The sequence below is a fragment of the Roseibium sp. JB4-4 genome (assembly GCF_055693425.1).
Map to the genome: position 1 here is coordinate 5,115,617 of NZ_CM146333.1, position 56,291 is coordinate 5,171,907.

The window sequence follows — 56,291 nt, forward strand, 5'->3', positions numbered from 1 at the left end:
TGTTTGCGGCTATCCTTTCCGGATTTGGGCTGCTGGCGATTTGCGCGGCTGTCTGGCTGCTCTTTGATGAAAATGTCGCCAAGCCGATTGAGCATATGGCCTCTGCGATGCGAACGCGCATTCATGCGGACACAAACGCTCCCTTCGATCTGGATCAGGCGCGCTACCTTGGTGACCTTGCTCCGGCCCTTCGTGCCGTTTCGGGCAGGCTGTCTGAAGTATCAGAAGACGCGGACGAGTTGATTGCCGAGGAAACGAGCCGACTGACAGCCGAAAGAGCCCATCTGGCGTTGCTGCTGACCGAAATACCGGTGGCAATCGTTCTCGTCAGCCCAGCCAACCGCATCATGCTCTATGACGGCCAGGCGGCGGACGTGCTTGGGCAGGTTCAAGTGCCGCGCTTAAGCGCTTCTATCTTCGACTACTTTGAAAAAGGCGATTTGGAATCGGAACTTGAAAAACTCGATGGAGCCCGGCGAGAGATTGAGGCGAGTGTGCGCGGAACCCGCGGCAACTTGAATTTCAGGTTGCGCCTGAAAAAGCTGAGCGCAGCAACCGGATACATGATCCTGATCGACGGTACCGACGCATCCATGGCGCCGGAGGCTGCACGCCCCCTGATTTATGATTTTGATTTGTCGGCACGCGATACGGAGCGAGAGATTGAGAACATTTTTCTCAAGGATCTCAGCTTCGTGGTGTTTGACACCGAGACGACGGGATTGATGCCCAACAAGGACGAGATCGTGCAGATAGGCGCGGTCAGGGTCGTGAATGGGCGTATTGTGGCAGGTGAAACGCTTGATCAGCTTGTCAATCCTGGACGTCCGATACCACCGGCCTCAACCAAGGTTCACGGGGTCAATGACGATATGGTCTCGAAAGCACCGGGCGCAGAACAGGCTGTTTCGCTCTTTCACGATTTTGCCAGGGATGCGGTGATTGTCGCGCATAATGCGCCATTTGATATGGCATTTCTCCGGCGACATGGCAGGCTCTCGGGGCTTGCCTGGGAACACCCGATCCTGGACACAGTGCTGCTTTCAGCTGTTGTATTCGGGACAGCAGAAGATCACTCACTTGACGGTTTGTGCGACAGGCTTGGTGTTGAAATTCCTCAAGAGCTTCGCCACACCGCGCTGGGCGATGCGCGGGCAACCGCCGAGGCATTGTGTAAATTGCTACCAGTTCTGACCTCACTCGGATTTGAAACATTCGGGCAAGTTGTTCGGCAAACCAGGCGGCATGGCAGGCTTCTGAAGGATCTGAATTGAAAGTTGCCTCTGCCTGTTGCCACGCCTTGTTTTAGGCGGCCGCAAGGAGCGGAACGCCTGCGCGTTTTCCATCGATCATTTCGCCGCCATAGTCGGACCAAGCAGCACCTTGTCCGATATCTTGTTCGGGCTCCGGGAAGACACTTTCCAGAACAGTGTCCGTGATGTTGTTGCACCAACCCTCTTCCGGATTGAATTCGAAGACTGCCATGATGTTTTCCAGCTGACCGCTCCGAATGTCTTCCATGAGCTTCTTCAGGTCCATTTCCTCCAGCTCTCGTTCGGGCGTATAAAGACAATTGCCGAGATCACAGACAACGGAAAAGTAAGATCGGTCCAAGTTCAACGCCATTCACAAACCTCCAATACGTTCATACGCAATCAACATATACGCAAAATGCGTACAAATCAAGTCGAGTGAGCCAAGGCGTATGCTCGATACGTAAAAGGTTGCGGAGGTTCGTTCAGCATCAACTCTGAAGAGGCCGCTCGAAATCCAAGCGCGCAATTCAGCTGGATTTCACGCGCTGGTGCACCGATGGCGTTTAAAGCTATCAGACGATTTGACGGATAACACTCAGGATCTTCGCAATGATGCGGACTTCCGTGGCTTCCTCATCATGCTCGTTAAAAACAACCGGTTCCTGAAACCGAGGGTCATCCGATTCAGGGAGAAGCTCAATCTGACCGTTGTGGCGCAAGATACGTTTCGCAGTGCGTTCGATCGTGTGTCCGCCGTCGCGAGAGCGTTCCACCACAACAAGGTCACCGGATTTGATTTCGATGCCGGTTTCCATGAAGTCCAGACACAGAATGAAATCGCCGTTCCGTGCAATTCGATTAAGACTTTCGCCGTTGATTTGCAAAAGATATTGGCTTTCTGAAGGAAACCTCAGATCACCTGAAAGTGTCGCCCTTTTTGTTGCGTCAGTTTCGAAAAGGCCGGCCTCCATCCAAAGACCGGCGGCAACCTGCCCCTTGATTTCCAGTGCCTGTGCTGCTCTTGAAGGCGTGCTTGCAGCCTCCAGATCCGTGATGGAGTCCGGGGCAAGCGCCAGGATGTCCTCGCGCGTGATCGGGTGTTCGCCCTTTCCAATAAGAACGGGCAGCAGTTTGGCGACAAAGTCCGACGGCAGAGCAGGTTTTGAATAGTCCTGACTGAAATACCGCTGAATGGACGACGCGTTCTGATAGCCCATTTCGCGCGCGATGGCGCGAATGGACAAGCCGCTTCTATCCTTCAGGTCGACAAGCTGTCTTGAGACAGCGGATTGCTCGATTTCACTCATGCTTGCTGATGCCGGTTATTATCGGTGGTGTACGCAATAACATACAATTTTATAGAAATCCACCTTGACGTATGTACGCACAAAGCGTACGAATTACTCGTGTAAAGCGTATGTTCAGGGAAACACAATGAGAACTGCAATGAAATCGACCCGGCTTTCGGCCGATCCAGAGGCGCGGGCGGCGGATGCGTTAGGTGCAGGTGCGGTTGGGAGGCCCGGCGATGAGCGAGCTTAGGGATCAAATCGATGCGGCGCGTGCGAAGGTTGCGCATTTGAGGATCAGGGCGGAAAGGCCGGATGCAAGGCTCGAGGATGAATTTGCACTTGAAAAGGCGCGAACAAGGTTGCTGACGCTCGAGTTGAGACATCTGAAGCAACGCAGCACCAGTGTTTCATCAGTGGCGCGTGGCGAAGGCCATCGGCAAAGCGAAAGGCGAAACAAACCAATAGGAACAAATAGAGAGCGAAATGGAGGTCGTCCGTCTTCAGCGCGCGAGCGGGCAGAAGCTGAATTCAGCGCGTTGGGGCAAAAGAACGGACCAAAGAAGGAAACCACTTGATGGCATCAGGCGGATTAGTGGACAGGATCGCGGGTGAATACGGAGTTCATTTTGTTACGCATACGAAGCGGATCTCTGGACGGCATCAATCCAAGGCCCGACGAACCTGTCAGACGCTGCTGAAGAAGCACGGCGCAGAGCATTTGAGGCTCGTGTTCGGACTGATCAACACGTCGGAAAACCGGGGCAACTGGTCTGCCCCTTGCGTGACGGCTGTCTCGTGGTTGGTGTTGAACAAACCGCAATGGGTCGAAAGGCGGAATTTTCTGACGTGTTTCGATCAGCTCGATCTTGAGGATCTGATGACAAAGGCCAAGGAGATCAATCCGGCAGCGCCGACAATCACGCTGGCTGTGCTCCTTTCTTACGAACTGGAGAAATCAATGACCTTATCCGGCGGCGCGTTGAAAGCCGCGGCATAGATTTCCTGGCCAACACAGATTTGCTTCGGCGCGTCCTGACTTTTCAGCCGCGCCATTGCGCGCCCATCCGGGCGCGCTGAACGTCAACAATATCTATGGAGATCAACTCAGATGCTGCCGAACACGCCGGAGGAGATTCTCGATCGTTTGATCGAGGCGACCGAAATTATCGCCGTGACCGGCAAAGGCGACGGCCCACGGAAGCTGTTCAGCGCCTGGCCGGACTATCGAGGAAAGATCGCAAAGCGGCGCAAGGTCTATCCGCCATCGGCGATCAGCCGCGCTGAGGAAGCGATTACCTGGTTCTCGCTTGTGGAAGACCCTGACAGCCGCCGCGCGCTGCAATTTGAAGTCATGTGCAAGGCGGGCGGCGGTAAGTTCAGTCAGATTTGCGAAAAATACGGCTGGAAAAGAACGACCGTGACGAGCCGGAACAGGGCGATCTTGAAGAAGCTGGCAGAGCGCAGAGCCGTATGGCCATGCGCTGAAACCTCACTTGAAAAGAACGTAGCAGCATAGTCAGAAATTTGGTGTGACGGCGCTCAATGCCGGATCGGCAACAGTACCTTGTGGAACAAGCTGAAATTGAAAACATGCGTCTAAACAAGGAGTTCAAGACAGACTGACAATTGGACAGTGTCGTCAAAAGCGCGCTATTTTTTCAATCAACGTTTTAAGAGGGGCAGTTGCGACTGCCCCACTCATCAAATTGAGACCCAGTGCTCACAACATTTACCGGTGCTGGAACGTATGCCAGGCGATGGCGTTTGCGCTCGCCTTCGCGATCCGGACCAAACAATCAATCCAATCAAATAGAGAGCAGGCATGTCTGACATGACTGATGAAGAGCGTGTCTTGAAATGGCCGACGGCGGAGATGCGGCGGCGGGTTTGCGAGGCGTTTTGCGGGCATTTGGCGGCGGGGTTTTCGATCGAGAGTTTTCCGGACGCCGACCGCAAGACCATTCGCTATTACGCGGAGCTGTTTCCGGAGGACTTTCCGCCGGAAAAACTGGATGAGGCGGCACGGCGCGGGCTGCTGGAATGGGAAAAGATCGGCAAGGAGGGCACACGCGGCGATCTGGCCAAATTCAATGCCAGCGCCTGGAGCTTCAACATGAAGAACCGGGCCGGTTGGCGGGATCGATCCGAGGTGGAGGCCTGGGGAATTTGGGGCGGGCCGGACGAGGCCGGGCAAATCGACAAGTTCAAGCCGCGCAGCTCAGAGGAAATTGCCCTGGGTGTAATGGCGCTTCTAACCGAAAAGGACAGCAGGCGGGATGACAACGGCGCTTGATACGCTGATTGACCACATTGACCAGATGGCAGCGAACGACCGCGTTGCCTTGCAAAAGCAACTGGATGAGGCAGGCGTCCTGGACCAGTTCAAGGTTTGGCGGCCTCAGGCAGGACCGCAGACGGAGGGCTATTTTTCCGAAGCTGACCTGACGCTCTATGGCGGTGCGGCCGGGGGTGGGAAGACGGATCTGATTGCCGGGCTTGCCCTTTTTGTACATCACAAGGCGGCCGTTTTCCGTCAATCGCTGAAGTCGCTCAAAGGGTTGATCGAGCGCATGAACGCGCTGATGCGGGCGTCCGGCATGGGCAAGATATCGGGCAATCCACCGCGCTGGGTCGGGCCGGAGGAACGGATGATTGAATTCGGGCATCTGGGTCTGCCGGGTTCTGAGGAGGATTGGCAGGGGCGGGACCATGATCTGAAAGCCTTTGATGAAGGTGCACAGATGGATCCACGCAAGATCATCTTCGTTCTTGGGTGGCTTCGGTCGACACGGCCGGGGCAACGCTGCCGGGGGTTGATCGCCACCAACCCGCCTTTGGGTGGGCAAGGCGACTACCTGATGGAGTGGTTTGCGCCCTGGCTTGATCCGCTGCATCCGCTTTATGGAACGGTGCAGCCGGGCGCTCTGCTATGGGCGGTCTTTATCGACGATGGCGACGCTGTGCGCACCGTCTGGGTGGATGGACCGGAGCCGGTCGAGATCGAGGGCGAGGTCCGCACGCCGAAGAGCCGGACGTTCATTCCGGCAAAACGGCAGGACAACCAGTATCTGGGTGAGAGTTACGATGCACAGCTTGACCAGATGCCCGAGCCGATGCGCACCGCGCTGAAGACCGGTGACTTTCAGGCAGCGCGCCAGGACCATGACTGGCAGGTGATCCCATCTGACTGGGTGGATCTGGCGTTCCAGCGCTACGAAGAGGGTGTGGACGTAGACAAGCCGATGGATGTGCTGGCCGTCGACGTGGCGCAGGGCGGCAAGGACAAGACCGTGCTGCAGCCGCTCCATGGCAGACGGTTTGGCGAAAGCATCGTGCGCAAAGGCGCCGACACCAAGGACGGATCGGATGTTGGCGCATTGATCATCAAGGAACGGCGCGACAATGCGCTGATTGTTGTCGATTGCACCGGCGGCTGGGGCGGGGACACGGTCGGGTTTCTCAGCCGTGAAAACAATATCCCGGTCGAAAAATGCGTCTTTTCGGCCCAGTCGGGGGAAACGGCCAGGGACAGCCGCATGCCGTTTTACAATTTGCGTGCCCAGCTCTACTGGCGGCTGCGGGAGGCCCTGCATCCAAAGAGCGGATCGGGGCTGGCAATCAAGCGTTCAGCGACCATCAAGGCGCAGCTGACGGCACATCGCTGGAAAATCAGAAACGGCAAGATCCTGATTGAAAGCAAGGAAGACATCAAAGATCGGCTCGGAGCGTCCCCGGACGAGGCCGATGCAATCGTCGAGGCACTTGGATGGAAAGACAAAGCGGACGTGAAGAAAATCTTACGGCAGCAGAACACCGTCCGCGCCCGCCCGCTGGACGACCCTCTGGACGGCTTCTGATCAAGGATCTCTGCGTGCGCGACGCGAGTTTCATCGCGGCCAACATGCGCCCGGAAGACTATCGTGAAATTGCCTGTCTCTGGCAAAACTGGGACACGCGCGCGCTCGGGATATGCGCGATGGAAACCGCGGTGCCCGGTTGGGTCTGGTCCGTGTGGTACCAAGGGCAGCCCGCGGCGGCGTTCGGTTTCAGCCGGGCGTCTGCTTTCGACCCGGATTTCTGGCAGGCCTGGGCATTCGGCACCGACAGGTTCCGGCGCTGTGTGCCCCTCATGACACGCCATATCCTGAATTTGCGGCCAGAGATCGAAAAGCACTGCCGGCGGTTACAGGTGATCAGCTATAAGAACCACGATCTCGCGCATGGCTGGATCGAAGCGCTTGGCGCGGAGCGGGAAGGACTGCTTAAAAGCTATGGGCGGGGCGGCGAAGACTTTTACATGTACGCCTGGACGAGACGCGGGAAGGACCTTCATGCCGGACCAGCAGGATGAGTTGCCGTCCGATGACGGGCTCTTGAGACAGCTCCTCGATGAGCATGCCCCGCAGTGGAACGGTCTGAAAGTCCGGCCCGTGGCATCAGGCGGCACGGACAATGCGCTCTACCGGATCGGTGAGGAGCTGGTGGCGCGGTTGCCGAAGCGCGCGTCTGCCGTTGGTCTTCTGCAAAAGGAAGCCGATTGGCTGCCCCGTTTGTCCGGCCTTGCGCTGAACGTGCCTGTTGTGCGCTTTCGCAAACGCCCGGGCGCGGGCTGCGAACATGGATTTGCAATCTATGACTGGATCGAAGGAGTGCAGGCAACACCTGATGCTCTTGTGGATCAGGAGCAGGCGGCACGGGATCTGGCGATGTTCCTGAAGGGCCTGCAGGGTGTGCTGACTGACGGCGCGCCGCGCGCCGGGGAGAGCAATCACAAACGGGGCGTCGCCCTGGAAGAGCTGACCGATTTCGTGCTGTCTTGTATCGATATCTTGGCCGACGAGATCGATGCCGGCAAGGCAAGGAGCTTTTGGCAAATGGCTCTGCAAACCCCGTTTGAGGGACCGGCCAAATGGCTGCACGGTGACCTGAAGGCCGACAACCTGATTGCAAGTGAGGGCAGACTGACGGCTGCGATCGACTGGGGGCTGACCGCCGTCGGCGATCCGGCTGCCGATTTTGCCGCAGCTTGGTCGTGGGTGCATCCCGCATCACGCGAAGCCTTTCGGGAAACAGCGGGTGTTTCGGACCCCGACTGGTGCCGCGCGCGTGCCTGGGCTCTGCATAACGCGGTGATCGCATTGAGCTACTATCGTGGCAGGAGCCATGAAGGCCTCTGCCGCCAGTCGCGTCAGACGCTCAGCCGGTTGGGGTTGCTACGTGTCCCATAGATGCAAGGTTGCATTTTTTCTTGCGCACCCCTGAGGTTGCTTTAGAACATTGCAGGAACAAAAATGGGTGCCGCAGATACCGTCTGACCCGGTTTTCGGCCCAGCTAGGGTCAAGCATCCACTTTCGAGCCGCAGAGATAAGCAATGGCAGATTTCGACGATATTTCCGGCTGGCGGGAAGAGCTGGAAGCGTTTGAGAAGACGGAAGAGGGGCAGGCCTTCTTCGCTTGGAACAAGCGCTATGACGGCCGCAAGATGCCTTATGAGAATGTGGTGCAGATGGTCGACATGATCCGCACCAACGAAGAGCTGCATGAGGCTTTGAAGAAAAAAATCCGGTTTGTGGCTTACATAGAAGAGCATGATCTGGAGCCTCAGCAGGACGAGTTCTGGGAGCTGAACCCTGTTGAGGCCCACGACACACTTATAGCGCTTGAACGCTGGTATCTGATGAAAGCCAACGTTCCTTTTGACGCAGATAAGATAATCGTTGCCACATGGCTGGCGATCCGTTTGGAGGAAGGCAAGCTGACAACTCTCAGAACGGCGGAAGCCAGGGACTTCATCAAGGAACACTACGTGCAGTTCGTCGCCCTTCCCGGGGAGGAGGTGTGATGGAAAAGATTGTTGCCATAGACGCCAATGAAATCAGTCCGATCATGAAATATCTCGGACTGGACGGATTGATCGCCATCGCCAAGCGGGGCGATCATTTTTTTATAGCGATGATTTTTGAAGCGGACTTGCAGTGCTTGATCTTCGGAACAATTCATGAACATTTTGGGTAAAGAATTCAGGACTAAGTGAATGGCAGATATTGAAGACATTACCGGTTGGCAGGACGAGTTTAACGATCTTGAGGGACGCTGGGACGACGAATGGGTGGCCTATATCTATCAGTTTGTGAACAAACTGGAGCCCATGATCCCCGTATCTCAGGTTCTTCATTTCATAGAGGTTCTTCTTGGAAATGAGGACACACTTGCGGCCATGAAGGAGGTTACCGACTGGGAGAAGCTGATGGATGCGCGCGGGCCGTTTAGAGATGATGCACCTGAAATGGAGCTCTACCCCGAAGACGCCGTGGTTATGATGAACGAGTTCTGGCGCTGGTTCTGCTTTAAGGCAGGCTATCCTCCTGTTTACTCGGCGTTTCGATTGGCTGGCGTCGATGTTGCGAGCGATATTCTTCGTGGGAAGCTTCCTGGTGTTCAAATTCCCGAAACCAAAGCTTACTTGCTCGAAGACTATGCTTTCACACTCAAGGCTGATGAGACAGGAGACCTTGCATGAGCCGGGAAAAGGTCATCCTTCTGGATCAGGCGCAGCTTGGCACCATTCTCAAATTTGGTGGTTTCAAAGCTCTGGATGCGATCGTTGCGCGGGGCGACAGGTTTTTGTATGTCCATCAATCATTTTACGGCGACAAAGATGTCACAAAAATTAGTCTGGGCCAACGAAAGTCCTTTGAAACCTGGCTAAGAAGGAAACGGAATCGTGGCAAAGTACTAGATGTGGCGCCAATTAACCGTGCATCGATAAATGATCAAAAGAGGTACGATCCTCTTCGGAAGGCAGGTACCCAGGGCAACAATAAGGAACTTTGGGACATGGGGGCTCGCAAGTTCATGCTTGTGCATGCTCACGAATACGACTTTGAAGTGATAAGCGCGGACCAGGAGTTTCTCGACAACAGGGTTGGCAAACACCATCCCCTAAAGAAAGTTCCCTTTGAGCGTCTAAGCATGAAATCCGCGCTAAGCTGGCTGATGACGCATCCTGATGTTGAGCTGTCTGAGGCGCAATTCACCGAATTGCGGGCTGACTTGCTTTCCGGAAATTACGGTAAGAGCCACAATCTGGAACAACACGTCTATGACGTTCCCGAAAGCTATGAAGCAGCCAGGAGGATTAGGGAAGAGACGCGGCAGGCGGCGCAATTGGAGGATCGAAAAAAGCGCAAGACCAACAGAAAGCGGGCGGCAGGAAAAGCCAGGAAACTGTTCGACGCTGGAGCGCCGGTGATCATCACGGCTGCGGCTGCTGCAGCCTTGCATGAGTTGATCACACGGGAAGCGAATGAAAGCGGTGCGGGATATCTGGAATCCGCACAGGCACTCGGAATTGACTTTACCCGTGAGCAACTGGCGGATCTTGCTGCGGAAGCTGGGATAGATCTGGCAATTACGCTGACGCCTGTCGGGCCAATAAAGAAAGCCTGGGATGTGCTGGGCAATATCGATGATATCATTGCCGTGACACAGCTTTATGGGGCGGCCTATCCGGAGAATGAGACCATCCAGCAAATGGCCGGAATTGCAACGGCCATCGAAGGGTCCGAGGCATTCGGGCTTTATGTGGATGGGCGCGATGCGTTGACGGGCGCCGTCGGTGGTGCAATCGACTGGGTGTTCGGTACCAGCGAGGACGAGGCCGAGCTGGACGAAAGGCTGGGCAGCGTGCGCACGGCCATTGAAGAGGATGCAGGCACACTGGTGCAGGCCGCAGGGCAAGGAGCCTCCACGGAGCGGTTGGCCGGTGAGATTATCTCAAGGGCCGAGGCACACCGGACGGCCATCGCCGCAGCCCGGCCCGGAGGCGAAGTGGAGTCCGGTTTGACCGGGCCGCAGATTGCCGCTGAAACCGGGCAGCAGGTTCTTGACGATGGCGCTGCGGTGCCGCGCGAAAAGCCTTCAGGTTTGGGATCTGACGCGGTTATGGCCGGTCCGGATGGTCCGGTCATTGAAGGCGATCGCGCCGTGCCGCTTGCCAAGCCCAGTGCTGGTGGGCGCGGCCTTGATACTCCTGTCCGCAAATCGTCCTACGACCGCTATCAGCGCCTTGGCAGATCGCCGGAAGAAGAGGCCGAGGCGGTTGCCGAATATTGGGAGATGCTGCGCGAAAGCTATCTTGAGATGGATGGCCACAAGGAAGCCGCAGAAGAGTTTGCCGTTTGGAAGTTCAAGCAGAAATGGGCCTTGTCAGCCTTTGCTCCGGAAGCCGAAGGCACGGTTTTGAAATACCCGGTTGAAACGGCCTATCCGGACTTTGAAGAGGACGGCCACGGCTATGTGCGCCAGGAGGCGGAGGCCATTTTGCGGGACAACGGCATTCGTGCGGCCAGATGGTATCTGACGCCGAATGAAAGAACCGGCCGGGACAAGGCACAGGCCAATGAAGATGAGGATGGTTACGGGCCGCGCATGACCTTGAGCTATGAGGACGAGACAGGCCAGCAGCACCATGTGAGCGATCATTTTCAGGCCAATGCCGGGGCGGCCCGTGAGCGGCGGTGGCAAGCGCGGTATGGGGCCGGGCGCCTGCAGACCAGCGGCAAGAGAGATGAGAGCGGATCATCTGCCGCGCCCGAAAGCCCGCGGCTGGAAAACGCCCCTGTTCCTGCCCCGAAACCAGCTTTCCAAACAGCTCAAAGGCCAAGTCAAAAACCAGTTCCCGGGCCGGTTTCAAAGCCTGTCCGGGAACCCTTGATGCCCGGTGTGGCCAAGCCAAGGGCCAAGCCGGATCCGGCGCAGCTTTGACAGCCGGGCGGCGCTTGAAAGATTGGGCCGTCCTGCGCTTAACCGGGGCTGGTGGGCAAGTGCCTCGACTGCAAGGCGTTTTTGAATTCCCGCGTCTAAACAGGGACTTGAGAGCATCAGCCTTGCTGGACGGTTCGTCAAAACAGGGCTAAAACAAGCCTCATCACGTTACTTTGGAAGAGTGCACGCAGCGGCCGGTGACACCCGGACGTAGGGTGGTGCCTGCCTGCCGGCGGCACGTGACCGCTTTGCGGCAAACACCGGCCGCTCTTTTCTTCCAATGACGTTTTCCAAGCATTCAGAAAGGAAGCACTCATGTGTCTTTTTGGTGGGGGCGGCTCCAAGCAGCCGGACCCGGAACCGACACCGCCGCCGCCGCGCGAACCCGATCCGCAGCGGCAGGCGCGCAACCTTCAGGAAAACAGCCGCCGCCGCAGGGCCGCAGCTTACGGAACCAGGGCAACCAACCTGACCAGCCCGCTGGGCGTGCCGGACTATGGCAGTGCCTCGCGCCCGGGTGTGACGCTTTTGGGACGGGCCTGACCATATGAACATTGTTGACGATCTGAAATCCGAGCTGCAATCGGCCCGGGCCGAGCGGCAATGGTATGAGGCCGACTGGCAGGACTATGTCACCTATACCGCGCCCGACATGGAGCGGGCGTTCAACCGGCCGGGCGGCATTATCGCCGCCGACGGAATGAGCGCGTTTCAAAGCTCGGCAGCGCGTGAGCGCTCGCGCAAGCTTTATGACCCGACGGCGGTTTGGCTGCTGGACAGGCTGGCATCGGGCGTCGGGTCGCTGACCATGCCGGAAGGCTTCAACTGGCACGGCGTCGGTTTCGGCGATCCGTTCGCGCCGCCGCCAACACAGGAAGACGAAGAGTTTTTCGAAGCCGTGCGTGATCACCTGTTCCGCGTGCGGGCGTCCGGCCGGTCGGGATTTGCGCTGGCCAACCGGTCACGGCTTCTGTCCACCGTCAAGCTGGGCACGGGGGTTCTGTTTCCGGCGGAAAACGAGACGAGCCTTGCCGACATCCGCACGCCTGTTCACTACCGCTATGTGCCGCTTTACGAGGTCTACCTGCTTGTGGATGCACAGGGCAGCGATTGCGGCTTCTTCCGCGTCAGAACGCTGAAGGCCTGGCAGGCGGCCAAGGAATATGGCGGCAATCTTTCCGACAAGATCCGGGAGGAGGCGGGCGACCCGAAGCGCAAGAATGCCGAGCACCGGTTCGTGCATGCCTGTTTCCTGCGTGAGGGCGGACAGGACGATGCGGCCGATATCCGCAAGTCGCGCTACGAGAGCATTCACTTTGAAGAAGACAGCAAGCACATTTGCCGAAGGGAGGCTTCTTTGAATATCCGCTCGTGATCAGCCGGTGGGACCGGGACGGCCTGTCGCCCTATGGTTCGCCGCCGCAGGCCAAGCTGATGAGCGACATCAAGAGCCTGCAAAGCCTTGCCAAGGATGCGCTGATCGCAAGCTCTCAGGCCGTGCGCCCGCCCATCGCAACCCATGCCCAGGAACGGCAGCTCGACCTCAACCCCGGGCGCATCAACCCGGGGCTGATCGACGAGCAGGGGCGGCCCTTGTTCCGGCCGATGATCGATACGGTCAGTCCGGGAGCGGCGGATGCGCAGATCGAGAACATCCGCGAGAAGCTGCGTGTCGGCCTTTACGGCGACCTGTGGCAGACGCTGCTGGAGGGCAGCGGCCGGACGGCAACGGAAGCCAATATCCGCCGCAAGGAAATGGCCGACATGATCGGTCCGTTTTCGACCAACATCATGGCCGGCAATGAGGCCCTTTTTGAACGCGAAGTCGGTATTTTGGGCCGGCGGGGTGCGTTTGCCCCAGGATCGCCATTGGCGCCGCCCGAGACGATTGCCGGCAGCGATGTGACCTTGAAACCGACAGCGCCCATCGATCAGATGCGCGAGGCCGGTCATTTCGAGGCGATCATGGGCTTCCAGGAATATCTCGGTGTAGCCGCGGCGAGCGACCCGACCCTTCTGGATCTGCACGACCGGGAAGAGGAATACGACCTGACCCGCCGGGCGCTGGGGCTGCCGGCCAAGCTGAAGCGGCGCCCGGAAGAGGTGGAGGCGCTGCGGCAAAAGCGCGAGGCCGAAACCCAGCAGCAACAGCAACTGGCGGCCGGGGAAAGCATGGCCAAGATGGCCAGGGACGGCGCTCCGCTGATCAAGACCCTGAGCGAAGACGGGACGCTGGATGGCAGTACCCTGCCGCAAGACCTGGGACTTTGATCAGTCCCGGAAGCGGTCTTCCCCGCGTTTCATCGCTTTCTCGCGCGCGATCATTTCGTCAAGCTCGCGCCCGTGGCGCACGCCTGAACTGATGGAGCGTATGAGAAGGAAAATGAACACAACCGTTGCCACGCGGAACGCCCAGAGCGCGGCGGTTTCCAGGGAGCCGTGAAAATCTCCGGCGTTTAGATGGTTGAGCGGAATTTCGTCGACCTTGTAAAGCGCGGCGGCACCGAGCAAAACGCCGCCCCATTTCATGCGGGCCAGGTCGTAGTTGGGCATGTGGTGCTTCTGTCCTTATCGGATTGTGATAGGCGAATGTTCGTCTGAATACAATTTAAGCGTGCTTATAGGGTGGTGCAAGAGAGCCGTTAGGCTTTTCGGATCTGTGCAAACCATTCAAGAAAAACAGTTTCTGAACTTGTGGGGCGTGAAAACCGGGCGGCGCTTGTCTGGTCCGGTCAGCTATTGGAGAAACGAATGTGGCATTGCCTCAAACGGCGCGCGCGGCGGCGCAAAGACAGGGCCGCAGAGCTGGAACGGGCCTATAGGTCCGTCTTTTTAAGTACAGACGGCGAGACTGTGCTGGCGGATCTTGCAGCAGATTGCGGGATCTATCAGGCACCGCCGGTTGATCTGGACGCGCGCGCAGGCGGTTATCTGGACGGGCGCAAGGCGCTGTTTGCGCGGATTCTGTCGATGCTGCGCATACCGCCGGAAGAACATGCCGCCCTGCAGGCGGCAGCCCGCCTGGAAACGCTTCCCGAATTTGAGCATGACGAGGAGTTTTAAGTTGGACGATCAAAATGACGCCGCATATGCGGGCGTGGACGCAGCACCGGGACCGGATGCTTTCCTGTCCGGCCTGACGGAGGACCAGCGAGCCTTTGCCACTGACAACGGCTGGCGCAACGCGGAAAGTGTCTTTAGTGATTTTCATGCGTTGCAGGACCAGCTTTCAAGCGCCGTGATGCTGCCGGGCGAGAGTGCCAGCAGCGATGAAAAGGCAGCCTTTTATCAGGACGTTTCGAAAAGCTGGACACCTGAAAACGGCTATCGGTTCGATCTTCCGGAAGGGCTGGCAGAAGACTTTCCCTATGATCAGGCCTTTGCCGAAGAGGCAAGCGGGTGGTTTCAGGAAGCCGGGCTTCACCCGGAAGCCGCGCAAAAGCTGCATGACCGCTGGGTTGGCAAGATGGCGGACCACTTTGCGGCCAACACCGAAGCCGCGCATGTAACGGCCCAAAAACAGGCCGAGACAACCCAAGCGGCGCACCAGGCCCTGATCAAGGAATATGGCGCGCCGGAAAGCGACGGGTATCAGAATGTGGTCGCCAAGGCCGACAGGGCGATGACCGGACTGAAAGCCAATGGCATCGACCTGAGCGGCTGGTTTTCCGAGAAGGGGGCGTTGACGGCAGCCGGTGCCGATGGCCTGCAAAAGGTGGCGGACCCGACGGCAGTCAAACTGCTGGCTTTTATCCATGACAGCGCTCTTGCCGAAGATGGTCTGCCCGGGCTGAACAGCGGCGGCAACGGCACAAACCCCTTTGCAAGCGATAGCCTCAGCCTGAAGGAACAGTCCGAGATGCTGGAGCGGAACCCGGCCAAAGCGCGGCAGATGATCCTGGCGGCGGGACGCGACCCGGCTTTGTTCAGGCTTTGAGCACCCGTCCGGAGCGTCCGTCGAGCAAGCACTATCTGGCTGTGAGGGTATTTTTCAACTTTTAATTGATAAGAACAAATAATGAACATATGATCAAGGCAAGGAACAGACAGGATCTGGAAAAGGGTGCATGCGATGAAAGTGTTTCTTGCGAACTTGAAAAAGTCCAGCCGGGTGTATCCGGTTGTTTTGGCGGCCTTGACATCAGGACTGACGGTTTTGGCGTCCGGTGCCATCGCAGACCAGGTTATCCCCTGGCCTGAGCAGCCAAAAGTGCTTCAGAGCGAAATTCAGAGCTATGTCGATGGTTCTATTGGACCGATGTCATCCAAGGTGCGGCCTGGCAGCACTGTTGGGGTTCTGTTTCTGGGGTATTCGCAGGAAGCCATATCCAGGAATGCCGGTGAACTCTCAGAGATTGATGGATATTCTCAGTATTTTACACCCTATGGCAGAACGGAATATTACACCTATCCATTCGATTTTTTGCAGTACCAGCAACCTGACACGATCACGGTGTTGAACGTGGACTTGACCAAGGAAACCTATGTTCCAGAGTTCACTGCAGAGACAGACATCAAATCGTATCTTGATCCTGACGGGCTCTTCATTCAGGACCTTGGAAAACAACTTTTCGGTATTATGAACATCATGGCCGGTTCCGGTACGGTCACCGAACTTGGAACGCCGATGAAGAAGTTCACCGATGAGGAATTCACGGTCAGGCATCAGCTCTTCGACAGGACATGCACGTCCGTCACCGAGTTCGTTCAGAAGAAGACGGGCAAACAGCACCACTCAATGTTTGTCTACACGGATTATGAACCGGGCTCCGACGAGCAGATCGCCTGTCTTGCCAAGCACATCCTGGTTTTTACACGCCCTGCCACCTTGCCTTTTGCAGCAGGTGGCACGAGTAGGTGAACATAGCCTAGACAAAGAGAACTCTTCCAAGTTTGCGGTGTGCTCTTTGGCGAGTGCGGGGCGCCGATGCCGGTTGCATCAATGTTGGCTGTCTTAAGGCCCCACAGCAAATGACAAGAGACCCGGCCTTGCATTGCACGGCCGGTCAGACCGGTCGTGCCTATCGACTACAATCAAAAAATTGCAGAGAACCCATATGGACCAAAAAGTTTCCGATCGGCAGATCATCTCCGAGCTTGATGAGATTCAACATCACTTAATGAAGAAATACGGCCCTGAAGGTGTCGCAAATGAAAAACTGCAAGACCAATTGAAGGAGTTTGGCAGGAAAGGTGACGACCACTGGGACGCCAGGAAACTGATCGAAGGTGCGTTGGTTCACAATCGTACAAGAAGCAGAGTTCCCGAAACTCAAGAACAACTGGACAAGATCCTGCAACAGCGCGGTGAACTCGGCAAAGTTGGCCCCGGAGTTTCCGGGTTTGGCAATTCCGCCGGAGGCCGCCGAAGGGCAAGGGAATTTCTAGGAATAGGAGAGCCTGAGCCAGCGTTAAGGATGGAGCCCGAGGAAGAACGCGGAATTGAACTGCTTGAACCAACACCAAACGATGGTGTTTGGCACGGTGTACGATCGAACGGTCCCGGCAATCCTTTCAGCATTCAAAAACCCAAACTGAAACAGCAAGCTGAGATGCTGGAGCAGAACCCTGCGGGAGCGCGGCAGATGATTTTGGCTGCTGGCCGGGACCCTGAACTGTTTGGGCTTTAGTGGGGATTTCAGCGCAAACTGCACAGTTTCTGCCAGATAACTTGCAACATCTAAAGCGACAGAAAAATTCGGCTTGCGAGCATCAAACTGGCTTCAATTTTACGGTGTCATTGTTTGTGAGCTTCGCACAGTAAGAGAGAAATTGTGAGACGCGATGACAATATCGGTTTGGAAAATTTGCGATCAACGTCGCCTGAATTCGCAGGCGGACGCCGGAATACATCGTTGGCATCGTTTCGCAGCATCAACGTTCTTTGCGGTTCTTGGTTTTCTGCTCGCTTCTTGCGATGATTATCTGACGCTTGCTGCTTACGAACACTCAGGCTTTATTGAGAAATTCAAGAACGGCAGTTTATCGGCGGGGGCAGTGCTTGTACCGGCTGGCGAGTACGATGCGATTTGTTTCATCTACCCATTATCGCTGATTAGCGAATTTTCCGACAAGGACTGGGACCCTGATTTCAGTGAAGAGTATTTCCGTGTCTGGACGAGACGCGGACCCGACGAGAAAGTCGAGCTGATACATCAAAGTTTTTTGTACATCGAAAGTGGCCGGAACCTTTGCGCTTATCGGCATGAAAATGTTGTCATTTCCCATATTGGGAGGGATGGCCGCGTCCATCTAAAAATAGAAAGAATTAATAGGTAAAGCAAATTGGCCGAAGTCAAAGATGTCGCAAAAAACCCGCTTAAATTCAATAAAGAATTTTCTGATGCGGTTAGAGCTGCAACTCAACACATTTATTTGTCACGTGAGCAGTTTAACGCCGTAAAACACGCAGGTGTTTCTGCTGTAATGGCTGATGTTCTGGGTGAGGAACTAGCAGAAGTTTTTGGAAATGGCGTTGAATTCGTTCAAGATATAAGAGGAATTATTGATCAGCGTAATGTAACGGACGATCACAAAGATCTCTTGAACAATGCCATTGGCCGGGCCTATGCGAAACGGAATCCCGGTCTGAGTGCCAACAAATATTACCAAGCAATGGCGGCGTTGGCCCAGTCTGGCAACCTTGTGGCAAACCCGCGTTTTAAACTTCCCGGTTCAAGTCATCCGAGATTGCAGTCCAGGGTGCGGGCGAAATATATTCAAGAAACGGTAGAAAAGGCGCTTCAGCCTGAAACGATTGGGCTTCTGTCCAAGCCTCTCGCGGCAAAAAATCCGGCCGACCTGAATGGACCAGAGGGAAAGGTTTTCGATTTACCTGAAAAGAGCCGCTCACAGTCTCTAATCTCACGAAAAACAGCGAAGCGGTCAGTACTTGGCAACTCGAAAACCGTTGCTTCCAACATGAGGCGGAGACATGTATATGGGGAGGAACAAGCTAGAAATCCTTTCGATCTCAACAACCCTAAGCTTGAGCGGCAGGCGGAAATGCTGGAGCGGAATCCGGCTAGGGCGCGGCAGATGATCAAGGCGGCTGGCCGGGACCCTGAACTGTTTGGGCTTTGAGGACGATCCGGTGATGCGCGTGACCTATGGCCGGATTGCGCACGCAAGGCCAATTTGCTTGGCTCAAGAAACGTGAATATACATGCGGCATTTCAATCAAAGGTTGACAAGGAACGTATCATGAACAAATAAAAAAGTCAGAAAACTTGCATTCGAGCCCGGCGGGCTTCAATTGGAAATGTTTGGCGTTATGTTTTCAGTAAAAGCGGATAAATGGCTTCTAGCGATGGCGCTCTGCTGGGGGATATTCGCTGGTCTACCGGTTTCAAACGCATCTGAGCATCAGACACTTTCACCGGAAGAATCGGCCCGGATCTTGACTGAGAAAGTCAGTTCTTATGTGAGTTCATCCAACGATCCCACCTCGTTCGAGGCTGATCTAAAGGACACGATCCTTGTGGTCTATGGCGGCTTCACGGAGGATGAAATCCAGAAAAACGCCGCGAATTTTATCGAGATTGAAGAACACGATTTTGTTCATCTCGATTTTGATTCTTATGAGTACTTAGAAATATTCTCCTATAACCAAGATTATACGGCTTCCAATACGATCTTTGTGTTCAACTTTGATCCGTCGATCGGGTTGGTAGATCTGGATAAAGGTCCGCGCGTGAAGGATATGCCCATCCCGGAAGCACTTGAGCAGGCCGCAATCCGCGAGCACAATCAGATTTATTTGCTCTATCTGATGAATTTTCTCCGAGGTCATGACGACGGAATGGCGGTGGAACTTGGGGCTCCAATGGAAGACTTGAGCGATGCCGAGCACTCTTACAGAGAGACACTTTTTGCAGGAGAGTGTTCCTCAGCCGTCCGGTTTTACGACGACAAGCGTTTTCAATTGAACACGTCGGCCGTTTATTCAGATGCGGCGCCAGGCTCCTATGAGCAGATCGAGTGTCTGAAATTCCAAACGCTGATTTTCTTACGACCTGCAAGTGTGCCCTTCCGATCCATCGCACCGGAGCAATGAGCGATGCACTGGACTTGACGTAAGCCGAAGTGTGAAAGCTGCCGCTTTTCCGGTGCAGTCAGTCTAGTTCAACAAGATCACAAGATGCCGGTTGGCAAAGGGCGTTGCCAAGGCTGCAGGCTTTATCACCCGGATCACCCCGATTGATGAGCTCAAGAACTTGGGCAGCAAGACGGGCAGATGATACTGGTTCGAAGCCAGCATAAACCAACACATTTCGTCAGTTGCGGTTGAGGCTGTTTTTTGCACCCACAGGCGGTGACCTGGGCGGTCTTCCAAGCCAGTGTTGTTTCCTGCGTGCCGTTTCTTTTTGAACGGCAAATGGAGCAAGCTCAAACCTCTGTAAAGCGGGGGTCTCAGTCGGCGGCAATGTCCAGCATTTCCTGAGATTGCTGCAACACTCAAACACACTTGAAATGGAATTTCAGTCTTAAGGGACTGCGCGGCACAAAGTGCTTCGCGGATCGTTTCTGTCTGGCCGTTTTCCGTTTCCCAACCTGCCAGCGGTGCCGCTTCAGGCGGCCGTTCATGCTGGCCAAATTCGTTCATATCTACAACCATAGGATAATCAATGACGTCTCAAATTTCAGACATCGTGGTACCGCGCGTCTTCACGCCCTATATGGCGGAAAACAAACCCGCCAAACTGATCATGCTGGAAAAATCCGGCATTCTGGCCGCACCGGCTCCCGATATCGCCAAGCGCTTCAAGGCGGGTGGCAATCAGATCGAAGTGCCGTACTGGGAGGACCTCGACGACGCCGAACCGACCGTGATCGATGACAGCGACAACAAGATCACCACCAGCAAGATTACCGCAAGTGACATGAAGGCGTATAAGCACCGTCTCGCCAAGAAGTATGGCGCCAAGACGGTGGCAAGCTACGCCGCGACTGGGCGGGGTGACAGTGCCATGAACCGGGTGGCCGAGCGTATCGGCGCTTATTGGGGACGGCGCAAGGAAGAGCGGATCATCACCACAGCGGAGGGCGTGGTTGCCGATAACATGGCCAATGATGCCGGTGACATGGTCTATTCGATCTATGCCGATGTCGGTTCTCCAACCGCCGCCAACCGGATCAGCTATCAGGCCATCAACCGGGCGCGGCTGACCATGGGCGAGAACCTGGATGATTTGCGTGTCATCGCAATGCACAGCTTTGTCTATGGCACGTTGCTGGACGATGAAAAGATCGAGTTCAAGAAGCCGTCCGAAGCCCCTTTCGAGGTGCCCTATTACGCGGGCATGATGGTGGTGCATTCGGAAATGATGCCCGTGTCGAGTGGAACGAACTCGGATGAATATTCGTGCTTCCTGTTCGCGCCCGGTGCTTTCATGCATATCGATGAGGTGCCGAACCGGACAACGATCTACGGCAATGAGGGAACGGAGATCACGCGAGATCCGGATATCGGCGATGGCGGCGGTGCGGATTATCTGACAACGCGCAGGTTCGAGCTGATCCATCCGGCGGGCATGGATTTCACAGGGGCGTCTCTTGCCAAGAGCCAGGGTGCAACTCTTGCCGAGCTGCGCAATGCCTTGAACTGGGACCGGAAATACACCCGCAAGAACGTGAAGCTTGCCTGCTTGAAGGTGAATATCTAAAGGCTTTGCGACGGTTGTGGCTCAACCGCCCGGGATGAACATCAGCCCTCTTCCGCGATGGCGGAAGAGGGTTTCAATCGACTTGCCAGGGCGCACAATGAGCCGCTCATTATAACCGGATGTAACGGTTTACCTTTTTCAAAAGCTCTGTCTAAACAGTCCGTTGGGACATTTAGAGTCTCTGTACGGTTCGTCAAAACAACGCTAAAAAGAACCTCATCAAAGCAAGATGGCGGCGTGCGCCTTTAGGACAAGCTGGCATTCTACTCCAATACAATCAAAGATTGATTGTTGGAACATTTCATGAACATAATGTTGAAAATGGAGTATCCGGCAGATGGCCGATTTTGATGACATCACCGGTTGGCGGGACGAGTTGAAAGATTTCCGGCAATCCGATGAGGGCAAAGCCTATTTTGAAGAATATGAAATAGGCAGTGGGAAGATTGCGCCCAAGATGCCGTTTGAAAACGCGCTTGAACTGGCTGAGCTGATGCTGCGCCATCAGGAGATTTATCAAGCGCTTCTCAAAGGCATTGAATGGAACCGGATTCTTGAGGAGCGCCCGAATTTTTTTCACGACCATCCAGACTATTGGGACCTGAATCCGCTGGAATCGCACGAAACCCGAAACGATTTCATGGACTGGTATGCGTTCAAATCCGGGCTTCCATATGACGATGGCGCTCTGCATATGGCTGAATTCCTGGCAAGGCGGGTTGAGCGCAAGGAGCTGCCAGCACTGAGATCTCCCCAAGCTGAAGCATATGCGCGAAGCAACTTCGCAAAATACTTTGAATTCGACGGGAAACAGTCGGAATGAGCAGGCTTCGAGTTTTCTTCGAAGAGTAAGTCTCTTTTGGGCAAGAGGATTTGGGGTCGGTTGCGGGTTCGCGCTGCTTATGGATGCTTTGCGCGATCCGAGAGGACCACCGTAGCCATTCACGAACATAGTGTTGAAAACGGAGTATCCGGCAGATGGCCGATTTTGATGACATCACCGGTTGGCGGGACGAGTTGAAAGCTTTCCGGCAATCCGATGAGGGCAAAGCCTATTTTGAAGAATATGCAATAGGCAGTGGTAAGATTGCGCCCAAGATGCCGTTTGAAAACGCGCTTGAACTGGCCGAGCTGATGCTGCGCCATGAGGAGATTTATCAAGCGCTTCTCAAAGGCATTGAATGGAACCGGATTCTTGAGGAGCGTCCGAACTTTTTTCACGACCATCCAGACTATTGGGACCTGAATCCGCTGGAATCTCACGAAACCCGAAACGATTTCATGGACTGGTATGCGTTCAAATCCGGGCTTCCATATAAGGATGCCGCTCTAAAGATGGCTGAATTCCTGGCAAGGCGGGTTGAGCGCAAGGAGCTGCCAGCACTGAGATCTCCCCAAGCTGAAGCATATGCGCGAAGCAACTTCGCAAAATACTTTGAATTCGACGGGAAACAGTCGAGATGAGAGAGACTGCTATCTTAATCGATATTGCGGAAGTCAGCCGCATCATGAGTCTTTCAGGCATTGAAGGTCTGAACGTGTTGGCACAGCGCGGCGATTATTTTTTTCTTAGTGACGATGCACTTAACGAACTGGCCGCCTCAGATCACTTTACTGAGCAAAAATATAGTGCATTTCGGGATTGGATCGAAGACCCAAATATTGCCAAGAAGATCCTCAATGTCCCACCGCTGACGGACGAAGAAAAAGAAATATACGACCCCAAAGGCAAGAGACACAGCCGGCGCGGGGGAAAGAGATCTGGGACATGACGGCACGCAAGTTCATGGATCTTCATCCCGATTTCGATTTTGAGGTTATTACTCAGGATATCGATTTCGCGAAGAACAGATACCGCGATGAAAACGGCAAGCAACGAATGATTGTCGACAGGCCTTTCAGGTTCTGGACCGTGAAACGGGCGATGCTGGAGCTGGTAACGCATCCAGATCTTGATTTGACGGAAGAACAATACATGAACATTGTCCGTCACGACTATGGAAAGCGCGGAAATTACAAGCAGGGTGTGCTTGTTTTTCCGGAGAGTTATGAAGAGGCACGGCGTGAGCGGGCAGACAGAATAAGACGGCTGGAACTCGGCCGCGGACCGGACGGGGATCGCGGTAAGAAGCTGGGCCCAGGCTTTGGCCATGGCGAGCCTGATATGTTGAGACTTGGTGTTGACACTAAGTTGCCTGTCACGGGCGCGCTGCAGGAAGGCCTCCGAAACCCGCACGATCTGGCTAGACCCGTTCCGTTCGGTCAGAAGGCCGGCTTGCCGTTGTTGGAGGGCAGCAGTGGTAAGCTGATCAGCGAGGCTTCCAGAGTTGCCGGAAGGATCGATTTCAGGAAAGGGTCAGTGATTGCAGGCACGGCGACTGGTCTTTTATTGGCAACGACCGTCGTTGCCATTGCGCTGGAACACGATCTGCCGCCTTCCGAAGTGGCAGCTGCTATGGGAATTGATCTCAAGTCGATTGCCGAAGGATTGGCGCAAAGCGCGGTCGAGGATGCAGCCGTGTCGGTTCTTGTTGGAGCTCTTGCGTCGTCAACCGGGCCAGGAGCGCCAGTGGCGGCGGCCGTCGCACAGGTGATCCGGCAGGGCTACAAGCTTTATCAGTCGGGCGAAGACCTTGCCGATACTTATCAGTTGCTGCATCTGCTCGTTACCGAAATCGATCACGGCAAGGTGCTGGGCAAACTTGGTGACAGCGCGGCTGAACAACTGGGCATTGCCACAGAAGATCTGAATGATTTCCTTTACGGCGAGAGCCCGGAAATCGACTGGCGGGCGACGGAAAAAGCGGCAAGAGCCGCTTTAGGAAACGACCGGCAGAAGCAGATTGAATTCGGCCAAGATCTGGCCTTGTCGCGCGATGCCAACAAGGACCGCGAGCTTTTTGTCGACAAATATCTGCCTTTTGTCGTGTTTGAGGGCCGATCCGATGAAGAGCGCGGACATCAGCAGTTGGCGCCTGGTTCGGATGGTTCGGTGGAGCCCGAAGCCATCGTGGCCCCGCAAGGTGATGTTGATGATGGTGCACTGCAGCCGGTTCCGGCCAATCCTTTGGACGCGAATGGGGAAGGTTCCAGGAAGATCGACAAAGAGGATCCGTTCGCGCGAAAGACATCCTATGACCGCTATCAGCGGCTCGGCACCAGTCCGGAGGAAGAAGCCGAGGCGCTGAAAGACTATCATGACATGCTTCTGGAAAGTTATCTGGAGATGGATGGTCACCGTGAGGCCGCCCATGAATACGCGCTTTGGAGGTTCCGGCAGAAATGGTCTCTTTCCAATTATTCGCCAGAGACAGAGGGAACGGTTCTGAAATATCCGGTCGAGACCGCCTATCCGGATATCGATGGCGAGGACCGCCACTATGTGCGTGAAAACGTAGAGACCGTTCTGGCCAGTGAGGGTATCAAAGCGAGCAAGTGGTACCTGACTCCCAACGAACACACCGGACACGACAGGGCCCGAGGCGTGGCGGATGAAGATGGCTATGGCCCGCGTATGACGCTGCTCTACGATGATGAGACGGGTGTTCGGCACAAGGTGACAGATCGCTTTCAAGTGAATGTTCTGGCAGCCGAAGAACAGGTCAGGGCGCGGCGGCTGGCTGCAGGCGAAGCTGCTGCAAAGCAGCGCGAACCGAATTCACCACCCGCGGGCTTGCTACCGCAGACCCGGGGCGGGCCACCTGCCGCAAATTGAACGCTGAGACACTACCAACACAATTTGATCACAATGGGTGGCTTTGGCCGCCCTTTTCTTTTTCACGAAAGGGTCTGGAATGGACGAGATCATTATGCGCCGGCTCAAGCATCTGCAGCGGCTTGAAGAAAACCATGCCAGGGATTTTGAGGATCGGTTCGGGACTGAGCCGAGCCGAAAGGACCAGCAGCGCGATGCCTTGAACAATGTGATTTCCGCCGATTGGAACCGCAAGCAAAAGAGCGCCGCCGGAGGAGCCTTTGGCCGCCCGCTGCCGGCGGGCTGGCGCAAGGAACACTGGAAGACCCAACAGGCCATGGCAGCGGATTATGCCGGTGTCAAAGCTGACAACAAGGAAGAAGCGGTGCGGGCTCTTGAAGGCTATGAAGCCGAGATGACCCTGCCACCTGCCGCCTGACATCAACAGAAAGCAGAGCTGAATGACTGGAACCGTTCACACGTCCGTGGAGATGGCGAACCTGGCACTTGCGCATTTGAAAGAAGCACCGATACGGGATTTCGACTTTTCATCCGTTGCCTCACGCTGGTTCCGGAACCACTACGCCGCGCATCGCGATGCCTATCTTGCCATGCATGACTGGGATTTTGCGACCACGCTGACACATCTACCCGTTGAGACCGGGAAGCCGCCATTTCGATGGGCCTATCAATACAAGAAACCGTCGGATGCCCTGCGTTTGCCACAGCAAACCGCCGATGGAGCTCCGGGTGGCGAGATCCTCAAGTTTGAAGTGATCGGACAGCGGATCATGACCGACAAGCCGCCGCCGTTTCCCCTTCGATACGTGCGGCGTGTCACACGCGAAACCGAATTTGCACCGCTCTTCGTGCACGGCTTTGCGCTGTTTCTGGCTGCCGGATGCGCTCATGTGATTACGGGCAAGAACAGCCGCGCTGAATCCCTGCGTCAGGCGGCCACCGAAGCCTTTGACAAGGCCGGGAGCTACGACACAGGGCAGGGCACACCGCTTCCTGCAATCGATCTGGAAATCATTACGAACCGATGAGCTATCATCTGCAAGCCACGTTTAGCCGCGGTGAACTGGACCCGGAGCTGATTTACCGCTCCGATCTGGAATTGTTCCGCTCGTCACTTGAGCGCTGCGAAAACTTCATCACCTTAAAACGCGGCGGCTTGCGCCGCAGAGGTGGAACCAAATTCATCGGGGAGATGAAAAACAGCAGCCAGGGCGGCTGGCTGATCCCGTTCGAGTTCGGTAACGGCCAGTACTACATGCTGGAATTCGGCCACCTGTATTTTCGGGTCTATACCAGCGCAGGCCGCGTTGGCAGTGTTGAGGTTTCAACGCCTTATACTCTGTCGGACCTGCCCGGTCTGAAGTTTGTTCAATCCACGGACACATTGTTCATCACCGGCGGAGGCATCGCACCTCAGGCGCTTAAACGTCAGTCCGAGACGTCCTGGTCCATCGGTCCGATTGCATTCAAGGACGGGCCGTATCTGGATGTGAACATCACCCCGACCAGTCTGAAGCCATCCGGGCTTGGTAATCCGGTTCCGGACATGACATCCAACACGGCGCCGAGCGGCACTGTGAGCGCATCCAATAACAGCACGGCGGCCTGGCAAGTGTTCAATCGCTCGGAAGGCAAGGTGGTCTTGTCCGGTGGGGCATCGGGTTGGGTGCAATATCGTTTTGCTAGTCCCGTTGTTATTGATGCCTACATGCTGCAGGCGCCGAATGACAACAGCCAAAACGACGACATGCCTTGGCAATGGAACATCGAGGCGTCGAATGACGGTTCGAACTGGACGATCCTGGATACGCAAGACGGGCAGGACACCTGGGCCTCCAATGAATGGCGGCAATATGCCTTTCACAATGAAACGGCGTTCAGTTACTACCGGCTGAGCTTCAAGCAAGGGGGCGGGTCAAATGGCGACAACTCGGCCATTGGCCAGATCGTCTTTCACCAGGCCGGCCAGAACCAGACGGCCTTCAACCTGGCGGCGTCGAGTGCCGCCGGTGTGAATGGCGGTTCCGGGTTTCAATCCTCCGATGTCGGCCGGCACATCCGGTTTCGCGGTTCCGACGGTTTCTGGCGCTGGTTCAAGATCGTCAGTCGAAGCTCCAGCACAGTGGTGAAAGTGCAGCTCTATGGGCAAGCATTGCTTGACACCAAGGCACAAACGGCCTGGCGGCTGGGTGCCTGGAGCGGCACGACAGGCTGGCCGGAAACCGTTGGTTGGCACAAGAGCCGGCTTGCCTTTGCCGGAACTCTGGAAGAACCGCAAAAGGTCTGGGAAAGCCAGACCGAGGATTTTACCAATTTCGGTGTGTCGCATGTTCTTGAGGCTTCGGATGCCGTTACCGCTGGTATCCTGTCCGGCCAGGTGAACCGCATTCAGTGGCTGGTCGATGACAATGATCTGATTGTCGGGACTTCAAAGGCAGTGCGCGCTGTTGGCAAGGCAACCGACCAGGACCCATTTGGCCCGGAAAATGTCGAACAACGACCGGAGACAAATTTTGGCGCCAATGGCGTCAGCCCGATCAAGGTCGGGTCTGTTCTGCTCTATTTCGGGCCATATGGCACGGATATGCGCGAGATGGCCTATGACTTTGGCGCCAATGGCCGGGTATCGCAGTCGGTCAGCGAGGTGCAGTCGCATCTGTTTCGTCCCGGAATTTCAGGTGCCTGTTATCAGCAATACCCTGACAGCATTATCTGGGCCTGGGACAAGCAGGGCAGCGTCGTCGGCTTTACCTATGAACGTCAGCAGCAGGTCTATGGCATGCACCGTCATGACTTTGGCGGCCCGGTGGAATGCCTGGCCGATCTCACCGGTAGCGGTTCTGATGAGGTTTGGCTGATCGTCCGGCGAACTATCAACGGTGCGACCCGGCGCTATATCGAAATCATGCAAAGACCATTTCAGGACGGCACAGCCGAGAAGGCGTGGCACCTTGATTGTGCGGCGCTTTATAGCGGCGTCCCGGCAAACAGGGTGACAGGGCTGAGCCATCTGGAAGGCGAAGAGGTTGTGCTTTTTGCTGATGGAACGGACTACCCGGCAACTGTAGAGGGAGGGGAAGTCAGTCTCCCCAATGGCCAGACAGCGGAAGATATCCTGATCGGCCTGAATGTCACGGCACAGGCCAAGACCTTGCCCTATCCGATTGCGGCGCAAGACGGGTCGGCCCTTGGCCGCAAGATGCGCGTTGATAGCTGCCAGATTGCCGTTCAGCAGACCGGATCGCTCCGGGCAGGGTCGGAAGACGGTTATCTGGACGAGCTGGTTTATTACCGCGCGGGCGACCCTTCCGGCGAGCCAGCGCCATTGCGGTCAGGCGTTCTTAACCAGTGCGTTGAGACGCGCTGGCAGGACGGCGGGCAACTGGCACTTGAAGTCAGTGGCGGAAAACCATCAACAATTCTGGCCATCAACTTTGGCCGAGACGTGGAGCCATAAAATATGTGCCATCCAGCAGTATTGGCAGCGGTTTCCATTGCGGGATCGCTGGCGGGCGGCGTTGTGCAAGCCCAAGGCATTCGCCAGCAAGCGGATGCGGAAGCCAAGGCAGAAGAACGAAGGGCCGAACTGGCCGACCGGCAAAAAGGTGTCAATCAAACGCAAGCCTCCTTTGAGCGTCGGCGCACCCTGGAACAGTTTGCCCGAGCCGGTGGATACAACAGAGCCGCCGGGGCAGAACGGGGCCTGTCTGAGACAGGGTCTCTCACGGATGTTGCCGATGACAACGCTTATGAAGCGGCGCAAAACATTGAGGCCATCCGGTATCGGGCTGAAGGGCAACGGGACAATCTGACCTTCGAGGCCAGGACCGCCCGGGAGCGGGCGCAGTCACGCCGTAAAGCCGGCCAGATTGGCGCTGCGGGCGCGATCCTTGGCGGAGCGACAAGCGCTTTCACCACCCTCGGCAAAACCGTTTACAGCCTGTCCAGCGGCTGATCAAAGCCTTCGGACAGTCATTTTTCATCTATTGGATTTTTCTATGGCGAGATTGCAAAGATTTTCCGGCACACAAAGCCTTCCCGGTGTTGGCAGCCCGCAAGTGGTCGCCGATACGGCTGTCGGCGTGGCAACGCAAGGCTTTGGCCGACAAATCCGCAGCTCTGCTCAGGACTTTGCAAGCCTTGCAGGTACTGCGGCCCAAACGGCCCAAGTGGCCCAGGATGCGAAGAAACGTCAGCATCAGATTGACGAAGCCGAGGAGCGGAAGCGGCAAAAAAATCCGGAGCCGGGTGACAGAGCGTTCCATTGCCGAACGCGCCAGAAACAGGCCTGGCGGCGCTGGTTACACCGAAGACATGGTTGCCTTTCTCGAAAAGGAACATGCTGAGAGTCTGAAAAGGCTTTCTGAGGAAGGCAAGACGCGCGCCGAGCAGAATTTCAGGGTAGACCGGGACCGGTACGTGAGCGGTTTTGCGGCGATTGAGGCTGCCGAAAACGAGAAGTACTTCCAGCAAGGACTGGCGGATGACGAAGAGCTTCTCATTGAGGAGGTGAGCAGGGACCCGGCGCAGGCCGCTGGTGCGCTGAAAAGAGCAGAAACGCTTTTAAGGTCGGTGCCCTTGCCTGCCCGCGTCAAAGACGCAGCGTTTCAGCGGATCAAGGAAAGAGTGGCCGAAACCTGGATAGGAGCGCGCCCCCTCGACGAACGCCACGGTGTTCTCGAAGCAGAACTTGGAGTTCGCGGCAACGAAACTGCCGATGTTTTTACAGTCAAAGGGGCGCGGAATGACGCCTCAGACAACAAGCGTGAAGATCTAGATCCTGAATGGTCTGAGCAGCTTCAAGGCTTGTCCGATGACGCTCTGCAGCGGATCTATATGGGCACTCTTGCTGAGAAACCCGGCGCGTCGGCCGCTGAAGCCGAACGTATCGAAAGGCGCATTGAGGAGACCCACGGGCTTTTTGATCCTCGCGAAATCGACGCAAACACCGCTCTGACGCCCTACCAAAAAGTGCAGTTGAATGATCTTAAAACTTTTGCTAATCAAGAACAAAGCATAAACATTTCTGCTTTGAAGTGGCTTAATTCCGATGGAAGCGCTGAGATCGAGGCGCTGGATCGACAAACGCTGAGCGACCGTGCGTTTGCGTTTCTTGATGACGGCAAAGCCGACAAGGGTGCAGTGGTACGCCTAATCGCGCGAGAAAAAGGAGTGTTGCCAAGGCCATATGCCGCCTCTTTGAAGAACGATCTGGAAAGCGATGCCGATGACAAGGTGAAAACGGCATATGAGAGCCTCGGGTCTCTAGCCGATCTGGGCATCAGTTCAATTGCAGAGGAACCCTATCAACAGAGCTTTCGGGCATCTCGTGTCAAATGGCACCTTTTGAGAAACCGGTTTGGCCTTTCTCCTGAAGAAGCCGCCTCACGTTTGGCGCGTGCGAATGGAGGAAAACGAGAAAGGGAAATACGCACAAGGTTTGATCTTGATTACCCGCAGCGTGGCTCATCCATAGCGCTAACTTCCCGGGATTTGCTGGGGCGAGTGTCTCTACCGGGTTACCTTGGTGTTGACGCGTCTCCAAGCGAGTTGCTGAATGGTGTCGATCTTATCGGGCAGTCATCTCACTACAAGTATACCGGGGCGCAGTATGCTCAAAGGGTGTCACCGCGACCGGGTATCTCTCTTTTACCTCCCTTGGGGCCGCTGGAAAGAGATGAGCCGACCGGGTTCTACTTCGGAGCAACGCCAGATGAAGCTGCCAGTGGCTTCGAGGGCGTCATTAAGCGTCTGATGTTTCCATGAATTAGGCAGGGGCGTTCCCCTGGAACTGAGACCCACGAGGATCCTAGTCTTCTTGAAAACAGAAGACCGGATGAAGGAAAGGGGGCAGAAACAAAGCGACGAAGAAAGAACGGGAATGGTGGAAAGAAAGCGACGGATAGCGGCAAAAACGGGCCGCATGGCGATCGCGGCAGAGCGATAAACAAAGCAGAGAAGCAGACAAAAGATTTGGAAGCGGCTTTGAAACAATCGACGTCGCGGCAGGAAAAAAGAAGCTGTACAACAAGATAGATCGCATCAGAGATGCCGCACGCCGGGCAAAATCGGGGGAAACACATAGCCGCCGAGGAAAGGGGTCGAGATGACCGATTGGAAATGGGAATGGACCCCTGGTGTTGGTGTCGGTCCAATAAAATTTGGCACACCGATCGAAGAATATATCGAACGTTTCGATTTGAAGCTTAGAGTCCCGGAAGGGACAACATCCACGGGGTTAGGATCCTACACTATCCAAGATTTTGCGAAGTCGGTGGCAACTGACCTTGGCAAGGTTGAGAGTGTTGAATGTGAAGACTATTTTGGGTTTCGTGGCAAAAACCTGATTGGAATGTCCGAAATAGAACTGATCACATATATGGGAATTGACCCTGATGAAATCGGCGTGGGCGTCCTTTATGAAAATGGTTCGGTTCAGACCCCATTCGAATACGATGCGTTCGGTTTGATAGTGTGGTTCGAAGATGAAAAGCTGATCAGCGCCGCGGCAATGGAGATCATAGACGACTGAGATGATCTGAATAGGTATGAGCAACAAAGTCAGCTTATCTTGAGTATTCATTGACGTTTTGAAATTGGGGTTGAATTAGATGTTAGCTGACAAGCTTTTGGACAACGATGATCTGTACCATTTCTTTTTTCTGGATCAGCTTACGGATGATCTGGATTACCTAACCACTCAGAGTGGATCTCAATGAAGGGAGATTCCTGAAAATCAGGTTTGGGAGACATGAATGCTACCGCGTGATGGATGAAGGTGATGCCTATTTAACTCTTCATGACCTCTATGCGTTGAATGTGGGTTATTCGCATATTTACAAGGTCACGGACGGTGATTTTTTCAATGAATATTACAAGATGACTGAAGGTATCAGTAAAGATCTTGAGCTGAATCACTACATAGTTTTGTTAGATGATCATGCATTGATATTATAGGATTTGATGATCCGATTGTGGAGCTTGAGTAATTTTGTACTTTTTTTGTCGAAAAATTAGTAATTAGGAATATTTGTCAAATATGAAATCGCTATTTTATGTATTTAATTTGAATAGATTCAATTGAGTAAACAAATTTTATCCATTGAAAACACATGCTTAGTTGTTCAACTGATTTTGTACCAAAGCTTGCCGTTGATAGCTGGAGCACGGAAAGCAAGCAGTTACAACGTAAGCTAGGACTGTAAGGCGAGGGCGGCAGAGCGATCGGTAAAGCATGGATTTGGAAGCGGCTTTAAAGCATTCGACGTCGCGGCGAGAAAAGACACAGCTGAGAGATAGGATTCGGCATGTCAAAGATGCAGCTCAAAAGGCGAAGTCCGGGGAAGCTCACAGCCGACGTGGAAAGGGCGCGAGATGACCGATTTGAAATGGGAATGGATCCCTGGAATTGGCGTGGGACCAATGAAGTTTGGTGCACCGATCAAAAACTTTATCGAACGATTTGAATTGAAGCTCCATGTGCCGGAAGGGACAACGCCGGAGGAATGGGGGAGCTATATTATTCAGGACTTTGTAAAATCGGTGACAACCGAACATGGACTGATTCAAACTGTTGAATGTGAAGACTATTTTGGGTTTCGCGGCAAAAACCTGATTGGAATGTCCGAGGAGGAACTCATCGCGCATATGGGAAGCGACCCTGATAAGATCGGCGTGGGCGTCCTTTATGAAAATGGTTCGGTTCAGACGCCCTTCGATTACGACGCTCTCGGTTTGATAGTGTGGTTCGAAGATGAAAAGCTGATCAGTGCGGCTGCAATGGAGATCATAGACGACTGATGTGTTTTGATCTTAAATAATACTCTAGCTTCAATATTGGTTTTTTAGAAATTAAATATTATTTTTTGTAAAAATTATATTTTTTATATCTTTTTTAAATTATATTATGAATTAAATTTTGATGTTATAATAAATTTTTGCACTTTACTCATAAGTCAACTCACGTCCCACTCGATTTTTCTGTCGGTGGGTTGCGTTTGGTGAAGCTTTGCTTCACGTGAGCACTCTCTAGGAAAATCAAATATGACAATAGCAGCTTTGGAAGAAGGCCGCGTCCTGGTGATGGGCGACGGTGTGACGGATCGTGCCGATCTGCCGTTCCAGTTTGTCGATGAACGCAATCTTCAGGTCGCCCATACGGATGCTCAAGGGTCAACTACCCTTTGGGAATACCAGCAGTCACCGGGCAATTGGTATTTTACAGGCGGTGATTTTTCTACCGGTACGGTCCATTTCGCAGCGGCTGATCTTCAAAATGACGAAAAGCTGACAGTGATCCTGGTCAGCGACTACGATCAGCCTTACAGCCTTGCTGGCGGCGAGATTGACCCGGCCGTCATGGAAAGGGCGATGGACCGCACCGCAATCAACATGCAGTCGGTTGCAGCCCGTGCCTTGATTGAGAAAAACGGCGGTTATGATCTGGCAAACCGCCGGTTGATCAATGCGCTTGAGGCAAATGAAAACACTGATGTGCCGACACTTCAGCAGGTGTTGGAAATCGCTCAATTGCCAGGAGAGCAGGGACCTAAAGGCCCGGTTGGCAATCAAGGGCCTTCCGGTCCACAAGGCGCCGAGGGACCACAAGGAGCGCAAGGCCCGCAAGGCGAGCGTGGGCCACTGGGTTATGAAGGTCCGCGCGGTCCGACCGGATTTCAGGGGCCGGAAGGTCCAAGAGGTCCGGAAGGGCCAGCGGGTCCGACAGGGTCGCAAGGCCTCATTGGTCCACAAGGCCCGCAAGGGCCGGAAGGGCCGGTTGGCAAAGCTTTTGAGCCTGATGCATCCGGTTTGACCGCAGATCGAGCCGCCTATAATGCGGAGCCGGCGAATTTCTCGTTTCTCGATGTGGAAGTTGGCGAGGTCTACTGGAAACTTTCAAACGCGGTCGGTGCGTGGTCAGTTGGCGTTCCCTTCGGCCGTGGTCCGCAAGGGTTGCAAGGCTCACAAGGGCCCCAGGGTAACCCCGGTCCTGTCGGCATGAACCACCGGGGCGTATGGTCAAACCTGGTCGCGTATGATCCGAATGACACCGTCGCTTATGACGGATCTTACTTTCTGTGTGTGGCAGGCCATACCAATGTCACGCCGGATGATGCTGTTGCCGAATGGGATATGGTTGCGGCGAAGGGCGAGCGCGGCTTGCAAGGTCAGCAGGGTATCCAGGGACCGGAAGGCCAGCAGGGAATTCAAGGCCCGGAAGGCATTCAGGGCATTCAAGGCGATCAAGGCTTGCAAGGTCCTCAGGGTGCACAAGGCCCTCAAGGTGCAACGGGCGATCCAGGCATTGTCTATTCTGGTCTTTGGTCGTCCGGGATCACTTACAACTCTGATGAAACGGTGACCTACAACGGTTCATCCTACATTTCATTGCGGGTCAATATTGGCCAAAACCCAAGTATTTCACACGATGATTGGGGCCTAGTTGCTGCAAAGGGGGATATCGGGCCGCAGGGGCCGCAAGGGGATCCAGGGCCGACTGGGGATATTTCGGCGCATACAGAGTGGCAGGATAACTTCTATGCTTCTTGGGGCAACGGTGCTGACTTCGGCATCGTGCACAACGGGTCAAACTCCTACCTGCTGAACTACACCGGACAACTTTACATCCAGAACCGGCACCACTCCAATTCTAGTGGTATCTACATTCAGGACGAAGACAGTGCAGGTGCAAACCACACCTGTGCATTATTCGAGCACGACCGTGTGCTTCTCTACTACGACAATAGCGTCAAGCTGACTACAGACAGCCCCGGCGTGAAGGTCTATGGTCGCGTCCATGCAACCACAGAAATGTTTGTTGGTGATAATGGTGGTGGCGATAGTTGGCTACAATGCTACGACGATAACTCAAATACTTGGAGAGCTTTCGGGTGGGACGATAGTCAGAATTGCTTCGTTGCAGAAGAAAATGACGGCGGTATTCACAAGGTTGCTCTTGTTGACACACAGTCAAGCACCGGGGCCACGAACTTTCCCATTGGCCACACTCTCATTGCTTCAGCAAGCAGTAACCCAGATCGAAACAGTAGTCGATCAATTCACCTATTCACTGGTAACAACGACCAGTACGTAGACAGTTCCTCCTCTTTAGGTAAAAAAGGTTCAACCCTTTCAGGTACTTGGCGCGCACGTGGTCTCGCCAACACGAATATTGCTTTGTATGAAAGGATTAGCTGATGAAAGCTGAGATTATCAATTTTAGCGGTTTCGAAGCCCATTCGGAGACAGACCACACTGTTAGCTCTATCGCTCAGCTCATTGGCGCAGCAAACTATCGCGTCAGATATCCCGATGGATCAGAGGAAGATTTGGTAACGGGGCTACGACCAGGCGAAAACAACAACTGGTCGCTTAAGGTGATCCAGGCGGCTCAAGCCTGGCTAGATGCGGGGGGTCATTCCTGAGTGGGTGCCGCTGACTGCTGATGAGCTCCGCGCCTTGATGCACCCGCTCACCTCCAGGCAACTCCGGCTCGGCTTATTGCACAGTGGAACAACTGAAGACGATGTTACGGCCATAATCGCTGAGATCAGCGACCCGATTGAGCGAAGCGTTGCTGATATCGAGTGGCGCACGGCCGATACGTTTGAGCGGACACATCCACTTGTCACGCAATTGGGTCCAGCCTTGGGATACACACCGGAAGTGATCGACGATCTTTGGGCTTACTATCTGACAATCTGAACCGCTTCTAATCCGATCCATTCGCACCGCCCTTAAGGCGGTTTTTTAGTGTCCGAAAGGATGCTCATGCTTTCGGTAATTCGCTTGGCTGGCAACGCTGCCCGTGTTCATGGTTTTCAACCGGATCAGGGGCGACGGCATTCCGAAACTGAAAAACTCGCTTCCAGGTCGCGCGCTCTTTTATGTGGCCGTCATCTTTGCCGGTCTAACCGACTCACTCCAGGGCTTTCACCTTGGTCTTGTTGTCCTGGTTGGTTTCATTGTCTGGGCTGTGCCCGGTTGGGGATTATGTTTTGATCTTCGCCGGCAAGGCGAAGGACAGCGAAACGACAAGCGACGCGATAGGAATACGTCCGCGCAATGTGTAGGTGTCATTCGGATCTGACTATGTGGCGTTGTTCCCTCGTCTAGGGCTCTTTTAACTGCCAATGCTCGCCGCATGATCGCTCTGGTCGGGTGCACCCTATTGGCTTGTCTTTGCGGACGTTCCGTTCGGTCTGCCAGGGGGCGGTGCTTACGAGCTGCGATGTCGAACACCTCTAGGCAACACAATCTCTGAAATGCTCGTGGGCGCTTTTTGGTGGAAGCTGGTTCTGTTCATGGCACTGGCCGCGCCCGCTAAACTCTCTCAAAAGGTCACCAATCTTGAAACTGATAGTCGGCTGGCGCCGTGTGCTCACAAGGGCATGGAGCGTGCGCCTGATGCTGCTTGCTGCACTGTTGTCAGGTGCAGAGGTGGCGTTGCCCTTCCTGGGCGACCTCTTCGAGCCGGGACGCCTGGCGCTTTTCTCGGCTCTTGCTACTGCCGGTGCATTCGCCGCCCGCATTCTCGTTCAAAAGGACATGAAAGATGGGACGTAAAACCCGCCTGGCCGGCACTATTGGTGCGGCTGCAATTGCTCTTGTGGGTGCATGGGAGGGCCTGCGCCTGGTCGCTTACAAGGATGTTGTGGGAGTGCCAACCGTCTGTTACGGCGAGACCTACGGCGTGAAGATGAGCGACCGGCACACAAAGGCCGAATGTGATGCAATGCTGCTGGCCTCGCTCAAGAAACACGAACGCGGCATGCGCAAGTGCCTGCGTAATCCTGACGCCATTCCTGCCAAGTCCTATGTCACCTTTGTGAGTTTGACTTACAACATTGGGGTAGGGGCCTTTTGCCGGTCGACGGCGCGAAAGCGTCTGAACCGTGGCGACCACAAAGGAGCTTGCAATGCTGCCACCTGGTTTAACAAGGCAGGCGGCCGAACGATCAAAGGCTTGGTCAACCGCCGCACGGCTGAGCACAAGATGTGCCTGGAAGGCCTTAAATAATGGGTCTGGTCGCTTGGATCCTTCAAAGCCGTACCGCTTGCTCTGCCCTTGCCATTGCCGCCGTTTTGGGCGGCATTTTCATTTGGCATCAGGTCGACAAGTCGAGCGCGGTTCGAAAGGCCGTTGTTGAATACGTGGCAGATGTGGAATTGACCACAGCACGTGCTCAGCTTGCAGAACTGAAGCGCCGCAAGGTCGTCACTGATCGAGCCAACCGGCGTTTTCTCTCCCTAATTGAACAGGCCAACGTTGAAGCGGAAGCCGCATCACAGGAGTTGGAGCATTATGTTTCGACTGTCGAGGACAGTTGCATTGTGCAGCCTGGTCTTTTTGAGCGCTTGCGCAACCGCTGACGATCGATTGCGGGCGGCCGCGAAACAAACCGCAGAGACAGAGGCAACCAAAGAGTTGCCCGACTATCCAGGGGATTGCCGGAAAAAAGAGCGCTCGGGCGTTCGAGAAGGTGAGCCACTGGACCTTGCCTTGATCCGCACCGATCAAGCGCTAGGCAGGGCAAATGCCCGTGTTCGGCGATGTCATCAATGGTATCAAACAATCAAAGTGGGATTTCAAGGAGAGTGATTTGACTGAGGACCAGTTACGCAAAGTCGCCCGTGAAAGTGGGGCAGAGGGAGCACGAGAAGTTTTACGGACTCTCGGTGTGGACGTAGATCAACCTTTGGAAGCGCAGAAAGACATGCATTTTCTTCGGGATCTTCGGAAAGGGACGTTGAGTGTCAAAGGAAAAATAATCAATACGGTTATTGGTGCTTTGGCGCTCGCAGGGCTGTACAGAATTCTAAGCGGGCTGAGATAGTAAACCCAACACTGCCTGTAAATTTTAAAGTGCTTGGTCCAATACTCGTTTGTTTTCCGCTGTCAATCTGGAGTTTTATGTGTGCTGGTGAGGCAACGATTGTCTCCATCGGGTTGCGGTATTTTGATTTCCTTACGGGACTAGTCGGCTGCGTTGATCTGGAAGGTGCAAATAACCTTTCATCCGCTCCCCAATTCGCCTGAAGCCACTTTGGCTTCCAATGAGCAAGGTTTAGTGGGCACCGAAATTTTGATCTAGTTTCAGATCTGTGATGGCCTGATGTCTCAACACACTGTTTAATAAATATGACCTAGTGATCGAAAAATATAGATATTATCTCTAATTCAGAAACGAACCTGTAAGCAATTGGCTTCGTATACTGGAGAGAGAGATGCAGAACTCGGAAAAAACAATTCTCCACATCGATGCCTCGGCACGTGTCGAGGGCTCAGTAACCCGTGAACTTACTGAGGTGCTGGTGAAGAACATGCTCGAGAAGTTCAAAGATGCAAAGGTGTTGCGGCGTGATGTTTCGCAAGGCTTGCCGTTCCTGGAAGAAGCGTGGGTGGAGGCTAACTTCACGGATGAAGCATTGCGCACCTCAGAGCAGCGTATGAGGTTGGCGCTGTCAGATACGCTCGTGAACGAACTTAAGTTATCGGACACGATTGTCATAGGCAGCCCGATTTACAACTTTTCCATACCAGCGGCTCTGAAGGCCTGGATAGATCTTGTCGCGCGTGCACGCGAGACCTTTAGGTACACTGACAATGGTCCAGTGGGCCTTTTAGAGGGTAAGAAAGCAATCGTTGTTGTGGCATCGGGAGGCACAAAGGTTGGATCCGAAATTGATTTTGCAACCAACTATTTAAAACACGTTCTTGGGTTTCTCGGTATCATCGATGTTGAAGTAGTCGCCGCCGACCAACTTATGGTCGACCCAAATCGACGCCAAGCAGCACTGGCCGCATCGCTACAGACAGCAGCGTAGTGGGAGCCCGCCAACCGCGAATATGTCTAAGGACTTTCAGGATTTACAACCTAAGAGAGTGTTTGATTTGATTTGGCGTTTCGACTGAGCTGAGCGATCTAACTTGTTTAAAGCTTGTTGTCGCTTCCCGACGAACATAAAGGCCAGTTTGATCAATCCACACAACTGACCGGCCGACACCTTCTGGTGCGGCTGGCAGCTAAGTCGCTATAAACAAGTTTAATTTGATTTCCAACAGGCCGATAGTGACCTAACGGCCTAAATTCTCTTTCTTTTTTCGGTTGGAACTAAATCAGCCCAACCACAATCGCAGCCAAAAAGACGAAAGCTGCAAGGAAGGCAATCACATTCAGGTTTCGTACTAGGGTCATCTGCCCGCTCCCGATTACCTCTGTCTGACTAACCAATATTAAGTCAGTGAATTAAGGAAGCGAAGCAAAAAAGATGCTGCAATGCAATGAAGAAATGCTCGTACGGGTTGTTTTGGGTACCAAAAAAATAAGTAACTTGTTGAAAGAAAAAGATACATTGCGTGAATGGAAAGATGGTCGCTTTTTCTGACTAATGACGTTGATAATTTTTGCTCACGCTTGATTTTCGCCACACTTCGGGACAGCTACCAGGGTCGGATTTCTAGTCGCCATCGGTAGCGGAGTGTTAAGGGGAGGATGGTAATCTCCGCTAACGCGAGATGCGCGTCGGAGCTTTGATGATCAGTCTTTCGAAATTATCAGATCTGGCTAGGGACCCCAGTGCGTCAGGCCGCAAGAGCTTGATCACGATGTTAACCGATTTGTTCGTCAGCAGCCGGGATGACCGCGATGAACAGATCAGTTTGCTCTTCGGTGACATTGTTCTGAAAGTCCTTGGTCAGCTTGAAGACGAAACTCGGATAATTCTGGCCAAGCGTGTCTGTCGAGAGAAGGATGCGCCAAACGAGCTGATGGTCAAGCTGGCCAGCGACAAAATTGATGTCGCCGAGCCAGTTCTGGAATATTCGACTGTTCTGACTTCTGAGGACCTAGTTTCGATTGCGTCTTCCGCCTCAATGGATCACCTTGGAGCGATCGCCGGACGAAAGTGTGTCGACAAATCCGTCACGGAAGTCCTGGTTGACCGAGGGGACTCCAAGGTTCTCAGCAAAGTTGCAAACAACCAGGGTGCTGAGTTCGCAGACGCTTCATTTCTAAAGCTGGTCGAGAAAGCACGATCCGATGAGGCGATCCAAGCAGCGCTCATAGATCGGAGTGATCTTCCGGACGAGGCCGGACGCGCGCTGCTACCGTTTTTGACCTCCGAGTTGAAGAGCCGCGTCAGTGCGCTTGGCGCAGACAGCACACTTGTTCAGCTTATGGCGGAAAGAGCAGCAACAGAAGTTGCCGCGCGCACGCAAAAGCTGGATGAAGCACGTGAGCAATCGAACGCGATGATAAAGGACGTTATCGCAAAGAAAACGAAGGTTGATGACGCCGTTACCGCTTTCGCACGCGCGGATAGAACGGCGGAACTTGGAATGTTACTGGCAAAGTTGAGTGATCTCCCATCAGCTGCAGTCTCTCAACTTCTCTTCAGTTCAAGCGATAAACCACTCATCATTGTCTGCAAGGCCAATGGCGTGACCACTGAAGCTTTTAAGGACATTCTCACGATGCGTGCGCGGCGTCTGCGACTGGGTGGATCAGAGCTTAATTCAGCAATCCAAAGATACGCGGCGTTGAGCGAAGCGGGTGCAACAAGGTCGTTGCAGGCGATCAAGCAGGGCGGATCCACATTCGGCCTGACAAACGCCTAAAGCGCAACAGTTAAGAACTCACAGACACACCTACAGCAAGAGCGATTGTTCCAGGAGGACTTCTTCAGGGGAGGTCAACTCGAGGACCTTTGGATTGTTGCGGTCATTGCGGCTGCCGATATCAGAAATCCACCACCTATGCGGTTGACCAAACGCATAAGCGAAGGGCTTCGAAGTTTGGTGCCAATTGCGGCTGCCGCCAATGCATAGATTGCGGCGTTGAGAATTCCGAGAACCACAAATGTCGACCCCAACAACACCAATTGGGGGGCACTGCCGCTTGCGGAGCGATAAAGTGGGGCAGGAACGCCATGAAGAAGACGATACCCTTCGGGTTTAAGGCGGTTACGACATAAGCATGCCAAAAAATCTTCTTAGCAGGAACGTCGTCTACCTCGTAGGGACCCAATGCTGCTGGCCGGCTGCGCCACATCTTGATGCCCAACCAAACGAGATATGCAGCACCAATCCATTTCAGGACTGCAAATGCGGTTGCAGACGTCGCCAGAACTGCCCCCAGACCCATCAATGAGACTATTGCAGCGGTTGCATCACCCAACCCGACACCCATCACGCTCGCAGCAGCCGATTTGCGTCCTTGAGAAAGCGCGTAACTTACCACAAGCATGATCGTTGGTCCGGGGACCGCGAGTACAATTAGGGTTGCGGCCACATAAGCTACATAAAGTTCGAGTGTCATGGAATGTGCCTTGCTAGATGATGGCCGAGTCTATGCTCGGGGCGCGGCTATTGCAATCGTTGGGGTTTGTCGGACGGGTTATGAGGATAGACGTGAAACACAAAATTTCTGTTCTGGCCATTTGGTTTCTATTAGATCAATTCTCTGCAGCGGTTCCGCAAGGTCATGCAACGCCTATTCCTGAAACAAAACCACTTTTCGACCTCAACGGAATTGGTTTTGTCGAGGGAGTTGACGTTCCGTCTGCGAAACCGCAGCCGGAAAAGGCAGTGCCAAAACAAAAAAACCAACAGACTGCCATTTCAGAAAATTCATGTATCATCCCCAATGCCGAGTTTGAGGAATTGGAGCCGGTGTCCGGAGCAATCCGTGAAGGCCAGTTGAATGACATCGCGTGCGGAATATCGGATCCTGTCCGACTAGAAAGTGTTTCGGCAGTTGGGCATAAAATTGAGTTTTCTTCACCCGTGACGGTTTCCTGCAAGTTTGCGAGGGGTGTTGCTGAGTGGTTGCGGGAAGATGTCCTTCCCTTGGCTTTAAACAACCTGGAAACTTCTGTTTCCGTCATACAAAGCGGACCTGGATATCAGTGCCGCCGGCGGAACAATCTACCGGATGGAAAGTTGTCTGAGCATGCACTTGGCAAAGCGCTCGACATCTCTCACTTCAAGTTAGGAAACGGAACGATCATTTCGGTTGAAGACGACTGGGGAAAGCGCACGAAAGAAAGTAAGTTCCTAGATCGCATTCATGCTGCAGCCTGCAAAAGATTTACAACAGTTCTAGGACCTGAGGCTGATCCAAACCATAAGTCCCACATTCATCTGGATACGGGCTGCCACGGTCAGGACTGCACCTATATTATTTGTCAATAGCGTTGCAAATCCGGCTGAGTTCCCCTTGGCAATCTTTACGTTGTTTTGGGGAGGCTCATGAACCGATATTCAACCGTAGCAATGCCGCGCTCGATCTTCGCCCAGATCAGCCAATTTATTGTTCCAGCCTCAATGTCTTGCAACAAGATGCTCAAAAAGTTTTCAATCATTGTTTTCGGGAAAGACTGCCTATGCAGCCAAGACCAATGGTGAACCGTTCGTACCAAAAACACTTTCAGAGGCGGGAATAGACTGTTTTGGCTTCGCATCTCCTGCACAGTTCACAGCTGTTCTAGCTGCCGTGCCAGATGCCGAGTTCTCTATATGCATCCGATCAAGTCCCCATCGGATATTCGGCTGGCGCTTGAGCGCTATCGTATACGCACATTTTCTCTGGATCACGAAGATGAAGTTGCCAAAAACCCTCGATGCTGGCGAGGCTCCAGAGGGTTTTGCCTCCGTAGAAACCAGGCTGACTGATCAGCATGAAAAAGAGGCAACGAGCAGTGGCCAGTTCGGCTGACCGGATACCCGTTGCCCCAAGTTGACGGGCTTCGTTCATTGAACGCTAGCTTCTATTGGCAGAAGCGCTGTACACCGCGATACGTGGTGTAAGTGCCGGTAGATGGGTTGAACGACCGGTATTTGGAAGAACAGTACTGATACCAGGCCGGGCTCCAAGGTTGATAGCCAACATTGCCGTGAACATGTCCCGGATGAGGCGCCGGCGGATAGTAGTTTCTCTGAGGTGGTGCGGCGTAACTCGGCTGGCTTGTTGCACCGAGGAGTATGGCGCCTGCAGCAAGGCCAATCACGCCAGCTGCAACTGCAGCGCCGAGATTGTCATTGTTCTTGTGACGTTTGTGCTTACGGTGCTTTCGATGGTGGTGATGGTGACCGCCGCCATGATCCCGCCAACCGTGCCGCGGACCTGCTTCGGCGGTCACAATCGTTGGCACGAGGAGGACCCCGGTCAGGGCTGTTGCAATAAGGCGTTTGCTCATCTTGTTCATCGGTTCTTTCTCCAATGGCCTGCGCCTCTCCAATCGGCGCCCTAGCTGATGACGGCAAAATCACACAAGAGCTCTGAACCACTTCTGAGAAGTCCGTTCATCGGAGGTTCAGGTTTCTGTTATGGAGTGGCATTGTTAGCAGCTCATGCCCGATGGGCTTCGATGAAACCGGGTACCAATCGTGACCAAGTCAGAAAAATCAGGCCAGAACCAGAAGTCTGTTATTCGAGAGACAAGCAGTGAGGCCGTCAAACAGGCAAAGACCTTAGTTCGCACCGCCCGATTCGGAGCATTGGCGGCGAATGAAGCTGATACGGGTCATCCGCTTGCGAGCCGTGTCGTAGTCGCAACAGACCTAGATGGTACACCAGTGATCCTGACCAGTGCATTGTCGGGACACAGCGCTGCTATATTACAAAACCCATCTTGTTCTTTGCTGCTCGGTGAACCTGGAAAAGGAGATCCGCTGGCGCATCCCAGAATTTCACTGATCTGCAAAGCAGTCCGAATTGAGCGCAAATCAGACATTCATGAGCGTTTGCGTAGCCGCTATCTCGCCCGTCATCCAAAGGCAGAGCTTTACATTGACTTTGGCGACTTCAGTTTTTTTCGACTGGAAATGATGCGTGCCAGTCTCAACGGTGGATTCGGAAAGGCCTATGAGTTGAATTCCGAAAATCTATTGACAGAAGTAGTGGACTTGGAGGCTTGGGCCGCGATGGAAAGCGGCGCGATCGACCATATGAATTCCGACCACGGAGACGCTATCAAGCTTTACGCGGAGGTTCTATGCAAGGCCCAATCTGCGAGCTGGAGACTTGCATGTCTTGATCCTGAAGGATTGGATCTGGTCGCAGGTGACAAAGTTGAAAGGCTTTTCTTTCTCAGTCGCTTAGAGAGTTCTGAAGAACTGCGACAAACGTTAGTGGATTTAGCGAACCAGGCGCGAAGCGCCTGACAAATTGATCCTCAGTGTAGTTTCTACGACTGATTGCACTTGAATCTAATTCTGCGGATGGTTATCGAATGACTGGCTTTTAACTAGGACGCCTAAATTGCCTACGATTTAACCGGTCTTCGATCCCGCACCTGCGTTTTTAGCGCGCGACACGACTTGTTCGTCAATGTGGCGGATCGGGACCGGTATGGCTTGTCCAGACCGTATCTGAGACCTTCGATACGCCACCGATATCTCCAAATAGCCAGACCGTGGATCTGCAAAATCGGGTGAAACCGTTTGTACGACCGTCCCGGACGTCTGTTGGCGGACTTCCTTCAGGAAGACCAACGGAATGTCATCGGAAACAGAAATCGAATGGACCATTCGCGGTTCGCAAAACTATGAAATCAACCGGCACTGCAGTCGTTGCAGCACTGAGAGACCTTTTGCCTCAAGCCACAAATTTCGCCTGAATGCTAACGGAAGTCGATTGGATGCTTGGCTCATTTATAGATGTCAAATCTGCGGCAAGAGATGGAACTGCAGCGTCTTTGAAAGAAGGTCTGTTTCAAGTTTGGGACAGCGTGACTTGCAAGCGCTTCAAAGCAATGATCCCGAATATGCTGTGCAACAAGCCAGAGTCATTTCTGCTGTATCAAAATCGAAGCTCGGAAAGGCGACTTGCTGCTTTCAACTTGAGAGAAGACCAGTTCTCGTCTCCGACACTACGAGCTCCAGGTTACGACTTGTCATTCTCAATCCCGAGTTGCTTCGGGTCAGACTAGACGCCGTGCTGGCAAGAGGGCTTTGTCTGTCACGCAAACAGATAGTCAAACACGCAGCCTCGGGAACACTTCGCATTCGAGGCACTGGGGCGAATACACCCAAAGGTCTTAAAAAACCTGTCGCCCGTGATGTCGTGATCGAAATTGAAAGCGAAGCAGAGTTGCAACTCTCCTCGTTGTTCGATCCGTAAGGGGCGTGATTTGAAATCTAGCGGGTGTGTGGGAGAATTTGGATAGAAAGTCCAGTGGCTAGCGACTTGCGACGAAGCTTGCGCCGAAGGTGCCGGATCCAGGTTCCGGTACCTTCGGCGCACTTTTGCGCAAGGGAGCAGGTTACTGACATTCAATCAATTGCAAACAACGGCAATAAACGCCGCAAAGTCAGTGTCTTCTTGTGAAGGTTCACCATTCAATCAGAACGGGTTTTCATAGCGTGTTTGTCTTTTAGAGCCGCAAAGATTTTGAGAACAATCGCGTTGCATCACAAAAGGCCTTGAAGCCGATTTTGCCTTTTGTAGCAATTCACGAACAAAGCCACCAGATAGTGGCTTTGTTCAAAGAGAATATAGGGCTCAGGTCGCGCCCCAACCTCCTGCCGTGGGGGTAATGACGGTGACAGCTTCACCAGCGTCCAGTTCAGTCTGGTCGCAACCTTCCAATATCTCGATACTTCCGTCTTTTCGGCGAACTTCAGTTCGTCCAAGCTCACCGTCGCTACCACCGTCGAGCCCTTTCGGGGTTACAGTTCTGTGGGACGCCAAAATTGAACAGTCCATTTTCTCAAGGAATCTCAGCGTGCGACGTGTGCCGTCACCAGCATTCCATTTTCCACTGCCTCCCGAATCTTTGCGAATATGAAAGTCTTCAAGCAAGACCGGGAAGCGAAATTCAAGGACCTCCGGATCAGTGAGACGAGAGTTCGTCATGTGAGTATGGACACCATCGGTGCCATTGAAGCCCGGACCGGCCGGAGAACCGGAGCAGATGGTTTCATAATACTGGTAAGTGTCATTGCCGAAGGTCAGATTGTTCATGGTGCCCTGGGCATTGGCCATTGCCCCAAGCGCGGCGAAAACCGCATTGGTGACATGTTGGGATGTTTCGACATTTCCTGCAACGACCGCAGCCGGATAGGAAGGTCTCAACATGCACCCATCAGGGATGACGATGTTGATCGGCTTCAGGCAGCCGGCATTCATCGGGATGTCACCCTCAACCATCACCCGGAAGCAATAGAGAATTGCCGCGCGTGTGACTGGCTCCGGAGCATTGAAGTTGTTTGGTTTCACTGCAGAGGTGCCGGTGAAATCCACGGTGGCTTCGCGCTTGTTCTTGTCGACCGAGATTTTGACCTTGATGATCGCACCCTGGTCCGTCGGGTACTCATATTCGGAGTCCTTGAGTGCTTCTATGACGCGCCGGACACTTTCTTCGGCATTGTCTTGAACGTGCCCCATATAGGCCTGAACCACATCAAGACCGAAGTGGTTGACCATCTTGTTCAGTTCCTGAATGCCTTTTTCGTTGGCTGCGATTTGTGCTGACAAGTCCGCGACATTCTGGTGCGGGTTTCTTGCCGGGAAGGGATGATCGGTTAAGAGGTCAATAAGCTCCGCTTCGCAAAACCGTCCTTCATCGACAATCTTGAAGTTGTCAAACAGAACGCCTTCTTCGTCGACACTTGTCGCTCGCGGGGTCATAGAACCGGGGGCTGAGCCGCCGACATCGGCATGATGGCCTCTCGATGCGGACCAAAACAAAATCTCTTTGCCGTCATCGTCAAACACCGGAGAGACAACAGTGATATCAGGCAAGTGAGTGCCACCATTATAAGGCGCGTTGAGTGCAAACACGTCACCCGGCTTGATTTTACCCTTGTTCAGTTTGATGACTGTCTCGACGGAGCGGTCCATTGAACCCAGGTGAACCGGCATATGCGGCGCATTGGCAACAAGCGCACCGCCGGCATCAAAGACTGCGCAGGAAAAGTCGAGGCGTTCCTTGATGTTGACCGAATAAGCCGTGTTCTGGAGTGTCACCCCCATCTGTTCCGCAATTGACATGAAGAGATTGTTGAAGACTTCCAGCATCACCGGGTCTGCGTGCGTGCCAATCGCATCGGCCCTGACAAGAGGAACAATCCGCCGCAATATGACATGATCCTTAGTGTTGATTTCAGCCTGCCAGCCGTCTTCAACCGCGATCGTTGCGTGCGCTTCGATAATCATGGCCGGCCCGGAAACCTTCATTCCGGGTTTCAGTTCTTCCCGTTTGAAAATACCAGCCTTTTGCCAGCCGCTTTCCGAATGGATGTAGGTTGATGTTGCCGGGGACGACATACCTGTTGAAAGATGAATATCGGGCTCAACCAGCCCTGCGCCACCACCTGCTGTTTCGACCTCCAATGCTTCGACCACAATCGGTTTGCTGTCATACGCAAATCCGAATTGTTTCTTGTGAGCGTCTTCAAACGCGGCACGCATTTCGTCAACGCCGCCAAGTGGCACGGGCAAAGGCGTATCTGTGCCGTCATACCGTAAGTGAGCAGTGGCGAACGTGCGCCGGGTGGCGGCGGGAATGGCCTGTTTTTCAAGTTCGGCCTCAGTCTGGCCAGCCAGTTGGTCCCGCAAACCTGCCAACTCCTGCAGAAGTTCCTCAGTGAGCGTTTTCACGACAGCTTGCTGGCGATCAGCTCTGATATCCGCCAGACCCATACCATAAGCGGACAGAATGCCGGAAAACGGATGCAGTATCACTGTCTTCATGCCAAGACTATCGGCCACTTTGCAGCCAGTCTGACCGCCCGCGCCGCCAAAGCAGGTCAGTGCATATTCGGTTACGTCGTAACCTCGTTGAACAGAGATTTTTTTGATCGCGTTTGCCATGTTTTCGACGGCAATCTTCAAGAATCCATCGGCAACTTCCTCGGGCGTACGACCGTCGCCAATACGCATAGCCAGATCGGTAAACCTCTTTCTGACGATGTCCGCATCCAACGGTTCGTCCTGATTGGGGCCAAAGATCTTGGGAAAGAAATCAGGAGCCAGTTTGCCTGTCATTAGGTTGGCATCGGTCACCGTGAGAGGTCCTCCACGGCGGTAACATGCAGGGCCAGGATTGGCACCTGCTGAATCCGGACCGACCTGAAATCGGCCATCCGTATAGTGAAGGATGGACCCTCCACCAGCAGCAACGGTGTGGATCATCATCATGGGGGCGCGCATACGCACACCTGCGACTTCGGTTTCAAACGCCCTTTCGTAGTCTCCCTCATAGTGGCAGACGTCGGTGGATGTCCCACCCATGTCAAAGCCGATGATTTTTTCAAACCCCGCCATTCGAGAGGTTTCCACGGCGCCGACAACCCCGCCAGCCGGTCCTGACAATATGGCATCTTTGCCTTGGAACAGATCAGCTGCCGTCAATCCACCCGACGATTGCATGAACATCAGGCGAGGGCCGGTTCCCAGTTCTTCCTGGACCTGGTCCACGTATCGGCGCAAAATCGGCGACAAGTAGGCATCAACTACTGTGGTATCGCCGCGTCCGACGAGTTTCATCAGCGGCGAAACTTCATGCGAAATGGATATTTGAGGAAAGCCGATGTCCTCGGCAATTTTTTTCAAGGACTGTTCGTGAGCTGGAAATGCGTAGGCATGCATCAAAACAATCGCGACAGAACGAATTCCCGCGTCCCACGCAGTTTGCATCTCGCGTCTAGCCTGGGTTTCGTCCAATGCAATTTCAACGACACCATCAGCCTGCACCCGTTCGGAAATCTCGTGAACCAGCTCATAGAGTAGTTCCGGCTTGATGATTTCTTTTGCAAAAATGTTGGGCCGGGCCTGATAACCTATTTCTAAAGCGTCGCGGAAACCCTTGGTGATAAAGAGAGCGGTTCGTTCGCCTTTGCGCTCAAGGAGCGCATTTGTGGCAACGGTCGTGCCCATTTTCACCGTTGCGATCTTGTCCGAAGGAATCGGTTGCCCCTGGTCGACGCCCAGCAGCTCGCGAATTCCCTGAATGGCAGCATCTCTATAGGCTTCAGGATTTTCGGACAGGACTTTGTGAGGATGAAGAGTGCCGTCCGGACCCCGACCAACGATGTCGGTAAACGTGCCACCCCGATCGATCCAAAAATCCCACTTGCCTGTCATTTTCTTCCCTCTGATCCTGCAGTTTTATGCGTTCGCGAGACCTAATGTAGGAGCCCGCATCTCCTTAGATTGAGTTTATGTAGACATTTTATCGATAAATTGTCGATAAAAAAATCTCAATGACATCCCATTGATTGTTTTTATTGATCTGTTCGCCCCTTGAGCAATCTCAAACCGCTGGCGCCCCAGCCGAAGCGCTGGGCCGCAGGAGGTTTGTCTTTGTTCGAGACTGCTCGTGTCGCGGCTTCGGTTTCTGCAGCATTGCTGTGAACGACAAGCAGCCAACGTTCTCCACTTTCCGTGTCCAGTGACAATTCCGCAGGTTGCATAGACTTTTCAGTTGCTTTGAATGCACTCGGTTCTCGCAGATAATACTCCAGTGCTGGCGCTGCAAAGCCCTTGTAGAGCACCAATTTGTCGTTCGGCATTTTCTGCTCTCGGTAATCCCGAACGATTTCCCGCCATTCAGGGCGGATCTTTTCCGTCAACGTGAAGCTGAGTTCCGAATAGGACAGTATCAAAGATGCAGCGACCAGTGCTGGTGGCAACAAGCGGATCTGAAGCGAGCAGGCACCGGCTGAAGCGAGCAAAAGGAACCCAGGCCAGGCGGCAATCAGATAGCGATCAAAGAGAATTGGCTGAACCAGAACAGAATACACATATGCGAGCACAAGTGGCCCAAAGGTATAGGCCAGCAATATAGCTAAGTTCTGACTTGAGCGGGTGGCGTTCTCCGAACGAATTGCCGTCTCATAGATCAGCTTGACTAAGAAAATTGCTGCAAATCCCAAGAGAAGAATGATCAGCTCGAGTGAGCCGGAAATGGCAAATGCCATATTCTTCAAGAAATTCAGGTCCGGAAATGCGATCCAAAAGCCATCCGCAGCAACTGACCTCGCGCGGCCAGCCAGGATCAGCAGCCATGGGAAAAAAGCAATGGCGCTTGCCCACATCGCAATACAGGCTGCAACCGCGGGAGATCCTGTCAGAGACCGGTTCTTGATGACATCGCGCAGCGCATAGGCCGCGCAAGTCAGGCCAACCGGGGCAAAAGCCAAAAGCGCATAGATATGGCTATAGAGAAATAGAGCACCAAAAATCGTCAGCAAAACGAGCCATTTGCGAGAAGGTTGCTTCAGCACATTCAGAACCGAGAGCAAAAACCCCAATCCGCAGGTGGCCAACAGGGCATACATCCGAGCTTCCGTGGAATACCAGATGTGGAACGGTGAAAAACACAACAAAGCAGCAGCCAACAGGCCAAGCCGTTGGCTGCCTATGGACCTGCCAACCAGATAAGTGAGCCAGACAGCAATTGTTCCGAGGATTGCCGATGGGACGCGAAGGGCGATTTCACTGTCGCCAAGAAACGGCATGGTTAGCCAAAGAATGATGTTGTGCAATGGGGGGTAGTTGTCGGCTGAAACGGCTGTGAGAAGTTCGGAAAAGCTCCCATTGGATTGGCTCCAGCTGACGGCTTCATCATACCAGAGACTGGTTCTGTCGAGATTGACAAAACGCAACGCCGCTGAAATCAGCAGCACTGCAGCCAGGGAGAGTGAATTGAAAACACTACCTGTTTCCCTCCGCTTGTCTGTCTGCAGCACTTACACCTTCCTCACCATTCAACTATATGCGCGAACGCTAGCCAATCCTTTGGAGTTAGCAAAGCCAGAACATCTAAAAAGGCAAACGATAATAATTTATCGATAAAATGTTGATGTTTTGTATTTTTGAGTCTAGCCTCAAAGAAGATGCGCTTTTGAAGGTGTTCAAAGAATGCACCTGAGCGTCATCCTGTCAGGTTGAGACCTGCTTCCAAGAGGAGACTGTTTTGTTGAATTCATGTTTTTTGTCCAAGGCCGGACTTTGTCTGGCTGCCGCCGCCGCCTTCGGTCTCGCGGGTGTCTCTGTAGCCACTGCTGAAACCGAATGGAACATGCCCACGCCTTATGGAGATGGAAACTTTCATACTCAAAACATCAGCGCATTCGCTGAGGATGTAAAAGAAAAGACCGGAGGTTCGCTGAACATCCAGGTGCATTCCGCAGGTTCATTGTTCAAGCATCCAGAAATCAAAAATGCTGTTCGCAAAGGCATTGCACCTATTGGCGAAGTGCTGGTGTCGCGCCTTTCCAATGAAGATGCGGTCTTTGGAGTTGATTCAGTGCCGTTTCTTGCACCTTCCTATGATGACGCATGGAAGCTTTATCAGGCCTCCAAGCCTGCGCTTGAAGAAAAACTCGGTGAACAGGGGCTACAGCTGCTTTATGCTGTGCCATGGCCGCCCCAAGGCATCTACGCCAAAAAAGAAGTTGCGAAGCTTGACGACATGAAGGGGCTCAAAATACGGGCCTATAATGCCGCAACGGAGCGATTTGCCATTCTGGCAGGGGGCATTACGGCGCAGATCGAAGTTCCGGATATCCCCACGGCGTTCTCAACTGGTCGGGTGGATGCCATGATCACGTCCCCGTCGACTGGTGCCAATTCAAAGGCCTGGGATTTTCTGACGCACTATCATGATACACAGGCCTGGTTGCCGAAAAACATGGTCATCGTCAACAAGCGTGCCTTTGATGGATTGAGCGACACAGAGAAGACTGCGGTTCTTGAGGCTGCAGAAGTCGCAGAAACACGCGGATGGGAAGCCTCAAAGGTTGAGACGAAAAGCAAAACCAACGTTCTGGCCGAAAACGGCATTACGGTTGTGCAACCGAGCACCCAGTTGATTGAAGAGCTCGCGGCAATTGGCGAAACCATGGCGAGTGAGTGGCAGGAGCAAGCCGGCGCAACCGGCGCAGCCGTACTTGAAGCTTACAAAAAATAGACAGGCTTCTTGCGCCGGACCCAAAAGGTCCGGCGTTTTTCATTCTAGCGTCTAATCCGACGGGGGAAGCGGATGCGAAAGGCATTGAACGCGCTTTATCAAGCGTCAACGGTTCTGGCTGCCAGTTGCCTTGTGGCCATTTCATCACTTGTAGTTCTTCAGGTGGTCGGACGAATGTTCGATTGGGCTAGGACTGTCCTCAGCCTGGAGCCATTGGGGCTACAAATCCCCTCTCTCGCAGAATTCGCAGGTTTCCTGCTGGTGGGCGCCTCCTTTCTCGCCCTTGCCGGAACGCTACGCAATGGGGACCATATTCGCGTTTCGATCCTGCTTCAGGCCGTAAAGCCTCCTGCAGCACGTTTGTTGAACATCTGGGTGCTCGCGCTTGCTCTTGCACTGGCTTCGTTCTTCACATGGCACACAGGCATGCTGGCTTATGACAGTTTTCAGTTTGATGAGACTTCGGTGGGCATCATTCCGGTGCCGCTCGTCTACCCTCAGCTCGTGATGACATTCGGTTTGCTTGTCTATTCGATATCGCTTGCCGACGATTTGATCGTAGCAATTACCGGCGGTGCCCCGAGCTTTGAAACTGCCGTCAGATCCGATCCGATCGAGGGGAGCGAATAATGGACCTTTCCTGGATAGCTGCATTTTTGGGTCTGGGAATGCTGGCTGCGCTCGCAACCGGCGTTTGGGTTGCTGTCGCTCTTTTTGCCGTTGCTCTGGCGGCAATGATGGCGCTGGTTTCGGTTCCAGCAGGCTCGGTCATGTCCACGACGGTTTGGGGGGCGGCAAATTCTTGGGACCTGACCGCCTTACCGATGTTTATCTGGATGGGCGAAATCCTGTTTCGATCCAGGTTGTCGGAGGACATGTTTGCCGGGTTGTCGCCCTGGATGCGAAGCCTGCCCGGTCGCTTGCTGCATGTGAACATTCTCGGATGCGGAATTTTTGCGGCGGTTTCCGGATCTTCGGCGGCAACAACTGCTACCGTGGGGCGCATGTCGCTACCGGAGCTGAAACAGCGCGGCTATGACGAACGTATGGCCATTGGTACGCTGGCAGGTTCCGGCACGCTCGGTCTTTTGATCCCACCCTCGATCATATTGATTGTTTATGGTGCGGCCACAGAGCAATCTATTGCACGTCTTTTCATGGCGGGAGTGCTCCCGGGCGCGATGCTGTGCCTGCTTTTCATGGGCTATATTGCTTTGTGGGCGATGATGAACAAGGGCAAGATGCCTCCGCAAGAGGCGGCGGTTCCCTTCCTTGAACGTGTTTATGCAACCAGGCGTCTCTTTCCGGTCATTGCATTGATTGTCGGTGTGATCGGTTCGATTTATGCGGGCCTGGCGTCTCCTACAGAGGCAGCCGCAATTGGTGTCATGCTGTCACTTCTGCTGTCCTGGATGTCTGGCACATTATCTCGTGAAAGCTTTGCGCAGGCATTGATGGGTGCGACGCGGACCTCTTGCATGATAGCGTTCATTCTGGCTGGGGCTGCGTTTCTGACGGTTGCAATGGCGTTTACCGGCATTCCTCGGGAACTTGCCGCGTGGATCGGTGCCATGGAGCTTTCGCCCTACGCACTTTTGATCGCTCTCACATTGTTTTTTGTCGTGCTGGGATGCTTTCTGGACGGAATTTCCGTAGTGGTACTGACCACATCCGTGATCCTTCCCATGGTGGAACAAGCGGGGCTGGACCTCATCTGGTTCGGCATCTATCTGGTTCTGGTTGTCGAAATGAGCCAAATTACGCCGCCGGTCGGTTTCAATCTTTTCGTGCTTCAAGGGATGACAGGGCGCAACATTTTCACAGTGGCGCGCATGGCTTTGCCATTCTTCTTGTTGATGATCGTGGCCGTTGTCCTGATTGTTACATTTCCGGGCTTGGCTCTTTGGTTGCCGCAGACAATGCTAAGCAACTAATGAAAGCCTGCCCGGAGGTCCCTGAAATTGACGGATAAACCCGACGCTAAACCAGTACAAAAGAAAGATGCCAATATCGGGCCTGTGGTGTCGGCCGCTCATCTGGCTTCCGGGGCAATGCCTGCGCTCTCAGAGATCGAGTTTGCGGTCACGATGATGGTCAACGCCTACCACCGCTGGATGGTGCGCTGTATGTCGGCGAGCGGTTCTGAAGGCCTTGGTCCTCTCGATGTTCTGGTGCTGCATTCTGTCAATCACCGGGGGCGGGCCAAGACACTTTCGGATATTTGTCTTGTTCTCAATATCGAGGATACGCACACCGTGACCTATGCTCTCAAAAAGCTTGAAAAAGCCAAACTGATAGCGTCGGGCAGGAGAGGCAAAGAAAAAACGGCGGAGATCACCTCAGCAGGTGAAACTGCCTGCCTGGAATACAGGCGCTTGCGTGAAGCTTTGCTGGTTGAGCCCATGAAGTCACTCGGACTTGATGAAAGCGAGCTGTCTCGTCTGGCCGCGACTTTGCGGCTCGTATCCGGCAATTATGATCAAGCTGCCCGAGCCGCTGCGGCCATGTAAATTGTCGCTTGCGAGTTAGGGTTATATTTTTGTTGTATATTCCAAAATTTCTTGTAATACCGAATTATGGACGATCAAAACGCTGTTTCGGCGCTGGGCGCACTCGCTCAGGACAACAGGCTTGCTGCCTTTCGATTGTTGATGCAGCAAGGACCGAACGGCTTGCCGTCCGGAGACGTCGCCATGCGATTGAACGTGCCGCCGACCCGTATGTCGTTTCACTTGACGACACTTGAGAGGGCCGGACTGCTCATTGCACGCCGTGATGGCAGGCATATCCACTATTCGGTTGATATTGATGCCATGAGGACCTTACTGGCTTTTCTCGTAGAGGATTGCTGCGGCAATGATCCGAGCGTCTGCGGTTTTTCACCCAGCACGATCTCCAGGCCCAAAAACGCTGTCTAGGACCGGAAAACATGACAATCACGATCTATCACAACCCCAAATGCGGCACGTCACGGAACACGCTTGAAATGATCCGCAAGTCAGGCATCGAGCCGCAGATAATCGAATATCTGAAAACGCCTCCAAGCAGAGAAAAGCTTCTCGAGTTGATTGCCCAGATGGGTATTTCGGTGCGGGATCTTATTCGTCAGAAAGGAACGCCCTTTGAGGAACTTGGGCTTTCAGATGGCAAATGGACTGATGATCAACTGGTCGATTTTATGATGGAACATCCCATATTGATCAATCGACCGATTGTGGTGTCTGAAAAAGGGGTTCTTCTGTGTCGCCCTTCAGAAAAGGTGGTGGACCTGCTCTCTACCGAAATCGGATCATTCACCAAGGAAGACGGTGAGATCGTGAATTCAGGGTCAACGGATGCCTGATCTCGATCTGGTCGGAAACGGACTGCGAAATGTCATCAAAACCGACATAGCGCCGATTGCGGGCGATCGGCTCATGTCGTTGAACGACGAGATGCACGCTCCTCGTGTTCTGTTGCTTTATGGATCTCTGAGGGAACGTTCCTACAGCCGATTTTTGGTTCACGAGGCTGAAAGGATATTGAACGCCTTCGGAGCAGAAACCCGGATCTTTGACCCTGAAGGCTTGCCATTGCCGGATGATGCTGAAATCGACCACGCAAAAGTGGCTGAACTCAGGGAGCTGTGCAATTGGTCGGAAGCCCAGGTTTGGTGTTCTCCAGAGCGGCATGGTGCGATGACCGGAGTATTGAAATCCCAGATTGACTGGATCCCTCTCAGCACTGGAGCTATTCGGCCCACTCAGGGCAAAACGCTTGCACTCATGCAGGTTTCGGGCGGATCTCAATCCTTCAACGCGCTCAATCAGATGCGAATTCTCGGCCGTTGGATGCGCATGGTCACAGTTCCCAACCAATCGTCTGTTCCAAAGGCTTATCAGGAATTTGACGAAGACGGGCGTATGAAACCGTCTCCTCTTTACGATCGCGTTGTCGATGTCATGGAAGAGTTGATGAAATTTACGCTGTTGGTTCGCGGCAGATCCACTTATCTCGTGGATAGGTACTCGGAACGCAAGGCAGATCGTGAAAAACGCTCGGCCGCTTCAGAAGCCGCGCTGGGTGTTGCCCGCTGATCGAACCCGTTCCGATTATCCGGCCGTTTTCAGTTCCGCGTTTTTCTCAGTCGCTGGGTCTTCCATCGGCTTTGAACTTTGAGCGAGTTCCGGAGCAAGCCGGATTTTCGGAGATTTAGCCCGCCGAACCATGTTTTGGGGGAACCACAAACCGCCTTCTTCGTTTAATGGAAAGACTGGGTATTCGGCTTCATGCCGTGTCACCTCGTCGGGTTTGCCGAACATGTATCCCTGCACCAAATCACAACCGGCTGCGCTCAGCAGCACAGCCTGTTCTTCGGTTTCAACACCTTCTGCAGTGATGACAACATCGAGTGAACGTCCAAGGCCCACAATGGATGTGACGATGGCGTCCGTGCTGGCATCTTTTCCGAGATTTTGAATAAAGGCCTTGTCGATCTTGATTTTGTCGAATGGAAACAGGCTGAGATAGCTCAGCGATGAGTAGCCTGTTCCGAAATCGTCCATGGCAATCGACACACCCATGTCTCGGATTTGCCTCAGCGTTTCAACAACGGCGTCTGTGTTTGAGATGAGAAGGCTTTCTGTAACTTCGATCTCAAGCCGGTGCGGATCAAGTCCTGAGTTCCTGAGCGCAGTT

At 53.9% G+C, this 56,291-nt stretch carries 59 protein-coding genes and 3 pseudogenes (2 of these 62 running past the window's edge); 53 read left to right on the forward strand and 9 right to left on the reverse strand.

What is annotated here, in order from left to right; genetic code table 11:
* A protein-coding gene (locus ACZ1HV_RS23985) for a 3'-5' exonuclease (RefSeq protein ID WP_472716536.1) crosses the window boundary here: on the forward strand, positions 1 to 1,274 show its 3' portion. Its footprint begins 139 nt before the window's first position; only the last 1,274 of its 1,413 coding nucleotides appear in the window; the start codon falls outside the window, past its left edge; it ends in the stop codon at positions 1,272 to 1,274.
* Between the two features lie 31 nt (positions 1,275 to 1,305).
* On the opposite strand, the gene ACZ1HV_RS23990 is transcribed toward ACZ1HV_RS23985, so the two are convergent.
* Positions 1,306 to 1,626, reverse strand: coding sequence for a hypothetical protein (locus ACZ1HV_RS23990; protein WP_472716537.1), 321 nt, complete (start codon positions 1,624 to 1,626; stop codon positions 1,306 to 1,308).
* A 202-nt stretch (positions 1,627 to 1,828) separates the two neighbouring features.
* Positions 1,829 to 2,563 carry a LexA family protein gene (locus ACZ1HV_RS23995; protein ID WP_472716538.1) on the reverse strand — a complete coding sequence of 245 codons (735 nt, stop codon included), beginning with the start codon at positions 2,561 to 2,563 and terminating at the stop codon, positions 1,829 to 1,831.
* Positions 2,564 to 2,784: 221 nt separating this feature from the next.
* On the opposite strand from ACZ1HV_RS23995, the gene ACZ1HV_RS24000 reads away from it, so the two are divergent.
* The 13 genes and pseudogenes from ACZ1HV_RS24000 (at position 2,785) to ACZ1HV_RS24060 (ending at position 13,586) form a co-directional block, all read left to right on the forward strand.
* Positions 2,785 to 3,123, forward strand: coding sequence for a hypothetical protein (locus ACZ1HV_RS24000; RefSeq protein ID WP_472716539.1), 339 nt, complete (start codon positions 2,785 to 2,787; stop codon positions 3,121 to 3,123).
* On the forward strand, positions 3,123 to 3,545 hold the full coding sequence (locus tag ACZ1HV_RS24005) for a hypothetical protein (protein WP_298986406.1): 423 nt from the start codon (positions 3,123 to 3,125) through the stop codon (positions 3,543 to 3,545). The genes ACZ1HV_RS24000 and ACZ1HV_RS24005 overlap by 1 nt, the downstream gene beginning before the upstream one ends.
* 111 nt (positions 3,546 to 3,656) lie before the next feature.
* The gene (locus tag ACZ1HV_RS24010) at positions 3,657 to 4,064 is read left to right on the forward strand and encodes a DUF6362 family protein (RefSeq protein ID WP_472716540.1); all 408 of its coding nucleotides are present in this window, start codon (positions 3,657 to 3,659) and stop codon (positions 4,062 to 4,064) included.
* Positions 4,065 to 4,370: 306 nt separating this feature from the next.
* A complete protein-coding gene (locus ACZ1HV_RS24015; RefSeq protein ID WP_472716541.1) occupies positions 4,371 to 4,841 on the forward strand; it encodes a hypothetical protein in 471 nt (156 codons plus the stop codon).
* Positions 4,825 to 6,405, forward strand: a complete 1,581-nt coding sequence (locus ACZ1HV_RS24020; RefSeq protein ID WP_472716542.1) for a hypothetical protein — start codon at positions 4,825 to 4,827, stop codon at positions 6,403 to 6,405. The genes ACZ1HV_RS24015 and ACZ1HV_RS24020 overlap by 17 nt, the downstream gene beginning before the upstream one ends.
* A gap of 14 nt (positions 6,406 to 6,419) precedes the next feature.
* Complete coding sequence (locus tag ACZ1HV_RS24025; RefSeq protein WP_265684090.1) at positions 6,420 to 6,899, forward strand: hypothetical protein; 480 nt, start codon at positions 6,420 to 6,422, stop codon at positions 6,897 to 6,899.
* A complete protein-coding gene (locus tag ACZ1HV_RS24030; protein ID WP_472716543.1) occupies positions 6,880 to 7,776 on the forward strand; it encodes an aminoglycoside phosphotransferase family protein in 897 nt (298 codons plus the stop codon). The genes ACZ1HV_RS24025 and ACZ1HV_RS24030 overlap by 20 nt, the downstream gene beginning before the upstream one ends.
* A 144-nt stretch (positions 7,777 to 7,920) precedes the next feature.
* Complete coding sequence (locus ACZ1HV_RS24035) at positions 7,921 to 8,391, forward strand: hypothetical protein (protein ID WP_472716544.1); 471 nt, start codon at positions 7,921 to 7,923, stop codon at positions 8,389 to 8,391.
* Positions 8,391 to 8,564: a hypothetical protein gene (locus tag ACZ1HV_RS24040; RefSeq protein ID WP_472716545.1), complete on the forward strand. Its 174-nt coding sequence runs from the start codon at positions 8,391 to 8,393 to the stop codon at positions 8,562 to 8,564. The genes ACZ1HV_RS24035 and ACZ1HV_RS24040 overlap by 1 nt, the downstream gene beginning before the upstream one ends.
* 19 nt (positions 8,565 to 8,583) lie before the next feature.
* The gene (locus ACZ1HV_RS24045; RefSeq protein ID WP_472716546.1) at positions 8,584 to 9,069 is read left to right on the forward strand and encodes a hypothetical protein; all 486 of its coding nucleotides are present in this window, start codon (positions 8,584 to 8,586) and stop codon (positions 9,067 to 9,069) included.
* Entirely contained in the window at positions 9,066 to 11,315 is a 2,250-nt protein-coding gene (locus ACZ1HV_RS24050; protein WP_472716547.1) for a hypothetical protein, read from the forward strand. Before ACZ1HV_RS24045 ends, ACZ1HV_RS24050 begins: the two co-directional genes overlap by 4 nt.
* Positions 11,316 to 11,630: 315 nt before the next feature.
* Positions 11,631 to 11,858, forward strand: coding sequence for a hypothetical protein (locus ACZ1HV_RS24055; RefSeq protein WP_152500708.1), 228 nt, complete (start codon positions 11,631 to 11,633; stop codon positions 11,856 to 11,858).
* Positions 11,859 to 11,862: 4 nt separating this feature from the next.
* Positions 11,863 to 13,586 (forward strand): annotated as a pseudogene (locus ACZ1HV_RS24060) (portal protein).
* Here ACZ1HV_RS24060 and ACZ1HV_RS24065 read toward each other — a convergent pair.
* Complete coding sequence (locus tag ACZ1HV_RS24065; RefSeq protein ID WP_472716548.1) at positions 13,587 to 13,868, reverse strand: hypothetical protein; 282 nt, start codon at positions 13,866 to 13,868, stop codon at positions 13,587 to 13,589. It abuts the pseudogene before it with no gap.
* A 198-nt stretch (positions 13,869 to 14,066) separates the two neighbouring features.
* Here ACZ1HV_RS24065 and ACZ1HV_RS24070 point away from each other — a divergent pair, with 198 nt between their 5' ends.
* The 28 genes from ACZ1HV_RS24070 (at position 14,067) to ACZ1HV_RS24205 (ending at position 40,314) form a co-directional block, all read left to right on the forward strand.
* A complete protein-coding gene (locus ACZ1HV_RS24070; protein WP_472716549.1) occupies positions 14,067 to 14,378 on the forward strand; it encodes a Bbp19 family protein in 312 nt (103 codons plus the stop codon).
* A gap of 1 nt (position 14,379) precedes the next feature.
* Positions 14,380 to 15,252, forward strand: a complete 873-nt coding sequence (locus tag ACZ1HV_RS24075; protein WP_472716550.1) for a hypothetical protein — start codon at positions 14,380 to 14,382, stop codon at positions 15,250 to 15,252.
* A gap of 135 nt (positions 15,253 to 15,387) precedes the next feature.
* Positions 15,388 to 16,176 carry a hypothetical protein gene (locus tag ACZ1HV_RS24080; RefSeq protein ID WP_472716551.1) on the forward strand — a complete coding sequence of 263 codons (789 nt, stop codon included), beginning with the start codon at positions 15,388 to 15,390 and terminating at the stop codon, positions 16,174 to 16,176.
* A 196-nt stretch (positions 16,177 to 16,372) separates the two neighbouring features.
* Positions 16,373 to 16,945 (forward strand): hypothetical protein, encoded by a 573-nt coding sequence (locus tag ACZ1HV_RS24085; RefSeq protein WP_298986374.1) that lies wholly within the window; start codon positions 16,373 to 16,375, stop codon positions 16,943 to 16,945.
* Positions 16,946 to 17,099: 154 nt separating this feature from the next.
* The gene (locus ACZ1HV_RS24090; protein ID WP_298986198.1) at positions 17,100 to 17,594 is read left to right on the forward strand and encodes a hypothetical protein; all 495 of its coding nucleotides are present in this window, start codon (positions 17,100 to 17,102) and stop codon (positions 17,592 to 17,594) included.
* 6 nt (positions 17,595 to 17,600) lie between these two features.
* The gene (locus ACZ1HV_RS24095) at positions 17,601 to 18,398 is read left to right on the forward strand and encodes a hypothetical protein (protein WP_472716552.1); all 798 of its coding nucleotides are present in this window, start codon (positions 17,601 to 17,603) and stop codon (positions 18,396 to 18,398) included.
* 172 nt (positions 18,399 to 18,570) lie between these two features.
* Complete coding sequence (locus ACZ1HV_RS24100; RefSeq protein WP_472716553.1) at positions 18,571 to 19,371, forward strand: hypothetical protein; 801 nt, start codon at positions 18,571 to 18,573, stop codon at positions 19,369 to 19,371.
* 571 nt (positions 19,372 to 19,942) lie between these two features.
* The gene (locus tag ACZ1HV_RS24105) at positions 19,943 to 20,980 is read left to right on the forward strand and encodes a hypothetical protein (protein ID WP_298986210.1); all 1,038 of its coding nucleotides are present in this window, start codon (positions 19,943 to 19,945) and stop codon (positions 20,978 to 20,980) included.
* 337 nt (positions 20,981 to 21,317) lie between these two features.
* Complete coding sequence (locus ACZ1HV_RS24110) at positions 21,318 to 21,803, forward strand: hypothetical protein (RefSeq protein ID WP_472716554.1); 486 nt, start codon at positions 21,318 to 21,320, stop codon at positions 21,801 to 21,803.
* 155 nt (positions 21,804 to 21,958) lie between these two features.
* Positions 21,959 to 22,444 carry a hypothetical protein gene (locus tag ACZ1HV_RS24115; protein WP_472716555.1) on the forward strand — a complete coding sequence of 162 codons (486 nt, stop codon included), beginning with the start codon at positions 21,959 to 21,961 and terminating at the stop codon, positions 22,442 to 22,444.
* Positions 22,441 to 22,752 carry a hypothetical protein gene (locus tag ACZ1HV_RS24120; RefSeq protein ID WP_472716556.1) on the forward strand — a complete coding sequence of 104 codons (312 nt, stop codon included), beginning with the start codon at positions 22,441 to 22,443 and terminating at the stop codon, positions 22,750 to 22,752. The genes ACZ1HV_RS24115 and ACZ1HV_RS24120 overlap by 4 nt, the downstream gene beginning before the upstream one ends.
* Complete coding sequence (locus ACZ1HV_RS24125; protein ID WP_472716557.1) at positions 22,749 to 24,695, forward strand: hypothetical protein; 1,947 nt, start codon at positions 22,749 to 22,751, stop codon at positions 24,693 to 24,695. The genes ACZ1HV_RS24120 and ACZ1HV_RS24125 overlap by 4 nt, the downstream gene beginning before the upstream one ends.
* Before the next feature lie 79 nt (positions 24,696 to 24,774).
* On the forward strand, positions 24,775 to 25,113 hold the full coding sequence (locus ACZ1HV_RS24130) for a hypothetical protein (protein WP_152500721.1): 339 nt from the start codon (positions 24,775 to 24,777) through the stop codon (positions 25,111 to 25,113).
* A gap of 22 nt (positions 25,114 to 25,135) precedes the next feature.
* Entirely contained in the window at positions 25,136 to 25,723 is a 588-nt protein-coding gene (locus ACZ1HV_RS24135) for a phage connector family protein (protein ID WP_472716558.1), read from the forward strand.
* Positions 25,720 to 28,152, forward strand: a complete 2,433-nt coding sequence (locus tag ACZ1HV_RS24140) for a phage tail protein (RefSeq protein WP_472716559.1) — start codon at positions 25,720 to 25,722, stop codon at positions 28,150 to 28,152. The genes ACZ1HV_RS24135 and ACZ1HV_RS24140 overlap by 4 nt, the downstream gene beginning before the upstream one ends.
* A gap of 3 nt (positions 28,153 to 28,155) precedes the next feature.
* Positions 28,156 to 28,650: a virion core protein, T7 gp14 family gene (locus ACZ1HV_RS24145; RefSeq protein WP_472716560.1), complete on the forward strand. Its 495-nt coding sequence runs from the start codon at positions 28,156 to 28,158 to the stop codon at positions 28,648 to 28,650.
* Positions 28,651 to 28,943: 293 nt separating this feature from the next.
* Entirely contained in the window at positions 28,944 to 30,461 is a 1,518-nt protein-coding gene (locus ACZ1HV_RS24150) for a hypothetical protein (protein ID WP_472716561.1), read from the forward strand.
* A 340-nt stretch (positions 30,462 to 30,801) separates the two neighbouring features.
* On the forward strand, positions 30,802 to 31,227 hold the full coding sequence (locus tag ACZ1HV_RS24155) for a hypothetical protein (RefSeq protein WP_472716562.1): 426 nt from the start codon (positions 30,802 to 30,804) through the stop codon (positions 31,225 to 31,227).
* 842 nt (positions 31,228 to 32,069) lie between these two features.
* Entirely contained in the window at positions 32,070 to 32,495 is a 426-nt protein-coding gene (locus ACZ1HV_RS24160; protein ID WP_265684129.1) for a hypothetical protein, read from the forward strand.
* Between the two features lie 243 nt (positions 32,496 to 32,738).
* Positions 32,739 to 34,892 (forward strand): collagen-like domain-containing protein, encoded by a 2,154-nt coding sequence (locus ACZ1HV_RS24165; RefSeq protein WP_472716563.1) that lies wholly within the window; start codon positions 32,739 to 32,741, stop codon positions 34,890 to 34,892.
* Between the two features lie 207 nt (positions 34,893 to 35,099).
* Positions 35,100 to 35,399, forward strand: coding sequence for a hypothetical protein (locus ACZ1HV_RS24170; RefSeq protein ID WP_472716564.1), 300 nt, complete (start codon positions 35,100 to 35,102; stop codon positions 35,397 to 35,399).
* 103 nt (positions 35,400 to 35,502) lie between these two features.
* Positions 35,503 to 35,784, forward strand: a complete 282-nt coding sequence (locus tag ACZ1HV_RS24175) for a hypothetical protein (protein WP_472716565.1) — start codon at positions 35,503 to 35,505, stop codon at positions 35,782 to 35,784.
* A gap of 260 nt (positions 35,785 to 36,044) precedes the next feature.
* On the forward strand, positions 36,045 to 36,260 hold the full coding sequence (locus ACZ1HV_RS24180; RefSeq protein WP_472716566.1) for a DUF7940 domain-containing protein: 216 nt from the start codon (positions 36,045 to 36,047) through the stop codon (positions 36,258 to 36,260).
* The gene (locus ACZ1HV_RS24185; RefSeq protein WP_472716567.1) at positions 36,250 to 36,714 is read left to right on the forward strand and encodes a lysozyme; all 465 of its coding nucleotides are present in this window, start codon (positions 36,250 to 36,252) and stop codon (positions 36,712 to 36,714) included. Before ACZ1HV_RS24180 ends, ACZ1HV_RS24185 begins: the two co-directional genes overlap by 11 nt.
* On the forward strand, positions 36,714 to 37,067 hold the full coding sequence (locus ACZ1HV_RS24190; RefSeq protein WP_472716568.1) for a hypothetical protein: 354 nt from the start codon (positions 36,714 to 36,716) through the stop codon (positions 37,065 to 37,067). The genes ACZ1HV_RS24185 and ACZ1HV_RS24190 overlap by 1 nt, the downstream gene beginning before the upstream one ends.
* A gap of 164 nt (positions 37,068 to 37,231) precedes the next feature.
* Positions 37,232 to 37,531, forward strand: coding sequence for a DUF6127 family protein (locus tag ACZ1HV_RS24195; RefSeq protein WP_298821410.1), 300 nt, complete (start codon positions 37,232 to 37,234; stop codon positions 37,529 to 37,531).
* A 391-nt stretch (positions 37,532 to 37,922) separates the two neighbouring features.
* A complete protein-coding gene (locus ACZ1HV_RS24200; protein WP_298963826.1) occupies positions 37,923 to 38,522 on the forward strand; it encodes an FMN-dependent NADH-azoreductase in 600 nt (199 codons plus the stop codon).
* Between the two features lie 781 nt (positions 38,523 to 39,303).
* A complete protein-coding gene (locus ACZ1HV_RS24205; RefSeq protein ID WP_472716569.1) occupies positions 39,304 to 40,314 on the forward strand; it encodes a DUF2336 domain-containing protein in 1,011 nt (336 codons plus the stop codon).
* A 74-nt stretch (positions 40,315 to 40,388) separates the two neighbouring features.
* Here ACZ1HV_RS24205 and ACZ1HV_RS24210 read toward each other — a convergent pair.
* Positions 40,389 to 41,014 (reverse strand): annotated as a pseudogene (locus ACZ1HV_RS24210) (LysE family translocator).
* Between the two features lie 92 nt (positions 41,015 to 41,106).
* Here ACZ1HV_RS24210 and ACZ1HV_RS24215 point away from each other — a divergent pair.
* Positions 41,107 to 41,889, forward strand: a complete 783-nt coding sequence (locus tag ACZ1HV_RS24215) for an extensin-like domain-containing protein (RefSeq protein WP_298821402.1) — start codon at positions 41,107 to 41,109, stop codon at positions 41,887 to 41,889.
* 65 nt (positions 41,890 to 41,954) lie between these two features.
* A pseudogene (locus tag ACZ1HV_RS24220) lies at positions 41,955 to 42,327 on the forward strand (ornithine decarboxylase); the annotation flags it as partial.
* A 137-nt stretch (positions 42,328 to 42,464) separates the two neighbouring features.
* Here the strand turns inward: ACZ1HV_RS24220 and ACZ1HV_RS24225 are convergent.
* Complete coding sequence (locus ACZ1HV_RS24225; protein ID WP_298821400.1) at positions 42,465 to 42,902, reverse strand: BA14K family protein; 438 nt, start codon at positions 42,900 to 42,902, stop codon at positions 42,465 to 42,467.
* 181 nt (positions 42,903 to 43,083) lie between these two features.
* Here ACZ1HV_RS24225 and ACZ1HV_RS24230 point away from each other — a divergent pair, with 181 nt between their 5' ends.
* Positions 43,084 to 43,860: a HugZ family pyridoxamine 5'-phosphate oxidase gene (locus ACZ1HV_RS24230; protein WP_472716570.1), complete on the forward strand. Its 777-nt coding sequence runs from the start codon at positions 43,084 to 43,086 to the stop codon at positions 43,858 to 43,860.
* Positions 43,861 to 43,968: 108 nt separating this feature from the next.
* Here the strand turns inward: ACZ1HV_RS24230 and ACZ1HV_RS24235 are convergent, their stop codons facing one another.
* A complete protein-coding gene (locus tag ACZ1HV_RS24235) occupies positions 43,969 to 44,226 on the reverse strand; it encodes a hypothetical protein (protein ID WP_298821396.1) in 258 nt (85 codons plus the stop codon).
* Between ACZ1HV_RS24235 and ACZ1HV_RS24240 the strand changes: the two genes are divergently transcribed.
* Complete coding sequence (locus ACZ1HV_RS24240) at positions 44,195 to 44,818, forward strand: DUF1062 domain-containing protein (RefSeq protein WP_366525164.1); 624 nt, start codon at positions 44,195 to 44,197, stop codon at positions 44,816 to 44,818. The two genes, ACZ1HV_RS24235 and ACZ1HV_RS24240, sit on opposite strands and share 32 nt — an antisense overlap.
* A gap of 381 nt (positions 44,819 to 45,199) precedes the next feature.
* On the opposite strand, the gene ACZ1HV_RS24245 is transcribed toward ACZ1HV_RS24240, so the two are convergent.
* Entirely contained in the window at positions 45,200 to 48,784 is a 3,585-nt protein-coding gene (locus ACZ1HV_RS24245) for a hydantoinase B/oxoprolinase family protein (RefSeq protein WP_472716571.1), read from the reverse strand.
* 140 nt (positions 48,785 to 48,924) lie between these two features.
* Positions 48,925 to 50,391 (reverse strand): glycosyltransferase family 39 protein, encoded by a 1,467-nt coding sequence (locus tag ACZ1HV_RS24250; RefSeq protein ID WP_472716572.1) that lies wholly within the window; start codon positions 50,389 to 50,391, stop codon positions 48,925 to 48,927.
* 230 nt (positions 50,392 to 50,621) lie between these two features.
* On the opposite strand from ACZ1HV_RS24250, the gene ACZ1HV_RS24255 reads away from it, so the two are divergent.
* From ACZ1HV_RS24255 to arsH, 7 genes are all read left to right on the forward strand, one after another.
* Complete coding sequence (locus ACZ1HV_RS24255) at positions 50,622 to 51,614, forward strand: TRAP transporter substrate-binding protein (protein WP_472716573.1); 993 nt, start codon at positions 50,622 to 50,624, stop codon at positions 51,612 to 51,614.
* Between the two features lie 72 nt (positions 51,615 to 51,686).
* A complete protein-coding gene (locus ACZ1HV_RS24260; RefSeq protein ID WP_298821386.1) occupies positions 51,687 to 52,244 on the forward strand; it encodes a TRAP transporter small permease in 558 nt (185 codons plus the stop codon).
* A complete protein-coding gene (locus ACZ1HV_RS24265) occupies positions 52,244 to 53,548 on the forward strand; it encodes a TRAP transporter large permease (protein WP_472716574.1) in 1,305 nt (434 codons plus the stop codon). The genes ACZ1HV_RS24260 and ACZ1HV_RS24265 overlap by 1 nt, the downstream gene beginning before the upstream one ends.
* A gap of 117 nt (positions 53,549 to 53,665) precedes the next feature.
* On the forward strand, positions 53,666 to 54,124 hold the full coding sequence (locus tag ACZ1HV_RS24270) for a winged helix DNA-binding protein (protein ID WP_298821452.1): 459 nt from the start codon (positions 53,666 to 53,668) through the stop codon (positions 54,122 to 54,124).
* 66 nt (positions 54,125 to 54,190) lie between these two features.
* Positions 54,191 to 54,532, forward strand: a complete 342-nt coding sequence (locus ACZ1HV_RS24275; RefSeq protein ID WP_298963836.1) for an ArsR/SmtB family transcription factor — start codon at positions 54,191 to 54,193, stop codon at positions 54,530 to 54,532.
* Positions 54,533 to 54,543: 11 nt separating this feature from the next.
* Positions 54,544 to 54,957 (forward strand): arsenate reductase (glutaredoxin), encoded by a 414-nt coding sequence (gene arsC, locus ACZ1HV_RS24280; RefSeq protein ID WP_472716575.1) that lies wholly within the window; start codon positions 54,544 to 54,546, stop codon positions 54,955 to 54,957.
* Entirely contained in the window at positions 54,950 to 55,690 is a 741-nt protein-coding gene (arsH, locus tag ACZ1HV_RS24285; RefSeq protein ID WP_298821373.1) for an arsenical resistance protein ArsH, read from the forward strand. Before arsC ends, arsH begins: the two co-directional genes overlap by 8 nt.
* Before the next feature lie 15 nt (positions 55,691 to 55,705).
* On the opposite strand, the gene ACZ1HV_RS24290 is transcribed toward arsH, so the two are convergent.
* Positions 55,706 to 56,291 carry the end of a putative bifunctional diguanylate cyclase/phosphodiesterase gene (locus ACZ1HV_RS24290; protein WP_472716576.1) on the reverse strand. 1,529 nt of this gene lie beyond the right edge of the window, so 586 of the gene's 2,115 nt are visible here — the last part of the coding sequence; its start codon lies off the right edge, out of view; it ends in the stop codon at positions 55,706 to 55,708.

Excerpts from the sequence above, each read along its gene's own strand:
- ACZ1HV_RS24010 (WP_472716540.1), top strand. The coding sequence starts at position 3,657 with ATGCTGCCGAACACGCCGGAGGAGATTCTCGATCGTTTGATCGAGGCG.
- ACZ1HV_RS24265 (WP_472716574.1), top strand. The coding sequence starts at position 52,244 with ATGGACCTTTCCTGGATAGCTGCATTTTTGGGTCTGGGAATGCTGGCT.
- ACZ1HV_RS24140 (WP_472716559.1), top strand. The coding sequence starts at position 25,720 with ATGAGCTATCATCTGCAAGCCACGTTTAGCCGCGGTGAACTGGACCCG.
- ACZ1HV_RS24240 (WP_366525164.1), top strand. The coding sequence starts at position 44,195 with ATGTCATCGGAAACAGAAATCGAATGGACCATTCGCGGTTCGCAAAAC.
- ACZ1HV_RS24070 (WP_472716549.1), top strand. The coding sequence starts at position 14,067 with ATGTGGCATTGCCTCAAACGGCGCGCGCGGCGGCGCAAAGACAGGGCC.
- ACZ1HV_RS23995 (WP_472716538.1), bottom strand. The coding sequence starts at position 2,563 with ATGAGTGAAATCGAGCAATCCGCTGTCTCAAGACAGCTTGTCGACCTG.
- ACZ1HV_RS24235 (WP_298821396.1), bottom strand. The coding sequence starts at position 44,226 with ATGGTCCATTCGATTTCTGTTTCCGATGACATTCCGTTGGTCTTCCTG.
- ACZ1HV_RS24015 (WP_472716541.1), top strand. The coding sequence starts at position 4,371 with ATGTCTGACATGACTGATGAAGAGCGTGTCTTGAAATGGCCGACGGCG.
- ACZ1HV_RS24120 (WP_472716556.1), top strand. The coding sequence starts at position 22,441 with ATGAGAGAGACTGCTATCTTAATCGATATTGCGGAAGTCAGCCGCATC.
- ACZ1HV_RS24005 (WP_298986406.1), top strand. The coding sequence starts at position 3,123 with ATGGCATCAGGCGGATTAGTGGACAGGATCGCGGGTGAATACGGAGTT.
- ACZ1HV_RS24190 (WP_472716568.1), top strand. The coding sequence starts at position 36,714 with ATGGGTCTGGTCGCTTGGATCCTTCAAAGCCGTACCGCTTGCTCTGCC.
- ACZ1HV_RS24130 (WP_152500721.1), top strand. The coding sequence starts at position 24,775 with ATGGACGAGATCATTATGCGCCGGCTCAAGCATCTGCAGCGGCTTGAA.
- arsC (WP_472716575.1), top strand. The coding sequence starts at position 54,544 with ATGACAATCACGATCTATCACAACCCCAAATGCGGCACGTCACGGAAC.
- ACZ1HV_RS24195 (WP_298821410.1), top strand. The coding sequence starts at position 37,232 with ATGCCCGTGTTCGGCGATGTCATCAATGGTATCAAACAATCAAAGTGG.
- ACZ1HV_RS24065 (WP_472716548.1), bottom strand. The coding sequence starts at position 13,868 with ATGCCCAACTACGACCTGGCCCGCATGAAATGGGGCGGCGTTTTGCTC.
- ACZ1HV_RS24045 (WP_472716546.1), top strand. The coding sequence starts at position 8,584 with ATGGCAGATATTGAAGACATTACCGGTTGGCAGGACGAGTTTAACGAT.
- ACZ1HV_RS24275 (WP_298963836.1), top strand. The coding sequence starts at position 54,191 with ATGGACGATCAAAACGCTGTTTCGGCGCTGGGCGCACTCGCTCAGGAC.
- ACZ1HV_RS24155 (WP_472716562.1), top strand. The coding sequence starts at position 30,802 with ATGACCGATTGGAAATGGGAATGGACCCCTGGTGTTGGTGTCGGTCCA.
- ACZ1HV_RS24115 (WP_472716555.1), top strand. The coding sequence starts at position 21,959 with ATGGCCGATTTTGATGACATCACCGGTTGGCGGGACGAGTTGAAAGCT.
- ACZ1HV_RS24135 (WP_472716558.1), top strand. The coding sequence starts at position 25,136 with ATGACTGGAACCGTTCACACGTCCGTGGAGATGGCGAACCTGGCACTT.
- ACZ1HV_RS24165 (WP_472716563.1), top strand. The coding sequence starts at position 32,739 with ATGACAATAGCAGCTTTGGAAGAAGGCCGCGTCCTGGTGATGGGCGAC.
- ACZ1HV_RS24225 (WP_298821400.1), bottom strand. The coding sequence starts at position 42,902 with ATGAACAAGATGAGCAAACGCCTTATTGCAACAGCCCTGACCGGGGTC.
- ACZ1HV_RS24000 (WP_472716539.1), top strand. The coding sequence starts at position 2,785 with ATGAGCGAGCTTAGGGATCAAATCGATGCGGCGCGTGCGAAGGTTGCG.
- ACZ1HV_RS24170 (WP_472716564.1), top strand. The coding sequence starts at position 35,100 with ATGCGGGGGGTCATTCCTGAGTGGGTGCCGCTGACTGCTGATGAGCTC.
- ACZ1HV_RS24160 (WP_265684129.1), top strand. The coding sequence starts at position 32,070 with ATGACCGATTTGAAATGGGAATGGATCCCTGGAATTGGCGTGGGACCA.
- ACZ1HV_RS24035 (WP_472716544.1), top strand. The coding sequence starts at position 7,921 with ATGGCAGATTTCGACGATATTTCCGGCTGGCGGGAAGAGCTGGAAGCG.
- ACZ1HV_RS24085 (WP_298986374.1), top strand. The coding sequence starts at position 16,373 with ATGGACCAAAAAGTTTCCGATCGGCAGATCATCTCCGAGCTTGATGAG.
- ACZ1HV_RS24145 (WP_472716560.1), top strand. The coding sequence starts at position 28,156 with ATGTGCCATCCAGCAGTATTGGCAGCGGTTTCCATTGCGGGATCGCTG.
- ACZ1HV_RS24205 (WP_472716569.1), top strand. The coding sequence starts at position 39,304 with ATGTTAACCGATTTGTTCGTCAGCAGCCGGGATGACCGCGATGAACAG.
- ACZ1HV_RS24055 (WP_152500708.1), top strand. The coding sequence starts at position 11,631 with ATGTGTCTTTTTGGTGGGGGCGGCTCCAAGCAGCCGGACCCGGAACCG.
- ACZ1HV_RS24185 (WP_472716567.1), top strand. The coding sequence starts at position 36,250 with ATGGGACGTAAAACCCGCCTGGCCGGCACTATTGGTGCGGCTGCAATT.
- arsH (WP_298821373.1), top strand. The coding sequence starts at position 54,950 with ATGCCTGATCTCGATCTGGTCGGAAACGGACTGCGAAATGTCATCAAA.
- ACZ1HV_RS24040 (WP_472716545.1), top strand. The coding sequence starts at position 8,391 with ATGGAAAAGATTGTTGCCATAGACGCCAATGAAATCAGTCCGATCATG.
- ACZ1HV_RS24020 (WP_472716542.1), top strand. The coding sequence starts at position 4,825 with ATGACAACGGCGCTTGATACGCTGATTGACCACATTGACCAGATGGCA.
- ACZ1HV_RS24200 (WP_298963826.1), top strand. The coding sequence starts at position 37,923 with ATGCAGAACTCGGAAAAAACAATTCTCCACATCGATGCCTCGGCACGT.
- ACZ1HV_RS24125 (WP_472716557.1), top strand. The coding sequence starts at position 22,749 with ATGACGGCACGCAAGTTCATGGATCTTCATCCCGATTTCGATTTTGAG.
- ACZ1HV_RS24090 (WP_298986198.1), top strand. The coding sequence starts at position 17,100 with ATGACAATATCGGTTTGGAAAATTTGCGATCAACGTCGCCTGAATTCG.
- ACZ1HV_RS24270 (WP_298821452.1), top strand. The coding sequence starts at position 53,666 with ATGCCTGCGCTCTCAGAGATCGAGTTTGCGGTCACGATGATGGTCAAC.
- ACZ1HV_RS24050 (WP_472716547.1), top strand. The coding sequence starts at position 9,066 with ATGAGCCGGGAAAAGGTCATCCTTCTGGATCAGGCGCAGCTTGGCACC.
- ACZ1HV_RS24110 (WP_472716554.1), top strand. The coding sequence starts at position 21,318 with ATGGCCGATTTTGATGACATCACCGGTTGGCGGGACGAGTTGAAAGAT.
- ACZ1HV_RS24245 (WP_472716571.1), bottom strand. The coding sequence starts at position 48,784 with ATGACAGGCAAGTGGGATTTTTGGATCGATCGGGGTGGCACGTTTACC.
- ACZ1HV_RS24260 (WP_298821386.1), top strand. The coding sequence starts at position 51,687 with ATGCGAAAGGCATTGAACGCGCTTTATCAAGCGTCAACGGTTCTGGCT.
- ACZ1HV_RS24030 (WP_472716543.1), top strand. The coding sequence starts at position 6,880 with ATGCCGGACCAGCAGGATGAGTTGCCGTCCGATGACGGGCTCTTGAGA.
- ACZ1HV_RS24080 (WP_472716551.1), top strand. The coding sequence starts at position 15,388 with ATGAAAGTGTTTCTTGCGAACTTGAAAAAGTCCAGCCGGGTGTATCCG.
- ACZ1HV_RS23990 (WP_472716537.1), bottom strand. The coding sequence starts at position 1,626 with ATGGCGTTGAACTTGGACCGATCTTACTTTTCCGTTGTCTGTGATCTC.
- ACZ1HV_RS24105 (WP_298986210.1), top strand. The coding sequence starts at position 19,943 with ATGACGTCTCAAATTTCAGACATCGTGGTACCGCGCGTCTTCACGCCC.